The sequence below is a fragment of the Rathayibacter rubneri genome, from assembly GCF_023743255.1.
GTDB classification, from domain to species: Bacteria; Actinomycetota; Actinomycetes; order Actinomycetales; family Microbacteriaceae; genus Rathayibacter; species Rathayibacter rubneri.
The window spans coordinates 112962-170632 of record NZ_JAMRYM010000002.1 but is presented as its reverse complement, the minus strand read 5'-3'; the positions used below and the strand labels follow the sequence as shown (position 1 = coordinate 170632).

Below are 57671 nucleotides of genomic sequence, written 5' to 3'. Positions count from 1 at the left end.
GTCCCGCCACGCCGGCTCGGCCGTGCTGCTCGACACGGACGGCCGGGTCTCCCGCACGCTCGGCAACCCGTCCGCACCGATCCTCCCCCGGTCGTGCCTCAAGCCCTTCCAAGCCCTCGCGGTCATGACGGCGGGTGTCGAGTTGAGCGGCGCGGAGGCGGTCATCGCGACGGCGAGCCACGCGGGGATCCCGCAGCACGTCGCCCTGGTGCAGAACCTGCTCTTCCGTGCCGGGCTCGACCACACGGCACTGCAGTGCCCGGCGGACTGGCCGAGCGACTCCGCGACCCGCGCGCAGCTGCTGCGCGCCGGCGCGACGCAGGACCCGCTCTACATGAACTGCTCCGGCAAGCACGCCGCCATGCTGCTGGCGTGCGTCCAGAACGGCTGGAGCACGGACGACTACCTCGAGCGTTCGCACCCCCTGCAGCAGCACATCGTCGACACGATCGAGCGGCTGACGGGCGAGCGCGTCGCCGGCACCGCGATCGACGGCTGCGGTGCTCCCGTGCACGCCCTGCCGCTGACCGCGCTGGCGAAGGGCATCTCGCGCATCGTCTCGTCGTCGGCGGCGTCGCCCTTCGGCCTCTACCGCCAGGCGGGCGTCCTCACGAACGCGATCCTCGAGAACGCCTGGGCCCTCGACGGCCCCGGTCGCGACAACACGGTCGTCATCGAGAGGCTCGGCCTGGTGGCGAAGCTCGGAGCGGAGGGCGTGCTGGTCATGGCCTCGCCCGACGGCACCACGGTCGCACTGAAGATCCTCGACGGGAGCCTGCGCGCGGCGACGGTCGTCGCGCTCAAGCTGCTCGTCGAGGCCGGTGCGGTGGAGCGGACGGCGGCGAACGAGGTCCTCGTGCGGCTGAACCCGGTCGTCACGGGCGGTGGGCGCCCGGTCGGCGCCATCCGCGCCTCCTACGTCTGATCTCCGCTCCCGCTCACTGCAGTCGCGCGATGCGCTTGGCCCTCGCGGCCGAGGACACCTGCGTGACGACCACGATCACGATCGCCAGGAGGAACACCGCCGAGGCGATCACGTTCGCCTCGGCCGGGATGCCGCGGGCCGCCGCGATGTAGATGTACTTCGGGAACGTGGTGACGGATCCGGAGTTGAAGTTCGTGATGATGAAGTCGTCGAAGCTCAGCGCGAACGAGAGCAGGGCCGCGGCGAGGATGCCCGGCAGCAGGAGCGGGAAGGTGATGCGCCAGAACACCTGGCCGGGCGACGCGTAGAGGTCGCGTCCCGCCTCCTCGAGCTTGGGGTCGAGGCTCGCCACGCGCGCCTTGACCGTCACCACGACGAAGCTGATGCAGAACATCGTGTGCGCGAGAATGATCGTCACCAGCCCCTTCTCGGCTCCGACGGTCAGGAACTGCGCGGCGAGTCCGGCACCGAGCACGACCTCGGGGGTCGCCATGGGCAGGAACAGCAGCAGGCTGATCGCCGAGCGGAAGCGGAAGCGGAAGCGCACGAGGGCCAGGGCGATCATGGTGCCGAGAGCGGTGGCGAGCACCGTCGCGACGGCGCCGACGAGGAGGCTGTTGCCGAAGGCGGTCATGACCTCCTCGCTCGTCCATGCCGAGATCCACTTGTCGAAGGTGAATCCGCGCCACGCGATGTTGCTCTTGCCCGAGTCGTTGAACGAGAAGACGAACGTGTAGGCGATCGGGATGAGCAGGAAGATCAGCGCGAGGGCCGTGTAGACCCCGAGCCCGAGCCCCGTGAAGCGGCGCGGACCGCGGACGGGAGCCGGTGCCGGCGCTCCGAGCGCCTCCTGCGCGCTGGCGACGGGCCGGTCGGCGGTGGCGGTCACAGCAGGTCCTCCGTTCCACTGCGCTTCACGTAGAAGCCCACGATGATCAGGATCACGGCCATCAGCACGATCGAGAGCGCTGCAGCGGCCGGGTAGTTCTCGAGTGTCAGGAAGTTGGCCTCGATCGCGTTGCCGACCATCGAGGTCTGCGAGGAGCCGAGGAAGTCGCGGCTGGCGTTGATGTAGTCGCCCGCCGCGGGGATGAAGGTCAGCAGCGTTCCCGACACGATCCCGGGCATCGACAGCGGCACGGTCACTTTCCAGAAGACGGACGCCGGATGCGCGTAGAGGTCCGAGCCCGCCTCCAGGAACCTGGTGTCGAGCCGCTCGAGCGTCGTGTAGAGCGGCAGTGTCATGAACGGGATGAAGTTGTACGTGATGCCGAAGATCACGGCGATCGGCGTTCCGGTCAGGTGCCCGTCCGTCGGCAGGATCGCGACGGCCTTGAGCCCCTGCACCAGCAGGCTCTCATCGGCGAGGATCTGCTTCCAGGCGAGGGTCCGCAGCAGGAAGCTGATGAAGAACGGCGCGATGACCAGCGTCAGGAGCAGGTTCTGCACCAGCGGCCACGGCCGCGCCTTGACTCCGATGAAGTAGGCGAGCGGATAGCTGATCACGAGCGCGAGGATCGTGGCGATCAGGGCGTAGCCGAACGAGCGGACGGCGTGCGGCCAGTAGTCGGCCATCACGACGAGGTAGTTCTGCCAGGCGAAGCCGGGGGCGTACTCGCCGATGTCGCCGTCCGGGATCTCGGCCTGGAACGAGGTGAGCACGAGCGAGATCAGCGGCGCCAGGAAGAAGAGCAGCATGTACGCGATGCCCGGCAGCAGCAACACCAGCGCGAGCGTCGAGCGCCTGCGGACGGGCGCGTCGAGCGGGTTCGCCGGGCCGGAGGCGAACGCGGCGAAGGCCATGCCTACGCTCCCCCGGCTCGCCCGGCCAGCAGGCCGCGCTTCTGCAGGGCGATCGCCCGGGTCGAGTCGTCGGCGTCGAACCGCGGCACCGACCCCGGCTCGTCGGCGAGGCCGAAGCCGTGCTCGGTGCTCCAGCTGACCCAGACCTGGGCGCCCTCGCCCACGACCGGTCCGAAGACCATGTTCTGGGCGAAGACGACCACGGGCCCGAGTCCCGGCATCTGGAGGGTGTACTGCGTGCTGACCCCGCTGAAGGACACGTCGACGACGATGCCCGGGCCGAGGACGTTGCGGTCGGGCAGATCGCCGGGCGCCTCGGTCAGCAGCAGGAGCTTCTCGGGGCGGATGCCGATGGTCACCTCGCCGCTCGTGCGCGCCGAGCGGGCGGAGGGGACCGTGATCCGGTGCCCGCCGGCCTCGACGGTGAGGGCGCGGTCCGTCGAGCCGACGACCTCGCCGGTGAAGAGGTTCGACTGGCCGAGGAAGTTCGCGACGAAGGCGGTGCGCGGGAGCTCGTACAGCTCCTCCGGAGCGCCCATCTGCTCGATCCGGCCCTTGTTCATCACGGCCACGGTGTCGGCCATGGTCATGGCCTCCTCCTGGTCGTGGGTGACGTGGAGGAAGGTGAGGCCCACCTCCTCCTGGATCGACTTGAGCTCGAGCTGCATCTGCCGGCGCAGCTTGAGGTCGAGCGCTCCCAGCGGCTCGTCGAGCAGCAGGAGCGCCGGGCGGTTCACGATCGCCCGGGCGAGGGCGACGCGCTGCTGCTGCCCGCCCGAGAGGGAGGAGGGGCGTCGCTGCGCGAGGTGGTCGAGCTCCACGAGGCGGAGCGCCTCGTGCGCCTTGCCGACCGGATCGTCGATCCGCCGGCGCTTCAGACCGAAGGCGACGTTCTCGAGGATCGACATGTGCGGGAACAGCGCGTACGACTGGAAGACGGTGTTCACGGGCCGCTGGTAGGTCTTGGTCGCGGTGACGTCCTCGCCGCCGATCAGGATGCGGCCGGCCGAGGGCTCCTCGAGCCCGGCCACCAGGCGCAGAGTCGTCGTCTTGCCGCAGCCCGACGGGCCGAGGAGCGCGAAGAACGACCCGGCCGGGATGGTCAGATCGAGCGAGTCGATGGCCGTGAATCCGGGGTACTGCTTGCTGATCCCGACCAGCTGGAGGTCGGCGCCGCTCTCTGCGAAGGTTCCCGTCGCCATCAGATACCCAGCAGCACTTTCTGGAACTCGGCCTGGTAGTCCTTCTCCTCCGACGCGGTGAGCGTGCGGAACACGTGCGCCTGCGACAGCGTCTGCTCGTCGGGGAAGATCAGCTGGTTCTCGGCCAGCTCCGGGTCGATGCTCTCCATGGCGTCCTTCGCTCCGTCGACGGGGGTGATGTAGTTGACCCAGGCGGCCACCTCGGCGGCGACCTCCGGCTCGTAGTAGTAGTTCATGAGGGCTTCCGCGTTGGCCTTCCGCTTCGAGCCCATCGGCACGACGAACGTGTCGTTCCACAGGGTGCCGCCGGAGTCGGGGAGCGCGAACTCCCACTTGTCGCCCGCCTCCGCGTTGATCAGGGTGATGTCCCCGGACCAGCAGATGGCCGCGAGGGTGTCCTCGTTCTGCAGATCGTTGAGGTAGGCGTTGCCCTTGATGTTGCGGATCTGACCGTCGTCGACCTGCTTGCGGAAGACGTCGATCGCGTTCATGAACTCGTCGTCGCCCCACGATCCGGCGATGTCCGTCCCCTGCGCCTGCATGATCAGGCCGATCGTGTCGCGCATCTCGCTGAGCACGCCGACGCGACCGCGCAGCTCCGGATCCCACAGGTCCTCGACGCTCGCCAGCCCGTTCGGCAGCTTCTCCTTGTTCCAGCAGATGCCGGCGAAGCCCGCTTGCCACGGGAGCGAGAGGTGGCGGCCCGGATCGAAGTCCGGGTTCGCGAGAGACGGGCTGAGGTTGGCGAGGTTGGGGATGTTGGCGTGGTCGAGCTCCTGGACGAAGCCGCGGCGGACGAGCCGCGAGACCATCCACTCGGTCAGGCAGACGGTATCGGCGCCGATGTACTGCCCGAGCGCCAGCTGGTCCTTGACCTTGCCGTAGTAGGAGTTGTTGTCGTCGACCGCGACGTTGTAGGTGACCGAGATGCCGCTCTGCTCCTCGAAGGCGAGGAGGGTCGGGTACGCGCCCTCGTCGTCCTCATCGAGGTAGGCGGGCCAGTTGTCCCAGACGAGCCGCGGGTCGTCGGCGGATCCGTCGGCGGCGGCCGTGGGGGCCGGACGGCTGACCGGCGCGCACGCGGCGAGCGCCAGGGCACCCGCCCCGAGGCCGAGACCACTGAGGACCGCACGGCGCGAGAGCATCGCGCGCCGCTCGCGCTCCCGGGAGCGGGCGACGGCGATCGCCTCGCGGAGAACGGGATCCCTCGGGAGGGGACGGGTCATGGCTGCGGCTCCTGACTTCGTCGGTGCGGCGGGAGGCTCACCGGCGTGAACGTGGGGAAATACTGGCACAGCGCCAGTGGCCTGTCGACGCGCAACAGACGAAACCGGACATTCGGAAACATGATCGTCACGAATTCCGCGCTTCCGAGCCCTCTTCGCCACGGATTCCTCCGGTAGGGCCGGTCCCCGGCGCACCGTCGGGCCACCGCGCTCTGCGGACCTCCCCGTGCTGTTCGACGAGGAGGGACCCCGGGGCGCAGAGCGGAGGATCGGGCAGCGGTCCGAGGAGGATCCGCGCCTCGGCAGGCGGGACGTCGAGCACGACCAGCCCGGTCCGGCGCGCCCGGGCGAGCAGTGCGCGGGCGGGTGCCCAGTCCGCGGCAGTGCCGACGACCATCCCCTCCGGGAGGGCCCCGTCCAGGGCGAGCGCCTCGGGCACGCTGCTGATCGCGCACCACGCCTCCATCCGCTTCCGGACCGCGCCCGAGGCGTTCGTGACCACGACCATCGGCACCGCGTCGAGCCGGACGGCCTCGGGGCGCCGCCGCAGCCGGGCGGCGGGCGGGGTCGACGGAGCGAAGACCTGGATGCGTTCCCCGCGCCACCACCCCCCTCCCGGCGGCAGCTCCGGACGGTACGGCTCCCCGTCGCCGGCGAGCAGCTGGTGCTCCTGTCTGCTCGCGGTGCGCAGCAGGAGGACGTCGTCGACCCCCTCTCTCAACGCCGCGATCCCGTCCGTCGTCCGCCGTGCGGACAGCACGATCCTCCGGCGCCCCGAGCGCACCGCCGTCTGCAGAGCGTCGAGCAGTCGTCGCCGCCCCTCGTCGGCGCAGCGGCGCAGCAGCAGGTCGAGATCGTCGATGACGACCGGTCCCTCGCCTCCGGTGACCGAGTCCCACACCTCCTCGAGGTCGTCGGGCCCGAGGACCGCCCGCCCCGGGATCTGCGCAGCGAGCTGCCGGAGAGCGGTGGACCGCCCGGAGCCCGCCGCCCCGAGGACGAGGAGAGAGGACCGGGTGAGCTCGACGACGTCCTGCCTCTGCTCCCCCGGCCTGTCCACGACTCCGAGGAGCAGCCGCCCGGCCTGGGGCGCGGGCGCCGGCAGACGGGAGGGCAGCGGATCCAGCCACGGACGATGCACCGGCACCTCCCGATCCGCGGGCAGCGCTGCCCGGGCCGCGTCGTCCGTGCGAGGCAGCGCCGCTTGCATCAGCGTGCTCCGTCCACCGTGCGCGACGATGCACCGGCCGGGAGCGCGGTGCGGGATCCGAGCGGCGGCGTCACTGCCCACCAGCGAACGCGAATCGGCGGGGTCGTGCACGCGCAGGGCGATGCGGAGGCCGCAGTTGGCGGCGACCGCATCACGCACGACGCCGACCGGTCTCTGGGTGCACAGGATGAGATGCACTCCGAGCGAGCGGCCCCGGGCGGCGATGTCGGCGAAGGCGCGGTGCAGATCGGGAGAGCGCTCGAGGACGACCGCGCACTCGTCCACCACCACGATCAGCCGGGCGAGAGCTCCCACAGGCAGCCGCGCGATGTCGGGAACCCCTCGCTCCGCCAGCAGCCGCTCACGGCGGCGCAGCTCGGCGGCGACGCTGGCGAAGGCGCGGTCGGCCCCGTGCTGATCGAGATCGGTGATGACCCCGGTCACGTGCGGCAGCGCCGCCAGCGGAGCGAATCCGGCGCCGCCCTTGAAATCGGCCAGCAGGAAGGTCACCCCCGCCGGACCGTGCCGCGCCGCGAGGGCGAGGACCCACGCGACGAGGAGCTCGCTCTTCCCGCTCCCCGTCGTCCCGCCCACGATGGCGTGGGGTCCGTCTGCGACCAGATCGATCTCGACCGGCCCTGCGGGTCCGATCCCGAGGACGACCGGCAGCCCCTTCTCGCCGCCCACCCGCTCGAGCGCACCGAGCTCCGACAGGCTCACGGACTCCGGCATCGCTCGCTCGCCGGCCGATCCTGCGGAGCGGGCGAGGGCCTCCGCGAACCGCAGCGCCTCGCCGGCCGAGACGTAGGCCACCGTCAGCTCCTCCGCGCGACCTGCGCCCTCGCGGCCGACGACGCGGTCCGGACCGCGTCCTCCGAGCTCCACGACGCAGCGGCACGACGGAGGGAGCTCGGACGCCGACCCCGCGAGAACGAGCAGGTCCGTCCCTCCCCCGGGCTTCGCGTCGGCGCCGATCTCGCACACCCGCCACCGGACGCCGGCCGTCTCCCCTCGCACGTGAGGGGCGGACCGGAGGCAGTCCCACTCGCGCCCCGGGGGGAGGACGATACCGAGCTCGTCCGGAGCCACCAGCTCCAGCGCCTGGAGCAGGAGCCCCCGCGCGAACGCCCGCGCGACGACGGGCGGCCCGACGACCCCGATCCCGACCGAGAAGGGGACGCGGAGCGGCGCGTCCGCGATCGACCGGACGTCCCCGCCCGCCGCCACGACGACTGTGCCCCTGCCGAGGACCGGCTCGAACTCTCTCGCCCTCCGCCGCCAGCGGGCGTCGGCCGGAAGCCCGCCGCGCAGGATCGCCCTGGCGTCGGGAGCGGCGGTCCTCATCGCCTCGAGCTCCTCCCGAGCCCGTGCCGTCTGCGCCGCGTCGTAGGCCCGCAGCTCCTGGTCGTACCGCTCCGCCTCCCGCCGCACAGTCCGGCGACGGACCCTCCCCGCGTCCAGGGAGGAGGCGATCACCACTACCGGGCCGAGCGCGGCGAAGGCGAGCATCATCGGCGAGCGGGTGACCGCGTACAGCACGACCGCCGAGAGGACGGGGGCGAGCGCCGCGACCCAGGGGAAGGACGGGCGCGCCGGGGCGGAGGGCCGGGTCGGAGGGCGGGGAGCCGCCGCGCGGATCGGGAGGGTCATCCCCCCATCAGAACGGAGGACACGAGCGCGTGGGAGGTCAGCGGGTGATCGGGGGACGGCTGGTGCCTGTGGAGGAGCCGTCGACCCGCTCGACGGCCATCTCGACCGAGGAGAGCAGCACCCGGCTGCCGATCTTGGCGCGGTAGCGGCGCCCGGCCTCCAGCGGGAGCGGCGCCTGCGTGGGAGCGACCAGCACGGTGCCGTTCGCCGACCATCGGTCCCGCACCCACAGTCCGCCCTCGTCGAAGCCGAACTCGAGGTGCGTCTTCGACAGCGACCGGGTCTCGTCGGGGATCGCGAGGATGTGGCGCACGTTCTCGCCGGGATCGGGCAGCGGCTGCCGCCCGACGAGTCCCGTGCCCGTCACGATCGCGTGATGACCCGTGCCGAAGGACAGGCGGACGAGCCCCTGGACCGGAGGGGCGAGAGGCGCGCCGGGCGCTGGGCGGCGGTGACGCCCCGGAGCCAGTCCGGGCAGCCAGGCGCGGCGCGAGGGGTCGAGCACCGTGGTGTCGCCGGACGACGTCGGGCTCGAGAGCCCGGGGGTCGCGTGCGTCGCCACCGGGCTGCCGCACTCGCCGCAGAGGATCGCGCCCGAGGCGAGGGTGGAGCCACACGTGCTGCAGATCACCGAGAACGCCCTTTCCGTCCTCCATGCTATCCGGCGTCCGCGCCCCACCGCCCGGACGGCGGGGATCAGCCCGGTTCGCCCGTGACGTCGAGCACGTCCACCACGATCACGGTGATGTTGTCGCGCCCGCCGTTCTCGAGCGCGGCGTCCAGAAGGGCGTCGACCGCGTCCTGCGCGCTCGTGGTCGAGGAGAGGAGGTGCTCGAGACCCGCGTCCGTCAGCTCCTTCGTCAGCCCGTCGGAGCAGAGGAGGAGGCGTGAGGGCGCGATGACCGGCACGAGGCGGTAGTCGGGGATGGGGGCCTCGTGGAAGCCGACCGCCCTCGTGATGACATTGCTGTGCGGATGCACGTCGGCCTCGTCGCGCGAGATCAGCCCTGCGTCGACCAGTTCCTGCACGACCGAGTGGTCCACGGTCAGCTGCACCAGCGACCCCTGGACCCACAGATACACCCGGGAGTCGCCGATGTTGAAGACCGACCAGTAGGGCTCACCTCCGACGGCGGTCAGCGCCGCTCCGGTGACCGTCGTCCCGGTGCCGCGGTCGGCCGACTGCGACTGCCGCGCGATGTCGCTCACGGCGTCACGCAGAGCCCGGTCGATCTCCTCGGCGCCGACCGTCGCCCCGGTCGCCGCCGTCGAGAGCCGCGAGACGACGGCGTCGCTCGCCACCTCGCCCGCCGCGTGGCCGCCCATGCCGTCGGCCACCGCGAAGAGCGGGGACTTCGCCAGGTAGCTGTCCTCGTTGCCGCTGCGCACGAGGCCCGTGTGCGTCCTCGCGGCCCAGCCGAGCGTCACCTCCGCCGACGGTGCATCGGAGCTCCAGGCCGAGACGGGGACGGTGACGGAGGCGCGGCCGCGGCCGATCTGCGTCATCGCGTCTCCTCGTCTGCGCTCCACCGCCCGCGCGAGCGGCGGAGGACCCTCCGATGCTACTTGCTGGCGGCGGGGCGGCAGAGCGCTCTCCCGGCCGAGCGCGTCACCGGCGGCGACCGCCCCGGAACGGGCTCGCAGCGCTCCCCCCGACGACGGTGGAATCCGTGCACGGACGGGGGTCGGGCGTGCGGATTCACTTGCCGCGGCATCCCCCGACTGCCAGGATCGTCGCATGAGCCCCAACCGCCCTCCTTCACAGCGCCCCGTCCAGCTCGACGACGTGTCGAAGGCGATCATCGAGCAGCTGCAGGCGGACGGGCGCCGCTCGTACGCCGAGATCGGCAAGGCCGTCGGCCTGAGCGAGGCAGCGGTCCGGCAGCGGGTGCAGAAGCTCACGGAGTCCGGCGTGATGCAGATCGTCGCCGTCACGGATCCGATGCAGCTCGGCTTCTACCGTCAGGCGATGATCGGCGTCCGCGTCACCGGCGACACGCGCGAGGTCGCCGACCGTCTCGCCGCGATCCCGGCCGTCGACTACGTGGTCCTCACCGCCGGCACCTTCGACATCCTCGCCGAGGTCGTCTGCGAGAACGACGACGACCTCATCGCTCTCCTCAATCAGGAGATCCGCTCGCTGCCGGGAGTCCTCTCGACCGAGACCTTCGTCTATCTCAAGCTCCACAAGCAGTTCTACAACTGGGGAACGCGGTAAGCCATGACCGATACAGCCTTTTCCACCGACGCCCTCGAGTCGGGCGACGCCGTCAGCGGCACCGACGCGCCGAGCGGGGTCGACGACGTCGCGCTCCAGAAGAAGGCCAAGGACCACCTCTGGATGCACTTCACCCGGCAGTCCGTGATGGACTCGGGTGCCGGCGTCCCGATCATCACGCGGGGTGAGGGCCACCACATCTGGGACAGCACCGGCCGCAAGTACTTCGACGGCCTCTCCGGCCTGTTCGTCGTCAATGCCGGGCACGGGCGGCGCCGCCTCGCCGAGGCCGCCGCCAAGCAGGCGTCCGAGCTGTCCTTCTTCCCCCTGTGGTCCTACGCGACCCCCTCCGCCATCGAGCTGGCGGACCGCCTGGCCGACCATGCGCCGGGCGACCTCAACCGGGTCTTCTTCTCGACCGGAGGAGGCGAGGCCGTCGAGACGGCCTTCAAGCTCGCGAAGCACTTCTGGAAGCTCCAGGGCAAGCCCGGCAAGCACAAGGTGATCTCGCGCTCCGTCGCGTACCACGGCACTCCGCAGGGAGCTCTCGCCATCACCGGCATCCCCGCGATGAAGTCGATGTTCGAGCCGCTGGTCCCCGGAGGATTCCGCGTGCCCAACACGAACTTCTACCGGGCTCCACAGCACGGGGACGATCTCGAGGCGTTCGGCGTGTGGGCCGCCGACAGGATCGAGGAGATGATCGAGTTCGAGGGTCCGGACACGGTCGCCGCGGTGTTCCTGGAGCCGGTGCAGAACTCCGGCGGCTGCTTCCCGCCCCCTCCCGGCTACTTCCAGCGCGTGCGCGAGATCTGCGACCGCCACGACGTCCTGCTCGTCTCGGACGAGGTGATCTGCGCCTTCGGCCGGATCGGCCACATGTTCGCGTGCGACGAGTACGGCTACGTCCCCGACATGATCACCTGCGCGAAGGGGATGACGAGCGGCTACTCCCCCATCGGAGCCACCATCGTCAGCGACCGCATCTACGAGCCCTTCCGGCACGGCCAGGTGTCGTTCCCGCACGGCTACACCTTCGGCGGGCATCCGGTCTCGGCGGCGGTCGCGCTCGAGAACCTCGACATCTTCGAGGAGGAGAAGCTCAACGAGCGCGTCCGCGAGAACTCGCCCGTGTTCCGCTCGACGCTCGAGAAGCTGCTCGACCTGCCGATCGTCGGCGATGTGCGCGGAGCAGGGTACTTCTTCGGCATCGAGCTCGTGAAGGACAAGGCGACGAAGGAGACCTTCGACGAGGACGAGTCCGAGCGCCTGCTCCGCGGGTTCCTGTCGAAAGCGCTCTTCGACGCCGGCCTGTACTGCCGCGCCGACGACCGCGGCGACCCGGTGGTGCAGCTCGCACCACCGCTCACCGTCGGTCCGAAGGAGTTCGACGAGATCGAGCAGATCCTGCGCGGCGTCCTCACGGAGGCCTGGTCGCGGCTCTGAGCGACGAGCGCGCCGCGGGGTCACGCGGCGCGCTCCTGCCCGACCAGCCACGGTGCGCGCTCCCCGCGTCCGAGTGCTGCGAGCAGTCGCCGTGCGCTCTCCTCGTGCGGATCCGTCCGCCGCGCCTCCCCTGCCACGCGGGCGGCCTCCTCGGCATCGCCGGTGGACCAGTGCAGGACGGCGAGCAGGACGAGCACCGCTGCCCGCTCGGTCCTCGGGGTGAGCTCGGCCACCGCCGAGACGAGGGCGATCGCCGAGAGCAGCGCGGCCCGCGGGGGCACCCCACGCGGCTGGGAGACCAGCGACAGGGCGTGGCCGATCCAGCCGGGCCGCTGCGCACTGACGATCAGCGCGGCCGTCAGAGCAGGTCTCGGGAGGCGAGCGCCGCCCTCCGCGGTCCGCCGCAGCAGTCCGTCGACGCTGCCCCGGAGGCGTGCGGGCAGCTCCGCCCGAGGATGACGGTCGAGCAGTGCGTCGACGTGCTCCGAGACCGATCGCGCCTGCTCCGGCGCCGCGGCGATCGCACCTTCGGAGGACCCGCCGGGCGGATCGTTCTCGGCGTCGAGCACCTGGACGACGTCGACCGACAGCTCCCGGGCACGTCCGCGAAGCGCTGCCGCGACTCCCTCCCCTCTGCGCGCGCTCGAGGTGTAGACGACGGCGACGACCGAGTCCGCCCGACCGAACCGTCCGAGCGCGCCGAGGAACGCCCCGACCGACGGCACAGGGTCTCCGTGCGGCAGGTCGAAGCGGAGGGCTCCGGTCGTCGACCCGTCCCGCACCGGCAGCAGGACGACGCTCTCGCGAGGACGGAAGCCGACGAGTCGCGGCACCTGCGCGAGGGTCCGGCGGTGGAGGAGGGAGGCGGTCGTGTCGTGGAGAGTCATGGCTGCAGAGTGGCGGTCCGGACGCGGCGCCGCTGGAGCGCTCGGCCGCCTCCGAAGACGGCCCGGCCGAAGGCGCTCCTGTGGAGGAGTCCCGGCCGGCCGCCGCGCCCTCGTCTCCGGCGACCGTGCGCGGTGCCACCCCGAACCACCCTGGCTCCTCCCCACCCGCTCTCTGCTCGACCTGTGCACCGATGTCCGATTCCCGCCGGTCGCGACGGGGACCCGTCGGTACTCTCGTGGCATGAGAACGACTCCCCTCCTCGTCCGCCGCACGACGAGCCCGCTCGGCAGGATCGAGGTGGGCGGCGACGGCGAGTCCGTCGTGTCGCTCGCGATCGCGAGATCCGACGAGCTCCCGCACGACCACCTCCGCGAGTCGGACGATCCCGTCCTCGACGCGGCCGTGACCCAGCTCGACGAGTACTTCACCGGAACCCGCAAGACCTTCGATCTGCCTCTGAGCCTGCGCGGCACGGTGTTCCAGCTCGAGATCTGGCGCGCGCTGCAGGGTCTGGGCTGGGGGGAGATCACTTCGTACGGGGCCCTGGGCGCCGCCACCGGGCGCCTTCGAGCGGGCCGCCCGATCGGAGGGGCCGTCGGCCGCAATCCGATCCCGATCATCATCGGCTGCCACCGCGTGCTCGCGGGCGACGGACGCATCACGGGCTACAGCGGCGGCGAAGGCGTCCCGACGAAGGCCTGGCTGCTCGATCACGAGGGGATCCCGCACCGATGACGACGCCCGACGGCGTCCTCCTCGGCGAGGACGGCCTCCTCCGCTGTACCTGGTCGGGCGAGGACCGGGAGTACCGCCGCTACCACGACGAGGAGTGGGGCTTCCCGCTCCACGGCGACCGCCCGCTCTTCGAGAAGATCTGCCTCGAGGGATTCCAGGCCGGTCTGTCCTGGATCACGATCCTCCGCAAGAGGCCGAGGTTCCGACAGGTCTTCCACGACTTCGAGCCGGACGTCGTGGCCCGGATGGACGGCGACGACGTCGAGAGGCTGATGGACGACACCGGCATCATCCGCAACCGCGCCAAGATCATCGCGACGATCGGGAACGCCCAGGCCGTCGTGGCGTTGCGGGAGCGCGACGGCGAGGGCGCACTGGATCGTCTGGTCTGGTCGGTCCGCGACGAGCGCACGGCATCGGCACCGGTCTCCGTCGATCAGATCCCCACGAGGACCGCGTCCTCGCTCGCTCTCTCCCGAGCGCTCCGGAAGGCCGGGTTCCGCTTCGTCGGCCCGACCACCATGTACGCGCTGCAGCAGTCGGCCGGCATCGTCGACGACCACGTCAGGGGCTGCTTCCGCGCGGTCGCCTGAGTCAGGCCTCGGGGACCACCAGATCCAGTTCACCGGTCGACTCGTTCAGGGAGAGCTCGAACCCTCTGCCCGCCGACCACCTCGAGAGCTCCGTGAGCGAGTCGGTCGCGACGGCGTCCTCCGCGAGGGCCCGCACGAAGAGCCCCTTGCTCTGCTTGTTGAAGTGGTTCAGGTTGCGGAGGACCCCGTCCGCGCCGCGCGAGCGCACCCGGACGAAGAACCGGCCCTCGCCGCTCGCCAGCGGGCCGAGGGCCGCGTAGGCCTCGCTCCGGAGATCGAGCACCAGACCCTCGAGCGAGGACAGTGCCGCGCCCGCCGACCCGGCCCACCACCGCCTGAGCGGCTTCCCCGGGATCCGGGAGTCGTGCGACAACCGGTAGGCGGGGATCGGATCCAGCGCGGCGACCGGGCCCCACAGCGCCGACTGGATGAGGACCGTCCGCGCCAGGAACGACCGCTCCGCTGCGTCGAGCGTCGCCGCCCCGAGCGAGTCGTAGAGGACTCCGTCGAAGCGGTCGATCGCCGGCATCGCCGGTGCGAGGGGGAGCTCTGCGTTGCGCTCGATCTCCCCGGTCTGCCGCGGGCTGAGCTTCAGAGCCCGGGCCGACGCCTCGGGATCGGCCGAGAGCTCCACCAGCGCGTCGCGCAGCTCGCGTCGGAGCGACGAGAGCTCCGGGAACGCGAGCGCCTCGAGGGCGAACACGGTGGCGCCCCCGGGGCGCTTGGTCTCGGACGGCGGCAGCAGGACGTGCACGGTTCTCCTTCGGTTGCTCGCACCACGCAGGGCGCACGACGGAGGGGCCGGGCGATCGTGATGATCGCCCGGCCCCTCCGGTGCCGCGGTGAGCGGCGGTGTCTCAGACGAGCGCCGCCTCGCGGGCGACGACGGTGACGACGTCGTTCTCGACGGACAGGAATCCGTCATCGGCCTGCGCGGTGATGCGCGTGCCGTCGACCGCGGTGACGCGGACCTCGCCCGTGGCGAGGATCGCGAGCAGCGGCTCGTGTCCGGCCAGGATTCCGATCTCGCCCTCGACGGTGCGGGCCGTGAGCTGCTTCGCCTCTCCCGACCACACCTCCGCGTTGGCGGAGACGACGCTGACCTTCAGGGTCCCGGCCATGATCAGCCGTTCTCCTTCTGGATCTGGACCCACTTCTCCTCGACGTCCGAGATCGAGCCGACGTTGAAGAACGCCTGCTCGGCCACGTGGTCGAACTCGCCCTTGGTGATCGCGTCGAACGACTCGATCGTGTCCTTCAGCGGCACGGTCGATCCCTCGACACCGGTGAACTTCTTCGCCATGTAGGTGTTCTGCGAGAGGAACTGCTGGATGCGGCGCGCACGCGACACCGTGATCTTGTCCTCTTCGGAGAGCTCGTCGACACCGAGGATCGCGATGATCTCCTGCAGCTCCTTGTTCTTCTGCAGGATCTGCTTCACGTTCGTCGCCACGCGGTAGTGGTCGGCGCCCAGGTAGCGGGGGTCGAGGATCCGCGAGGTCGACGTCAGCGGGTCGACGGCCGGGTACAGGCCCTTCGACGCGATCTCGCGCGAGAGCTCGGTGGTGGCGTCGAGGTGCGCGAACGTGGTCGCCGGCGCCGGGTCGGTGTAGTCGTCCGCGGGCACGTAGATCGCCTGCAGCGAGGTGATCGAGTGTCCACGGGTCGACGTGATGCGCTCCTGGAGCACACCCATCTCGTCGGCGAGGTTCGGCTGGTAGCCCACCGCGGAGGGCATGCGGCCCAGCAGGGTCGACACCTCCGAGCCGGCCTGCGTGAAGCGGAAGATGTTGTCGATGAAGAGCAGCACGTCCTGCTTCTGCACGTCGCGGAAGTACTCCGCCATCGTGAGCGCCGACAGGGCGACGCGGAGGCGGGTGCCCGGCGGCTCGTCCATCTGGCCGAAGACGAGGGCGGTCTTGTCGAAGACGCCCGCCTCCTCCATCTCGGCGATGAGGTCGTTACCCTCGCGGGTGCGCTCGCCGACACCGGCGAACACGGACACTCCACCGTGGTCCTGTGCGACGCGCTGGATCATCTCCTGGATGAGGACGGTCTTGCCGACGCCCGCTCCGCCGAACAGGCCGATCTTGCCGCCCTGCACGTACGGGGTGAGGAGGTCGATGACCTTGATGCCGGTCTCGAACAGCTCGGTCTTCGACTCGAGCTGGTCGAACGCCGGCGGCTTGCGGTGGATGGGCCAGCGCTCGGTGATCTCGAACGACTCGCCGTTGATCTTGCCATCGGCGTCGGCGTTGAGAACCTCTCCGATGACGTTGAAGACCTTGCCCTTGGTCACGTCGCCGACGGGGACCGAGATCGGCAGGCCGGTGTCGTGGACCTCCTGACCGCGGACGAGTCCGTCGGTCGGGTTGAGCGAGATGGCGCGGACGAGGTCGTCGCCCAGGTGCTGCGCGACCTCGAAGGTCAGCTTGCTCGAGACGCCCTCGACCTCGACGTGCGTGTAGAGCGCGTTGTAGACCTCGGGGATCGCGTCGTGGGGGAACTCGATGTCAACGACGGGGCCGGTGACGCGGGCGATGCGGCCGATGGCCCCGCCCGACGTCCCGGTCGCCGCCTCAGGTGCGGTCAGTGTCATTGCTTCTTCCTTCTTGGTCTCACCGCACCCGGGGCGCGGAGTTTCGTGTCTGGGGAGGAGAGCCGTCTACTTGGCGGACGACAGGGCGTCCGCGCCGCCGACGATCTCCGCGATCTGCTGCGTGATCTCGGTCTGGCGGGCGTTGTTGGCGAGACGCGTGTAGGTCTTGATCAGCGTGTCGGCGTTGTCGCTCGCCGACTTCATCGCCTTCTGACGCGCTGCGTGCTCCGACGCCGCCGACTGCAGCATCGCGTTGAAGATGCGGCTCTCGACGTAGACCGGGAGGAGGCGGTCGAGGACCGTCTCGGGGTCCGGCTCGAACTCGTACAGCGGGTAGAGATCGCTGTTCTGGTCCTCCGCGCCCTCGACGACCTCGAGCGGCAGCAGACGGACGACCGTCGGCTGCTGGGTCACCATGCTGACGAAGCGGTTGTACACGAGGTGGATCTCGTCCACGCCGCCCTCTTCGTCATCGAGGTTGTACGACTCGACGACCGCGTCGGCGATCTCCTTGGCCGTCTCGAACACAGGCTGGTCGGTTCCTCCGGTCCAGACGCGCACGCTGGGGCGCTTCCGGAACGAGAAGTACGCGTTCGCCTTGCGGCCGACCAGGTAGAAGACGACCTCCTTGCCCTCGCTGCGCAGCAGCGAGGCCAGCTCCTCCGCCTCCTTGAGCACGCTCGAGGAGAAGGCTCCTGCGAGTCCGCGGTCGGAGGTGAAGATCACGATCGCGGCCGTGTCGAGCTTCTCGCGCTCGGTCGTGAGCGGGTGCTCGACGTTCGAGTAGGTCGCGACGGCCGACACGGCCCGCGTGATGGCGTTCGAGTACGGAGCCGCGGCGGCGACGCGGTTCTGCGCCTTCTGGATGCGCGAGGCCGAGATCAGCTCCATGGCCCGAGTGATCTTCTTGGTCGTCTGGGCCGAACGGATCTTCGACCGGTAGACCCGAAGTTGCGCTCCCATGTGTCTCCTGTAGTCCTTGTGTGACGAATCGCCGGGGTGCCGCTGTTAGCGACGGCCCTTGACGATCTTCTCCTGGCCGACCTCGTCGGCCGAGATCGCCTGGTGCTCCTCGCGCCCGACCGAGGCGAGCGGCTTGCCCTCACCGGTCTGGAACTCGAGCTTGAAACCGTCGACGGCACGGGACAGCTCGGCGACGACGTCGTCCGAGAGCACGTTGGTGTCGCGCAGCGTGGAGAGGACCTGCGTGTTGCGGCCCAGGTAGTCGAGCAGCTCGCGCTCGAAGCGGAGCACGTCGGGGACGGGCACCTCGTCGAGCTTGCCGTTCGTGCCGGCCCAGATCGAGACGACCTGCTCCTCCACGGGGTACGGCGAGTACTGCGGCTGCTTGAGCAGCTCGGTCAGGCGCGCACCACGGGCGAGCTGACGACGAGACGCCGCGTCGAGGTCGGACGCGAACATCGCGAAGGCCTCGAGCGAGCGGTACTGGGCGAGCTCGAGCTTGAGCGTTCCCGAGACCTTCTTGATCGACTTGACCTGGGCGTCGCCGCCGACTCGCGAGACCGAGATGCCCACGTCGACCGCGGGACGCTGGTTCGCGTTGAAGAGGTCGGACTGCAGGAAGATCTGGCCGTCGGTGATCGAGATCACGTTGGTCGGGATGTACGCCGAGACGTCGTTCGCCTTGGTCTCGATGATCGGGAGGCCCGTCATCGATCCGGCGCCGAGCTCGTCGGACAGCTTCGCGCAGCGCTCCAGCAGACGGGAGTGCAGGTAGAAGACGTCACCCGGGTAGGCCTCGCGTCCCGGCGGGCGGCGCAGGAGGAGCGACACGGCGCGGTAAGCCTCGGCCTGCTTCGACAGGTCGTCGAAGATGATCAGGACGTGCTTGCCGCCGTACATCCAGTGCTGGCCGATGGCCGAGCCGGTGTAGGGGGCGAGGTACTTGAAGCCGGCGGGGTCGGAGGCCGGGGACGCGACGATCGTCGTGTACTCCATGGCTCCGGCGTCCTCGAGCGCGCCCTTCACCGAGGCGATGGTCGAGCCCTTCTGGCCGATGGCGACGTAGATGCAGCGCACCTGCTTGTTGGTGTCGCCCGACTCCCAGTTGGCCTTCTGGTTGATGATCGTGTCGATCGCGATGGCCGTCTTGCCGGTCTGGCGGTCGCCGATGATCAGCTGACGCTGGCCGCGGCCGACGGGGATCATCGCGTCGATGGCCTTGATGCCGGTCTGGAGCGGCTCGTGGACCGACTTGCGGGACATGACGCCGGGAGCCTGGAGCTCGAGGGCGCGGCGGCCCTCGGAGGCGATCTCGCCGAGTCCGTCGATCGGGTTGCCGAGCGGGTCGACCACGCGGCCGAGGTAGCCGTCGCCGACGGGGACGGAGAGGACCTCGCCGGTGCGGGTGACCTCCATGCCCTCCTCGATGCCGGAGAACTCGCCGAGGACGACGACGCCGATCTCGTTCTCGTCGAGGTTCTGGGCCAGGCCCAGGACGCCGTTCGAGAAGCGGATGAGTTCGTTGGCCATGACGCCGGGGAGTCCCTCGACGTGGGCGATGCCGTCGGCGGCGTCGATGACGTAGCCGACCTCGGTGGTGGAGGCCTTGCCCGGCTCGTACGACGAGACGAAGTCCTTCAGCGCGTCGCGGATCTCATCCGGGCTGATGGTGATATCTGCCATGGGAATTCCTATTCGTTGGGTCCGTGCGAGCCGAAGAGGTCGTCGGGGCCTGACCTGGATGGTGCGGGGAGCGGGAGTGGCGCGAGCCGCCCCCTGAGGATACGTGCGCCCGTCAGGACGCGAGCTGGAGCTTCAGGTCGGAGAGCCGTGCGGACACGGTCCCGTCGATGACCTCGTCGCCGACCTGCAGCCGCATCCCGCCCAGGAGGGAGGGGTCGACGAGCATGTTGACGGAGACCGGACGGTCGTACTGCCGCGAGAGCGCGGACCGCAGACGGTCGAGCTGGTGCGGAGCGAGCGGCGAGGCGACCGAGACCGTGGCGATGGTGAAGCCGCCCTGGTCGGCGACCACGCCGGCGGCGAAGCGGACGAGCTCGGGCACGCGGCGACCGCGCGGGTGCGCGATCAGCTGCCGGAGGATCGCCAGCGTCTCGGCCGACGCCTTGCCCTCGAGGAGTCGCTGGATGAGCGACACCTTCGAGTCGGCGGCGGCGAGCTTGCTGCCGAGTGCCAGCTCGAGTCCGGCGTCGGACGAGACGACCGCGCCGAACATCTGCAGCTCGCGCTCGATCGAGACGCCCTCGGGTGCGGAGGAGGCGATCGCACGGACCCCCACCTCCTCGATCCCGGCGACGAGGTCGCTCGGGCTCGACCAGCGGTGGCCGGCGATGACGGTGAGCAGGCGCTTGGCAGCGACGTCGAAGGGGGCGAACACGCGGGCCACGAGGGCACGCTTGCTCGCCGCCTCGACGCTCGGGTCCGAGAGGGCCGAGCGAAGCTGCGCCTGCGAGTCGATGACCCGGGCCGCTTCGAAGAGCTGCTGAGCCGCCTCGAGCGACACGTGGCCGTTGAAGGCGGAGAGCTCCGCCTTCGCGGCGGCCAGAGCCTGTCGTGACGCGCTCCCCATCAGCTGTTCGCCTTCTCCGAGGCCTCGAGGTCGGCGAGGAAGCGGTCCACGATGGCGGACGCCTTCGCGTCGTCGTTGAGGCTCTCGCCGATCACGCCGGAGGCGAGATCGATGGCGAGGGTTCCGACTTCGGAGCGCAGAGCGACGACAGCGGACTGGCGGTCCGCCTCGATCTGGGCGTGCGCGTTGTGCAGGATGCGCTCGGCCTCGGCCTGAGCCTGCTCCTTCTTCGCCGCCACGATCGCGTTGCCGTCGGCGTTCGCCTTCTCGCGGATGACTCCGGCCTCGGCACGCGCTTCCGCGAGCTGGGCCGTGTACTTCTCGAGAGCGGCTTCCGCCTGTCGCTGAGCCTCGTCGGCCTTGGCGATGTTCCCCTCGATGGCGGCGGACCGCGCGTCGAGCATCTTCTGGATGCGCGGCAGAACCAGCTTCCAGAAGAAGAACAGGAGGATGAGGAAGATCACCCCCGACCAGAAGAAGTCGTAGAACTCCGGGATCAGAATGACCTCGGGGACGTCACCTTCTTCCGCAGCGATGTTCACAGCGGTGCTGAACACGACTACGCCGCGAAGATGAAGTAGGTGGCGAGGCCGATGAGGGCGAGCACCTCGGTGAACGCGATGCCGAGGAACATCGTGGTCTGGAGGCGGCCGGCCATCTCGGGCTGGCGCGCCATGGCCTCGACGGTCTTGCCCGCGACGATGCCGACACCGATGCCGGGGCCGATCGCTGCGAGGCCGTAACCGACCGTCGCGATGTTGCCGGTGAGTTCGGCGAGAACGGTGACTGAGTCCACGAGTGGGTCCTTTCAGTGGGGTGATCGTGTGAACGGGTGGGAGCCCGTGAGTTGTGGTGTCAGTGCTCCTCGGCGACGGCCAACTGGATGTAGACCGCTGCGAGGAGAGTGAAGATGTACGCCTGGAGGACGGCGACGAGCAGCTCGAAGAGCGTGAAGGCGCCTCCGAAGGCGAAGGTCACGACACCGAAGAGCTTGAAGCCCGGGTCGACCTGCGAGCTGAAGAGGAAGAACTGCGTGGCCGAGAAGCACAGCACCAGCAGGAGGTGGCCGACGATCATGTTCATCACGAGTCGCAGGGCGAGCGAGAGCGGACGGATGATGAACGTCTGCAGGAGCTCGATCGGCGTGAGGATGAAGTAGATCAGGAACGGCGCTCCGGGCGGGAACAGGGCGTTCTTGAAGAAGCCCATCCCGCGGTCCTTGATGCCGGCGTAGATGAACGTGACGTAGGCCACGAGACCGAGGAAGAGCGGCATCCCGACGACCGACGTTCCCGCGATGTTGAGGAACGGCACGATTCCCGTGAGGTTCATCGCGATGATCGCGAAGAAGATCGTGACGAGGATCGGGAGGAAGCGACGGGCGTCCTTCTCGCCGAGGATGTCCTTGGCGATCGTGACGCGCACGAAGTCGAAGGCCATCTCGACGATGCTCTGGAAACGTCCCGGCACGATGCGCATCTTGCGCGTTCCGAGCCAGAAGAACAGCATCAGCGCGATGACCGCGATGAAGCGGACCAGCATGACGCGGTTGATCTCGAAAGGGGTTCCCTCGAAGAGGAAACCGGGCGGGAAGAACTCCGAGATCGACGGGGTGTGGAAGTCACTCTCACCGGTCGAGGCAGAGACCAACAGGGTCACAGCGTTAGCAAACAGCGCTAGCTCCTGGAATTCGGGGCGTGGCACGCGGCAGCCGGATGATCTTCATCATTCGGACACAACGCTCTCGCGACGACGAAAGGTGGGGGTCTTTCCGCTCGGACGGCGTTCGTACTCGACAACCGACATCAACGATGAGACGACCTGAGGACGGGCACACGTTCGCCTGCGGATTCGTCCCTACTGTAGCAACAGAACGGCCTGAGAGCCGAATCGTGTCGCTCTCAGAAAGCACACGGGCGGCGTTCACCTGGCGATGTCGCTCACGTTCGGCATCCGCGAGCGCGACACCACGAGGACGTCGATCGCGAGCGAGCCGAGCACCGCGACGATGATCGTCACGAACATGGCCGTGCTGTTCAGCCACGGCTGGTCGCGGAGGACCAGGGCGGCGATGACGAAGAGCACGAACTTCGCCAGCCACATGCCGAGCACGACGGCGAAGAAGCCGCCGATGTCGAGCCGGTTGGCGACCAGGATGCTCACCGCCGTGAGCGCGACCATCACTCCGCCGATGAGCGCTCCGACGAGCGCGCCGATCGCGCCCTCTCCTCCGGCGACGAGGGCGCCGACGATCGCGCCGACCACGGCGAGGGCGGCGATGAACGCGCCGCCGAGCACGAGCGTGCGGCGCAGGATCGGCACCGAGGCGGGCTGGGGGCGGGTGGTGGCCGGGATGTCTCCGGTCATGATGCTTCCTTCCGCGCCGTCGAGGGCGCTGCGGTGTCCCGGCCGAGCGGCAGGCCGACCGGAGGGTCGACCGGGTCCGCTGCGGACGCGCGGTCGAGGGGATCGAGGACGGGGGACGCCTCCGCCGACTGCGCGGCGGCTTCGAGCCGCTTGCGGCGGCTCAGAGGCGCGAGGGTGACGACCGTGCAGGCGACGAGGCCGACGCCGAGGAACGCCAGCGGGATCCAGATCACGTCGACGACGAAGATCAGGAGGCAGCCGAAGGCGATGACGGCCGTCCAGGAGTAGAAGATGAGGACCGCGTGCAGGTGCGAGTGGCCCATGTCGAGGAGCCGGTGGTGCAGGTGCTTGCGGTCCGCGCTGAAGGGCGACTTGCCGGCGCGGAGCCTGCGGAACACGGCGAGGCCGAAGTCCATCAGCGGCACGATCAGGATCGCGAACGGCAGGATGATGGGGATGAACGCCGGGAGCAGCTCCTTGGCCTTTAGCTGCGCCGGGTCGATCTGACCGGTGACCGCGACGGCGGCGGTGGCCATGAGCATGCCGACGAGCAGCGCTCCCCCGTCGCCCATGAACATGCGCGCGGGGCGCCAGTTGATCGGCAGGAAGCCGGCGCACGCCCCGACCAGCACCACCGCGATGAGCGAGGCGAGGTTGAAGTAGTCCGTCGGCGAGGTGCGCTGGACCAGGAGGTAGCTGTAGAGGAAGAAGACGCCGTTCGCGATCAGGGCGACTCCGGCCACGAGTCCGTCGAGCCCGTCGATGAAGTTGAGGGCGTTGGTGACGAGGACGATGGCCAGCACGGTGATGATCAGCGACATCCAGGGCGAGCCGACCGTGAGGCCGCCGATCGGCAGCGAGACGATCTGCACGCCCTTCCAGGCGATCAGGCCGGCGGCGATGAGCTGACCGGCGAGCTTCGTCGTCCAGTCGAGGTCCCAGATGTCGTCCGCCACGCCGATCAGCACGATCAGGAGGCTGGCGCCGAGGATCGCGAGGATCGGCTCGGGATTCGCGAAGACGAGACGGAAGTACGGCACCTGCGAGGCGATGCCGAACGAGACGACCATCCCGAGGAACATCGCGATCCCGCCCAGGCGCGGCGTGGGCCGCGTGTGGACGTCGCGAACCCTGATCTTCGGGTAGAGCTTGAACCTGAGTGCGAGCTTCCAGATGATGAACGAGAGCGCGAAGGTCACGCCCGCGCACGCGAGCGAGACCAGGACGAAGGCGATCACGGGCTACTCACCCGGGGCGGAGTCGGGGCGCGCGGTGCCGCTCGCCGCCGGCTCGTCCTGCAGGCGCGCACCGGAGGCCCAGTCGGGCCGGGCGGAGGGCGCGGGCTGCTCGGCCTCGGGCTCCATCGGCAGCGAGGCGTCGAACGACTCCCCCGTGCTCTCTGCCTCGGCGACCGCCGGAGCGGAAGTGGCCTCCGCTGACTCGTCGGGCAGCAGGTCCCCGATGACGTCGCGGATGCTCTGCGCCGACACGACGCCCTGGCGCAGGATGCGCAGTGTGCCGCCCTCGAAGCTCAGAGCGGTGGCGTCGACGATCGTGGACGACTCGCTGGCTCCGGCGGGGCGCTCGGTGTAGCCGGTGCCCGCGGCACCCGCGTCGAGGTAGACGTCGACCGCATCGCCCAGCTGCTCGAAGGCCTCCTGAGCGGTGGTGGCGGAGGGACGACCGGTCTTGTTCGCGGAGGAGACGGCGAGCGGGCCGGTCTCGGCGAGGAGCTCGAGCGTGACGGGGTTGTTCGGCATGCGCAGCGCGACGGTGCCCTTGGTCTCCCCCAGGTCCCAGACGAGAGACGGCTGGGCGTGCAGCACGATCGTGAGCCCACCGGGCCAGAACGCCTTCGCGAGCTCGCGCACGGGCTCCGGCACGTTCTCGGCGAGAGCGTCGAGCGCGGCGACATCGCCGATCAGGACGGGAGGAGGCGACTGCCTCGTCCGCCCCTTCGCGTCGAGCAGGCGCTGCACGGCGGCGGCGTCGAAGGCGTTCGCCGCGACTCCGTAGACCGTGTCGGTCGGCAGCACGACGAGCTCACCGCGTCCGATCGCCGTTCGCGCGAGCCGGGTGCCGGTGAGGAGGTCCGTGTCGACGGAGCAGTCGTAGATGCGTGCCATAACGGGTCGATGATACGGGACCATCCGCCGGGCGGCTCCGGCCACGCCAGTCCGGCTCCGACTCGAACCCCGGCCCGCCTTCTGGTGGGGCGAGCCGCCGCGACGCCCTCGACCTGACCGGCGCACGCAACGCGCCCCCGGCATCAGAGCCGAGATGTCCGATTGCGACCACCGCGCTCAGTCTCGCGATAAGAGGGACGCCGCACACTTCCCGGGTTAGTCGTCGAGTCGCGAGATAACCGAGCAACTATTCCAGGCTTTCCGGGAACAAGCATCAATGGCGCGTTCTCAAGCGCGCACGGCGGTGCCGAATGACGAGTATCGCCGACTCGTGCCACGGAATGCGCAAGCTTCGCGACTGAGGAGAGGGCGCTAATAGCGTCCCTCGGGTGAACACGCCCCCTTTGCGCTCCGAGTCGCAGTCGCCCTGCGCGGAGCGGATCGGCGACCGTCAGCGAGGCCGGATCTCGCCGTCCGCGCAGGCCGTCACGCCCGGCACCGGACGCCCGGGGTCGGACGTCTCGGGTCCGGACAGGCCGTTTCCGGCTCCCCTGCATGCGGAGCTCGCCCACTCGCTCGTCGCTGACCTCGCCGAGCGGAACGGGATGAGAGCCCTCTTCATCAAAGGTCCGGTGAGCAATTCGCACGGACTGCGAACGCCTCGCTCCTACGGCGATGTCGACGTCTTCCTCGAGCCGGCGCGCAGTGCCGACTTCATTCGCGTCCTGCAATCGAAAGGATGGGCGAGAAGACCGGCCACACTCGCTCAATCGAATTTCGTCACGCATTCGACCTCGTACATCCATCCGTCCTGGCCGTGCGACATCGATGTGCACACCACTTTCCCCGGTCTCTTCCGCGACCAGTCCACGACCTTCGATCTCCTGTGGAGCAGGCGGACCTCTCTCATCGTCGGCTCTCGCATCCTCCAGTGCGCCGATCGCGAGTCGAGCATCCTGATCAGCGCGTTGCACGCCTTGCGCTCCCCGACGGACGAAGCCCATCGAGCCGAGCTTCTCGAGCTGGTGCGGAGGATGCGCGAGGCTCCCGATAGCGGACCTCTCACCTGCTCTCTCGTCGAGCTCGCCCGGCTCTTCGGGTCCGTCGAGCCGTTGCAGCCCTTCTTCGAGATGCTCGGTCTCGACGTGCCTCGGCCCGCCACTCCGAGCCACGACTATCTCCTCTGGTCGGTGCAGACGGCACAGGCGAGCCGCTCGGCGAGCTGGCTGCTTCTCATCGCCCGGACACGACCCTTGCAGCGCCCCGGTCTGGCCTGGCGAGCGCTCTTCCCGTCGCGGCAGGATCTGCTCCTCGATCACCCCGGCACGCCCGACACGCTCCTCGGGATCACGTGGGCACGAGGGAGCAGGCTCCTCCGAGCCGTCCGTGCGCTTCCGACCGCGCTTCGTGTCTTCCTCGCCGAGCGGCGCACCGTCAACGATCCGACCCCCGGCTCGACGTCGTCGTTCGAGGTGCCCGATGCAGCGCGGGACTCGGATCGCCGGTCGGGACCGTCGCGAGCCCTCGTGGCTCGTCTCCCCTCGGCCTCCGGTGTGCCGACCCGCACGAGCGGGTCGAGCCCTCTCAGCGCACCCCCCGACGTGTTCAGGCGCTCGGAGTCCTCCGCGTGGTCCATCGGCGAGCAGAGCGCCCTCGTCGTCGATCTGGCGTCCTCGCGTGATCCGGTGCCGGTGCTCCTGCGCGACTCCGCCTTCTCACTCTGGCTCCTCCTCGACGAGCCGCGGACTCTTGCGTCGCTCGGTCGAGCGATGTCCGAGATCTTCCGGGTCGAGGAGGACCGTGCGATCCACGACATCGACCGTTTCCTCCGCGACCTGACGGAGAGGGGCCTCGTCCGATGAGCGCCCACCGATCCTCGCTCGATCAAGGACAGCGGCCTGGTGCGATCCGGCCGACGATCACCTGCATCATCCCCACCCATCGTCGGGACGAGTCGCTGCTCCCGGCGATCGTCTCTGTTCTCGAGCAGACCCTGGCACCTCAGAAGGTCGTCGTCGTCGACGACACCGGCTCGCAGACCACGGCCGAGCTGGTGGATTCCCTGCGTCACCGTGGGATCGAGCTCGTCTACTGCGATGCGTCGGAGGAGCCCGTCAAGGGGGCGGCCGCTTCCCGCAATCGCGGAGCGCGAGAGGCCGACACCGACCTGCTCGCATTCCTCGACGACGACGACTACTGGAGGCCGGACTTCCTCCGCGCAGCGACGGCGGAGAGAGTGCGCTCGGGAGCCGAACTCGTCGTGACATGGGGAGCCCTGGAGAGAGCAGGGACGCGCAGGGAGGACAACTGGCGCGCCGAGCCCGGGCGCTCGGCGAACGACGTCCTCGCCGACAATCCCGGTGTCACGGGCAGCAACATGCTGATCGACCGGGACGCCTTCGAAGCCATAGCCGGATTCGACCGGGACATGTGGGTCTACAACGACCTCGACTTCCTCGTCCGCTTCCTCGACGCAGGTCTCCGGTACTCGGTCGTGCGCTCGAGTCTGGTCGTGCAGTCGATCGTCGGCGCCGAGCACCTCTCCTCCCGCGGAGAGCGCCGGGCCCAGGGGATCGAGCACTACATCTCCACGTACTCGGGTCGTCTGACTCCCCGCCAGCGTCGCAAGCTCCGCCGCAACGTGCATCTGGCGCGCATGTTCCCCGGCCAGACGCGGCCGCTCCTCCTCGCGCACTTCCTCGGTGTGGCGATCACCTCGACGGCCGACGACTGGTGGGCGGCGATACGTCGTCGGGCCACGCGAGTCCCGTCGTACAACTGAGAACGGAGTGCTCGTGGTCCTCGCTCGCTCAGAGAGCAGCCTCCCGATGGCGTGGAGGCATCCCGCCCGTGTCGCCGCCGCCATCGCTGACGAATCCGAGAGGTCAGGTCTGGCCGTGACCTGGCTCAATCACTGGTCGGTCCTGCATGCGGATTGGGACGCTCTGAGCCGGGCGTCGATCGTCGCCGTCGATGGGACGCTGCTGCAAGCCCTCCTCCGGGCGCACGGGATCCACGTCGGCCGATCGTCCGCCGACCTCACGATCCCGCGGTACCTCGAGCTGAAGCCGGAGTCGCGCCTCGCACTGATCGGCGGCGTCGCGGGAGTGGCTGAGAGGGCGGCACTGCGTCTGCCCGGGACCGTCTTCACCGCCGACGGCTTCGACCAGTTGCAGGCGCTGAGGAGAGACCCGTCGCGGCTCATCGCCGCCCGCGCCACCGTCGTGGTCCTCGGGTTGGGTGCGGGCCTGCAGGACCGGGTCGCGGTCGAGCTCCGCGAGGCGCTCCCGGACGCCGTCGTCTTCACAGCCGGCGGCTGGCTGGATCAGATGGCGGTCCGCGAGCAGTACTTCCCCGCGGTGATCCACTCACTCCGCCTGGGGTGGCTGTGGAGGGTCGCTCAGGAGCCCCGACGTCTCGGCCGCCGCTACACGGTGGACGCCCTCGCGGCAGCCGCGGGGTTCCGGCGGATCGCATCCCTCCTGCGCGAGCACCTTCGGCCCATCGGGGATGTCGGCTTCGCCGGCCTGGAGTCAGCGGGGGTCCTCGTTCCGACCGATCGAGGGTCGGTCTCGTGGGGGGAGACGCGTCTTCGCCCTCCGGCGCAGATCCGTCGCGAGCGTTCGAGCCCGATCGTTCCGCTCGAGAACAGGAGATCACCATGAAGTCCCCCACATCCCCCACGCGTCCCGCCGTGCTGCAGCTCGTCACCCAGCTCGAGCCGGCAGGCGCTCAGACCATGGCTGGATGGATGAACGGCGTCCTCGCCGAGGAGTTCGACGTCCGCACCGTCTTCTTCTACGACAAGTCCGGGAGCGACCTGTTCCCCGCGCCTGACCTCCTGGCCACGGAACGGCCGCGGACCTTGCAGCAGGCAGTCGCCTTCGTCCGCGCTCTGCGAGGCCTCGGGCGGGCCGAGAGCGCGGTCATCGTGGCGCACACGCACTACGCCATCGCGGGAGCCGTCCTGGTCCGGGGGCTGCGCCGGACCCCGATCATCGCGGTCCATCACTGGCCGGTCGAGCGCTATCCGTTCCCGGCCCGGCTCCTCGTCCTGCTCGCTCGGCGGGGTCGATGGTTCTCCGAGGAGGTCTTCGTCAGCGATTCGATCAAGGACGTCCGACAGGGTCTGGTCATCGAGAATCCGGTCCCGGCACCAGGTCGACGAGAGGGGGCATCGGAGATCCCCGTCGACATCCTCATCGTCGCGAGGCATGCGCACGAGAAGGCGATCGATACGGCGATCCGATCCCTGAGCGTCCTCCCCGGACGCACCCTCACGCTGGTCGGAGGCGGGCCTCTGACCGCCGCACTCCAGGAGCTGGCCGCCGCCGAGGGGGTCGAGGATCGCGTCCGGTTCGTCGGCCGGCTCGCCAATCCCGAGGTCCGGGGTCTCATGCGCGGAGCCTCGGTCCTCCTCCTGCCCTCCCGCTGGGAAGCCATGCCCGTCGCCCTGCTGGAAGCCGTCGCCGAGGATTCCGCGATCGTCGTGAGCGACATCCCCGCCCACAGGTTCCTCACCGCACGTGGTGCCGCTCTGAGCTTCCCCGTCGATGACCGCGCGGCACTCGCCGATCGACTCGTGCAGGTGCTGGAGCCCCGCATCCGCGAGCACCTCCAGCACGGCCGCGATCGCGTTCGCGACGAGCTCGGAGAGAGCCGGATCGCGGCTCACTGGGCGTCCGTCGTCGCCGAGGCAGCGGGTCGGCGTCATCGACCGCGCGTGCTCGTCTGGCGCTCCGAGCTCCTCGCCGGCTCGGAGACCTTCATCCGGAACCAGATCGATGCCTTCTCCCGCTGGGAGCCGCGCGCGCTCGGTCTGCTCCCGACCGATTCCCCTCTCCGACGCGAAGACTCGGACGTCACGATCTTCCCCAGGACGCTCGTCGGGCGACTGCGACGCAAGCTCTTCGAGACGACGCGCCGATCCCGGAGCGTCGACCGCGCCGTGCGGCAGATCGCTCCCGACCTCCTCCACGCCCATTTCCTGTGGGACGCGGCGATCATTGCGCCGACCGCTCGCCGACTGGGCATCCCCCTGGTCATCACCGCTCACGGCTTCGACGTGACCATCGAGCAGTCGCCGGGTCGCGCGGGGCGGCGCCAGAGGGCACGTGAAGCCGACGCTCTGAGGTACGCCTCCCGAGTCGTCGCGGTTTCGCACTTCATCGCGGAGCGTGCCTCAGCGCGCGGTGCGGACGCCGCGTCCGTGCTGGTGCAGCCGATCGGCATCCCCCTGCGGGGCCATCGGATCGACGAGTCGGCTCCTCCGCTCGACGTGAGCACACGGAGGGTCGTCTTCATCGGACGGCTGGTGGAGAAGAAAGGCGCGAGCGACCTGCTGGATGCTCTCGCCCTCCTCCCCGACCGCGTCGGTGCCTTCGACACGGTCGTCATCGGCAGCGGGCCGCTCGAGGACGCCCTTCGCGTGCGCGCCGAGCGACTCCGCGTGTCCGTCCGGTTCACCGGAGCGCTCAGCCCGCAGGAGATCGAGGAGGAACTGCAGCACGCAACCGTCTTCGCCGCGCCGTCTCGGACAGCTGCGAACGGAGACTCCGAAGGATTCGGCATGGTGTTCCTCGAAGCAGCACTCGCCTCAGTCCCGGTCGTGTCCTACCGGCACGGCGGGGTGCCGGAAGCGGTCGTCGACGGAGTGACGGGCCTTCTCGCGGAGGAAGGCGATGTCGAGGGTCTCGCCGCGCACCTCGAGACCCTCCTGATGGACCCCGTTCTCGCCGCGCGACTCGGTGCGGCCGGTCGGCGTCGCACGATCGAGCAGTTCGATGTCCTGGCCCTCACCCGAGGACTCGAGGGCGTTCTCGACGACGTACTGGATGAGCGCCGCTGAGAGAGACCACCGGTGTCCGCGCCGCGAACGCCCCTACTCGTGAGCCGGACTCCCCCGGGTGCATCTCGTCCGCAGCAGATCTGCGAGCGACCTGCGGGAGTCCGGCCGACCCTGGGCCGTCCGCGACTCGGTCCCGCCCCCGGCGAGCGTCGGGCCGGCGCCCGATCGCAGGACCGCGCTGCGGCGGTCCGCGACGAGGAGCTCCGGATCGCAGTCGCAGCACCGGCCTCTGCCGTCGGCCTCGCTCCGCTCCGTCAGGAGAACACTCGACGTGCGGTCGCGGAAGCCGGCCCGCTCACCGGGTCACCACGGCATCCATGACGCCTTCGACGTCACGACCCCGCAGGCGCAGCAGCAGAAGTCTCGAACGGTGGCGCACCGCTCGAGCCTCGGCCGCGTCGAGGACCACCCTCAGGAAGAACGCGCGCTTCACCGTTCGGCGGGCCGTCTCGACGTCGATGTTCGTCTCCGCCAGGAGACGGAGGTACTCGGCTTCACGTCGGTAGGTTCCTCCGTGCCGGAAATCCCCGCAGAAGTGGACGATCGCCGGGCTCACCCACCGGGAGCCCTTCCGGAACTGCGACTGCTTCGATGTGAGGTCCACGAGCATGCGGCCGCGGAGTCCGACCGGCGTGTTCATCATCGTCCCGTCGTCCAATTCGACCACGGCTCCCTCGACAGCCATGGCGATGCTGAAGAGCGGCTCGTCCCCTCGACGCTGCTCCTCGCGGAACGCCCGGAGTCCGAGGTTCTCGTAGTCGTGCCACAGCGACTGCGCGTAGGCGAAGACGGCCCTGCTGGTCTCGTCATCCCGCCAGTAGATGAGACCGGAGTTGAACTGCGGGAGCGGACCGTCGATCGCGAAGTGGTCTCGGAGTTCGGCGATGTCGGCTCCGTACCACTCGCCGTCCTCCTTCTCGATGCCGACCATGGTGAACGAATGCCGTCCGAAGCGCTCCCAGAGGAACTCGGGACTGCGGACGACCAGGCAGTCCGAATCGATGAAGACGGTCTCGTCGTACGGGCTGTACTCGTTGATCCGGAGCTTGGTGAGCAGGCCGAGAGCAGCCGCGTCCTCGACACGGATGACCTGGTCGAACTGGTCGAAGGCCTCCGGAGGACGGTCGGTGACGAGGGCGATGGGAGATGTCGCTCCGCTCAGCTTGAGGCTTCTCGCCAGAGCGACGGCGTTGTCGATGTACTCCTGGGGGCCGAAGGCCACTGTGATGAATCCGCGTGTCATGTGCATCTCTTCTCTGTGATCGGGTGATCGGTCGAGGTGGTTCGTCGGCTCGTTCAGCCGGCCCTCGGGCCGGTCGCCGGAGGACTGCTCATCCCCCGGGGCTCACCGGGCCGGATCGGCCCTCCGGGCCCGCGCCGACCAAGGAGCGGGTCCGTTCGGCGATCGATTCCCAGGCCAACGTCCGGTTCACGTGCTCTCGCGATCGGCGGCAGATGTCGTCGTACTCGGAGCTCCGCAGCAGCGCAGCCACGGAGCGGGCGAACTCCTCGATACCGCGATCTCCCGGGACCAGGACTCCCACGTCGCCCACGACCTCGGGAATGCCGCCCCGCGCGTAGGCGACGACCGGGGTGCCGACCGACATCGCCTCCGCGAGGACCATGCCGAAGGGCTCCTCCCAGGAGCACGGGTAGACGAAGACCGAATGACTCGCGAGAGCCGCGAGCAGGTCGGCATGGTCCTGCCGTCCGTGCAGACGGACCACCTCCTGGCCGGTCCGTCTGTTCAGTTCCGCCGCCCGTCGCAGGACGAGGTCGTAGTAGTCGGTGGACGAGTCGTTCGTGCCGTTCCCCGGCCCTCCGTAGATGTCGAGGGTGACCGCCGACTCTCGTCGGAGATGCTCGACCACCTGGATGGCCTCGAGCACCCCTTTCTCCTCGACGACTCTCCCGGCGAAGACGAGACCCTGCTTCGGGCCGTGCACTGCGGTCGAGGACGTCTCGATGCCGTTGTAGATCGTCTGCGCTTCCGTCAGACCGAATTCGTCGATCGCACGATCGCGGAGATAGTCGCTGCAGAAGAGCCACGCGTCGACGGCCTCGAGCACCTCTGCTCGTCGGCGCGGAGGAAGGTAGTCGTGCAGGTCGTTGTGCATGTGGACGACGATGCGGCCCTCGAATCCACGGCGTCGGAGTGCTGCCGCGTAGAGCGGCCTGTTGTGGATGTGGGCCACAGCCGCTCGATCCACCCACGGTGCAGCGGCTCGCAGATAGATCCCGCCGCCGAGGAGGAGACGATCATGGACGGAGCGCGGGCTCTTCCGTGTGATCGGCTGCACCCACTCGGCCGCGCGCAGGATCATGCGGCGCAGCCTCTCGAAGCTCCGCAGATCGGCGGTCGCCAGTTCCTCCGCGTAAGCGGACCGAGCCGCCGGCGCCACGATGACGTAGTCGTCGAGGTGCGCGTACACTCTCGCCACCCAGGTGGCGACCGCGCCACCCGTGCCGTCCAGCCGTTCGACGACGGGGAGGATCACGACCGTCCCTGATCGCGCTCGAGGGCGACGGTTCGGAAGCTGCTGGAGGACCAGGTTCCGGATCTCGACGATGACCGGAGTTCGTGCCAGGCCGAGAGTCACCAGGAGGACCGCGACCGAGACCGCCCCCTTGATGGCGAGCAGGGCGACGGCCGGCCAGACGTTCGGAAGCAGGGCTTGCAGAACAACGAGAACGACGAGCATCGGCGTCGCGAGAACAGCGGGCAGGACGGTCGACCATGTGTAGCGGACGAACGTCACACCGAGGACGACCCTGACGACGCGGTAGGCGATGAAGTAGCCGATGACCTGCGCAGCGAGCAGCCCGTAGGCCGCCCCCGTGACGCCCATCGTCGCCGCTCCCAGCAGGATGAGTGGAATCGTGACGCTGGTCTTCAGGACGTTGATCCGCAGTCCGAGCCTCAGGTTGTCGGTGGCCATCACGAGGAAGCCGACCGGGTTCCCCACCGAGCGCAGGATCCCCACGAAGCAGAGGATCGACACCACCGGGGGAAGCCAGGACCAGTTGGGCCCGAAGGCCACAGCGACGAACTCGCGTGAGACGACGCTCACCGCGAGCAGCGGAGGGATGCTGAGGAGACCGGTGAGGGTGAGCGTCTTCAGGAACGTGCGCGCCATGCCCTCTGTGTCGTCCTGCATCCGCGAGAAGACCGGGAACATGACCCGCGTGATGATCGGGTTGATCCTGGTCGGAGTCGTGACCACCGAGCTGAAGGCGAGGTTGTAGCCGCCCATCGCCGCCACGCTCACGAAGCGGCCGGCCGCGATGGTGCTCAGGTTGGCGTTGGCGAAGTTGAGCACGGAGTCGAGGCTCTGGAGCAGTCCGAACGACAGGAACCGCCGTGTCTCGGACAGGCGGAAGCGGGCGCGGAAGAACACGGAACGTCGAGCTGCGACCCGGTACCAGACGTTCTTGACGGTCGCCGCGAGAAGAAGGCCGATGACTGCGGAGAGGGCTCCGAGTCCGAGTGATGCCAAGACGGCGACGGCCGTGAAGCCCGCCACCGCCGCGGCGACTTCTGCCGCTGCGATCGCCCGGAACCTCAACCGCTTCTCCAGCATCGCGAGACTCGTCTGGCCGAAGGCGGAGAGGAGGAAGACGACGGAGCCGAGCTGAACGAGCCCGACCGCCTCCGGTTCGCCGTAGAAGGCGGCGAGAGGGTAGGCGGCGACGAAGACGACGGCCGCGACGACCAGGGCCCACGCGAGGTTCAGCCAGAAGACCGAGGACACTTCGAACGAGGTGACGACCCGGCGCTGGATGAGCGCCTGGGTCAGGCCCATGCCGAGGAAGATGTCGGCGAAGCCGACCAGGACGGTCACGATCGCGACCAGGCCGACGTCGTGGGGGCCGAGGAGACGCGCGAGCAGCAGGTACTGCGCGAACTGCAGACCGAAGGTGACTGCGACCGACGCCGTCGTCCATCGGGCGGCTCCGACGACGGTCCCTCTCATCCCCATGGCGATGCCCCTCCCTCGGGAGTCCGCCATCCCCGGGACCGGGCCGCCCGAGGACGTTCGGGCGGCGTCTGCGGAACCGGAGTCGTCCGACGGGCGGGTCGCACGCCCTCTCTTCGCGCCCGCGCGGGTTCGGCGGCGACCTCCGGTGACCGGAGGATGAGCGGAACCAGGACCGCCATCCAGGTGACCCAGGACGGTCCATCGAAGTCGTCCAGACGGAAGGAGACTTCGGCCCAGCCGATCGAGGTGATGGTGATCAGCCCGACCGCGGGGACGATCGACTCCGGAACCAGCGCCATCGCGCGGCTCCACGCCGCGACGAAGAGCACGATGATCGCACCGAGGAGGATCAGTCCTCCCATCGTGATCGCCGAGATGAAGACGTTGTGCCCGTGCCAGGAGGCGTAGCCGAGAAGCCCCGCCAGGACCGACCCCGGCGCGTACGCACCGGTGCCGAAGCCGAAGACGGGGCTCAGCGGCCAGCGCTCGATCGAGCGGATCCAGATGTCTCCCCTGCTGGTGAAGGCTTCGGGATCGGTGGTCAGGAGAGGCAGGAGGACCTGGACTCCGAGGGTCACGGCGAAGAAGCCGACGAGAACGAGTCGGCGCGACGCGACCGTTCGGAACGCCACGGTCGTCAGTGCCGCGGTCACGACGAAGAGGACGGCGATGATCGACGTCCTCGACGCGCTCAGGACCAGCGCCGCGACGGTCGCCGCGACCAGCACGAAGCGGATGCGGCGGCGCTCGATCAAGAACACGAAGGGAAGCCCGGCCGCCATGGACAGGCCGAGGACGTTCATCTGAGCGAACGGCCCCGCGAGGAGCCGGTCTCCGATCAGCGCTTTGCTGGACTGCTCGAGGAAGACGGTCTGCAGCATGAACGCTTTGTCCGAGACGAGTCCGAACCCGAGCGAGAAGAGCGCCACGAAGCCCGTCACCCAACCGAGCACCTGCAGCTCCCGCAAGGCAGGCCCGATGGCGACGAGACTCGCCGCGATGAGCGGCGGAACCCACCACTTGTTCGTCGTCCCCACGCTGCCGGTCGCGAGCCAGGTCGACGCGAGAAGAGCCGCTGTCACCAGGGGAAGCGCGAGGACCGCCCCGATCCTGATCCGACCGCGCTGCGCGTGACGGACGACGATCCACGCGAAGGTCAGAAGAAGCACCGGGATTCTGACGACGTCGAGCAGGAAGGTGCCAAGTCGCGTCTCGACGACCGCCCCGCTCGAGTTCTGGAGGTTCGCGAGGCGACCGCCGAGGAGCAGGTCTGCGAAGACGAAGCCGTCGACGAAGAACAGGAGCGCGAGAACCAGCAGCGTCAGGTCGGTCATCCGCCGGCGAGCGTCCGCCCGTTCGACCGCCGCTTCTTCGGCTACCCGGCGCGGACGGCTGCTCTTCCGACGCGACGGAAGGGTTCGGGGGTGGGACACGTCGTCTCGCTCTCGGAGGGGCGGCCTCCGCGGGGAGGAGGAGTTCGGCAGTGGGCGGACCGCGCCGTGCCTCTGCGTCGGAGAAGAGGACGGAGGGGATCGCGACCGGCCCGCCGCACCGTGCTCCCCTGCAGCAGCGAGCACCGTCCCACTGTGAGCCACCGCCGCGAGCGAGGCTCGTGGTGGCGCGTTCCGTCAGCGCTCGGACACAGTCCGGGTATCGCGGTTCTCCGCTTCGAAGCGTCCACGGGTCGAGCGAACCGACGTCTCTCGTGTCCTGGAGAGTGCTCTCAAGCCGATCGTCGACGAGGTGACCGTTCCTCACCCGACCGGGCCCTCACAGGGGGTCACGCTCCGCCGAAGTGGGGCTCGAAGCACCCTCCTGGGCAACTTTCCGGAAACCTGCCCGGGGTACCTTGGATGGGTGATTCAGCTCCCTCCCCTCGACCCGGCGCGCTCCTCGCTCCGCCGACGCGGCAGTTCGCCTCGCCCGTTCCCGTCGTCGCTCCGCCGCTCGACGGAGGCGGGTCGATGAAGGGGATCGTGCTGGCGGGTGGGTCGGGGTCGCGGTTGTGGCCGATCACGAAGGGCATCTCGAAGCAGTTGATGCCGATCTACGACAAGCCGATGATCTACTACCCGTTGTCGACGTTGATGATGGCGGGGATCGATGAGGTCCTGGTGATCACGACGCCGGAGTACAACGATCAGTTCCGTGCTCTGCTGGGCGACGGGTCATCGTTGGGGATGTCGATCTCGTACGCGGTGCAGGAGTCGCCGGACGGGTTGGCGCAGGCGTTCCTGATCGGTGAGGACTTCATCGGCGGCGATTCGGTCGCTCTGGTTCTGGGGGACAACATCTTCCATGGGACCGCTCTGGGGACGGCGTTGGCGGCGAACACGGACATCGAGGGTGCGGTGATCTTCGCGTATCAGGTCGCGGATCCGCGTGCGTACGGGGTGGTGGAGTTCGATGACGAGTTCCGTGCTCTGTCGATCGAGGAGAAGCCCCAGTCGCCGAAGAGCAACTACGCGGTCCCGGGTCTGTACTTCTACGACAACGACGTGGTCGCGATCGCGAAGACGATCGAGCCGTCGGCGCGGGGTGAGTTGGAGATCTCGACGATCAACGAGCGGTATCTCGAGTCGGGTCGGTTGAACGTGCAGGTCCTGGACCGCGGGACGGCGTGGTTGGACACGGGGACGTTCGACTCGATGATCGAGGCGACGGAGTTCGTGCGGGTGATCGAGCAGCGTCAGGGGTTCAAGATCGGCTGCATCGAGGAGATCGCCTGGCGCAACTCCTGGATCGACGACGAGCAGCTCGCGGACCTCGCCGCACCCCTCGTCAAGAGCGGCTACGGCGCCTACCTCACACGATTGCTTCAACTCGAGTCCGCGTCCCCGGGACAGTGACACCGAGGAGCGGTCCGCACCTGCGCTAGCGTCGATCCCGAGCGAATCCGCCTCCCCCTCCCCCTCCTTTCTTTCTCCACTACGTGCAGGAGTACTCGTGCGAATCCTCGTCACCGGCGGCGCCGGCTTCATCGGCAGCAATTTCGTCCACCTCACCCTGAGTGAGCGTCCGGACGTCCAGATCACGGTGCTCGACAAGCTCACCTACGCCGGCAATCACGACTCCCTCGCTCCGGTCGCCGACCGCATCACCCTCGTCGAGGGCGACATCATCGACGCGGAGCTCGTCGACCGCCTCGTCGCCGACTCGGACCTGGTCGTGCACTTCGCCGCCGAGTCGCACAACGACAACTCGCTCAACGACCCGAGCCCGTTCCTCGAGACGAACATCATCGGCACGTACACGCTGCTGCAGGCCGTACGGAAGCACGACGTCCGCTACCACCACATCTCGACCGACGAGGTCTACGGCGACCTCGAGCTCGACGACCCGGCGAAGTTCACCGAGCAGACGCCCTACAACCCCTCGAGCCCCTACTCCTCGACAAAGGCCGGCAGCGACCTGCTCGTGCGCGCCTGGGTCCGCTCGTTCGGGGTGAAGGCCACGATCTCGAACTGCTCGAACAACTACGGGCCCTACCAGCACGTCGAGAAGTTCATTCCCCGCCAGATCACGAACGTCATCGACGGCATCCGCCCCAAGCTCTACGGCGCCGGCGAGAACGTGCGCGACTGGATCCACGTCGACGACCACAACAGCGGCGTCTGGGCGATCATCGAGCGCGGCGAGATCGGCGAGACCTACCTGATCGGCGCCGACGGCGAGAAGAACAACCTCGAGGTGGTCAAGCTCATCCTCGACGAGTTCGGCCTCGCCGAGAACGCTTTCGACCACGTCACCGACCGCCCCGGCCACGATCTGCGCTACGCGATCGACTCGACGCGCCTGCGCACCGAGCTGGGGTGGGAGCCGCGATACACGGACTTCGAGTCGGGTCTCGCCGCGACCGTGAAGTGGTACCGGGAGAACGAAGCGTGGTGGCGTCCGCAGAAGGCGGCGACCGAGGCGAAGTACGCGGCGCAGACCTCCTGACGGAGCCGTGACGCAGGGAGCCCGTTCGCCGGGTGATCCGCCGTCACCGCTTTCTGAAGCGCCGGATCGTCTGCCAACCCTGTAAGACCTCGCTCCTCGCGAGAATCGCGTAGACCCCGCAGACTGTCACGACGAAGCCGACCGCCGACACCGCGATGCCCGCCGGCGGCTGCAACGCCAGGACCGCGAGCCACCCGAGGACGAGAGCGAGCATCGCGACCAGCCATCCCCTCACGTAGGGGAGCACCCGGAGCTGGATCGCGCGGGCCACGAAGTAGAGCCTTATGGGCCAAAACAGGTACTGCCGGAGCACGACAGCGGGAGCTACACCGAGGACACCCCAGGGGGCGCCGAGGACCACGAACCCCAGGCCCACAGCGGTCTGCGCCAAGCTCAGCAGGAACGCCGTCTTCGACCTGCCGACCGCTATGAGGACCGGCCTGTCGAAGACGAGAAGCGCATTGATGGCCCCCAGGAAGACGAGGATCTGCAACACCGGCACGGCGGCCAGCCACTGCTCCCCGAAGACAAACGGAACGATCTGGTCCGCGAAAGCTCCGAGTACGGCGAAGACCGGAATCGTGGCGAGGCTCGTGATGCCGGTCAGCCGGTTGAGGAGTTCGCGCAGTCGAGGGATATCGTCCTGGAGCTTCGAGAAAGCACTCAGACCGACGTTGGAGAACACGGCCGTGAACAGTTCGACGCACAGAGAGATAATCCTCATGGCGAAGAAGTACTGCCCTAGCGCCTCAACGCCGAGGAACAATCCGACGACGAGTCGGTCACCTTGTGAGTTCGCGTATCCGACCAGCTGGATCCCGAAGACGTCGAAACTGGTGCGGGTCAGGTCACGGAGACTGCGCCGACTGAACCTGAAGGACATGTGGCGCCAGGCTGACACCCAGACGAGCACGCCGCCGATGACGGCGAACCCCAGCGACTGCACGACGAGCGCCCACACACCCCATCCAGCCAGCGCCGCGATCACCGCTGCAAGACCGGAGAGCAGTGTCGCCGTGGTCCGGCGGATAGCCAGCGCTTTGAACTGCATCCGCCTCTCCAAGAGAGCAGCCGGCACGGAGGACAGTCCCTGCACGAACAACGCGAGCGACAGGACCCGGAGGACGTCGCTCACCTGGCCCGCGTCGAAGACAACCGCGACGAGGTCAGCGAACGCGAAGCTGAGGCCCCCGAGCACCAGACCGATTCCCGCGCTCATCGTGAATGCAGTGCCTATGTCGGCGGCCGACAGATCCTTCTTCTGAATCAGTGCGTTGCCGAAGCCCGCGTCCACGAAGATCGTGACCAGGGCGACGTAAGCGGTGGCGAGCGCTACGGCGCCGAAATCGGACGGCGCCAGGACGCGACCGAGGATGACGAAGACAGCGAGGGTGAAAACCCGCGACACCCACTTGTCGACGAACGACCAGAGAAATGATGAGGACAGGCGCTTCGAGAAGTCGCCGTCGTCTGCAGCCGACACTTGTAGCTGCACTATCCCTTGAATGCGGGGTACAGCTGCATCACACGCCGGGTCATCGTCTGAAGATCGCCGAGGAAGTCCTCACTACGCCGCTCCGGCTGAGGAGTCGGCCTCCGTGCGAAGACTTTCTGCGCCTTGCCGACGAACGTGTCGAGAGCGGAGCGCTGATACAGGTGCCGCATAGGACCAGCGAAGTGCCGGATCGAGTCGTTCAGATCCGTGTCGTACGTGTTGTTCCACTCGAGTGGCATGCGAGCGATCGACTGCTGCGTGCGATCGATGTGGATGACGTTTCCGTTCTCGTACTTGAGGCCCTGCCGGTCCTGCTCGTCGACTGGACGAGTAATCGATTCCATCACCTTGTTGAAAAACTGCACCGAGCTCTCGCTGGAACGCGCAAACATCACCCCTGAATTGATTCGCCCTGTCCTGCCCTCTGCCATGTACACGTCGGCATCCGACGCGGGCAGGACCGAACGGAAATCACCGGCCCGTGTCCGAACCACGCAGTCGGCGTCGATATAGCCCACCCACTCGTAACCGTTCTCGAGGCCTGCGAGCATGAGGGGGATCTTCAGCCATGCTGCGAGCGCCGGATCCTTTGCGTACGGTCGGACGACCTTGGCATATCGTGCCCCGATCCTTGCCGCGTAGGCTTCGTGCGACTTGATTGCTGCTCGGTAGGACGTCGCGTAGCCGTTCAGAGCCACCGTGTAGAGCAGTGCGCGCCCGTGGTTCATTTCGTTCTCCAAGTCGTATCAGCGGCAGGTTTGCGAAGACCGCCCGCACGGACAGCTTTATCCGGTCTCAGTGCCGGCGCCCGGAGCGGCCCCTGCTGCGGCGCCGTGTCATGGTTGCCCTTCTCGTCGACGATCATCGCCAGGACGAACCCCAGGATCATGAGAAATCCGGGGTTCGATTCGACGCCGTTGAACGTGCCGATCATGATGCTGAATGCCAGCATGCTCCCGAAACCGGCGATGTCGACTCGACGCAGAGCTCCGAGCAGAGCCGTGAGCAGGACGGCAGCGAAGAGCACCACTCCGATCACGCCTGAACTCACGAAGAGCTGAAGGTAGCCGTTCTCCATCAGCAGGCCCTCAGGATTGAAGGGCGCGATCGCGGTAGCGGAGGTGCCGATTCCGCTTCCGAGATAAGAATGCGCCTCCGCCGCTGACGAGGCGATCACGGGAAGGATGTCGCGCGCTGCACTGGAGGTGAGCGCTTCCTCGGACAGCAGGCGCTCCTGGAGCTGCGGGACCTGGAAGGCGGCGAACGCGCCTGCCACCAGGAGGAGGGAGACTCCGAGCTTCCCGAAGAAGCGCAGCTTCGATCTCGTGAAGGTGGCGAGCACCGTCTGGGACACGAGCGCGATCGCCAAGCTGGCGATTCCGGCGCGCGAGAAGGTAGCCACAGTCGCGGCGGAACAGAGGGCCGCCACCACGAACGGAGCGATGCCGCCACGTCTGATGCCGATTCCGTAGGCGAACGCTGCTGAGACCGCGTAGAACAAGGCCGCGTATAAGGGATGGCCGAATGAGGCATTCACCCGGTACACCGACCAGGACCGCACTAAAGGTTCCGCGAGGACGGCTCGGAGGTAGTCGTAGACCACGTTCGAGGAGAGGATGAACTCGACGAGCCCATACACGGCAACGAGGGCGGCGAGAACCAGCCACCCGCGTCGGAGCGTCACCATCGAAGGCCGATCGACGGCGCCGATGATCAGAGGAACGGTCACCAAGGCGAAAGGCACGAGCCACCCTGCACTCGTTGTAATCGCAGAACTCCAGATGACGGTGAATGCGCCCCAGGCGCAGAACGCGACGATGAGGGCCAAGAGAGCGCGCCGCGTCGCGTTCCGCACTTCCGCTCCCCGTGCGAGCCGGAGCAGCCAGACGATCAGGACCCAGGAGGCCGGCGGGACCGCCTGCAGTGCGGAGCTGTCGGAGAAGACGAATCGCGGCAGCACGATGAACAACGCGAGAGCTACGACTGGACCGTACCGCTTCGGGACTGCCGTCGACAGAAGGACTGCGACCAGTCCTACGACGACAGCCAGATTGCTACCCACGAGGCGTCTCGGCGGAGCGCGAGCCCTGTCTCAGGCATCGGAATGACCTGGCCGTCCCCGTCATCTCACGACGGCCTTCTTCTCGTCGATCAGGTCGAGGAGGAGTTGCTCGTAACGCGAGCAGACCACCTCCCAGGTGTACTCCTTACGAGAACGAGCGAATGCGTCGCTCGCCATCCGGTCCTGCAGGCGCGGATCGGCCATGACAGTTGCCACTCCGTCGACTATGGCATCCGGCGTGGCTTCGACGAAGTAGCCGGCACCTTCGAGGACCTCGCGGTTGTAGACCGTGTCTCGCGCGACGATCGGAACGCGGCAGGCCATCGCCTGGACGAGCGCGGGATTGGTACCGCCCACGCTGTGACCGTGGAAGTACACCCCCGCGTGCTGCCAGAGCGCGAAGAGCAGGCGGTCGTCGCTCACGTGCCCGAGCCACCGAACGTTGGGCGACTGCTTGCTCAATGAGTCCACCGCCTCGTCCAGCGGACCTCCGTAGCCCGAAGACCCGACGATCACGACGGGCCACTTCTCAGCGAGCTCACGTGCAGCCTCGATGAACTCGGGCACCGTGTTCTCCGGCACGAATCGTGCCACCAGCAGGATGTAGCCGCGATGCTCGAGACCCAGCGGAACGGCCATGGGCTCCGGCTCGTCGCCGCCGTAGGGGATGAATATCCCGTCGCGCTTGAACTCGCTGCGCCACCGAGCACCGATCGCGTCGGCGTCGAAGACGAGACGGTCTGCGTACCGTGCTGTACTCTTCGCACCCCTGAAGAACAGGAACCTGGCCAGCCGACCCCACTTGGCCCGGTCCCATTCGATGCCGTCCACGTTCAGGGCGGTGGGGATGCCGCGCAGCTTGAGCATGGGCAGGAAGAAGCCGTTCGCGACATTCATGAGCAGGACGACGTCCGGCTTCTTCGTCGCTGCATGCGCCGTCGAGGTGAGCCCGTAGCTGAGAGTGCTTATCGAACGACTCTCGACACCTGCCGTGACGATCGTCTTCACTCTCGGATCACGAGTGGCGTCGTCGTCACGCGTAGACCCTTTTCGCCCGTAGACCACGACGTCCCATCCGGCTTCCGCCAGATACGGTGCAAGCCTTCGCACAGCAGTCTCGAAACCGCCGTAATACGACGGATAACCTCGAGTTCCGATGATGGCGACGGACTTCTGCATACTACGGTTCACAATCCTCTCGAGCGGCGATACTGCAGGCAACATGGGTCCAGTTGCAGTAGGTTCGATCGCACCGGTCAGATTGCTCCGGCTCCGTGGGGCGAGCATACCAACCCGGGGTGAGCGTCACGTTCCTCGTTGGGAGGAACGAGTCGCGGTCCGCGTGGATGCCACCCGTACGAGTGACAAGGAGAACGATGCGCGTATTGCTGTCCGTTCGCCCGTCGACCGAGACGTCGAATCCGTACGTGGATCTCCTCGAGCGCGCCATCCCGGAAGGCACCGACGTCCTGCGGTTCAGCTACCGCAGGGCGCTGTGGGGGCGCTACGACGTGCTCCATGCTCAGTGGCCCGAGTACATCTTCAGGGGATCCACGTTCCTCAAGGCCCTGATCAAGGCGGGCCTGGGTATCACCCTGCTCGCGCGACTGAAAGTCACCCGCACGCCTGTCGTCCTGACGGTGCACAACATCGCCACTCACGAGCGCGCCGGGCGACTGGAGCGCGTGCAGGTCGCGCTGCTCGAGCGCCTGACCGTGTCCTCGATCTACCTGAACGAAGCGCACGACAACGATGTCAGTAGCGGCGTAGTGATCCTTCATGGGCGATATCCCAATGAGGGCGTCTTCGCGGAGCGCAAGTTCCAGGGCCCGGTCAGCTTCTTCGGTCAGGTGCGCCCCTATAAGGGAATCGAAGCCCTCATCGGTGCTGCGACGACGCTGCCCGAAGAGGCTGTCATGGTCGCCGGCATGCCCGTCGATGACGATTACGCGGCGAAGATCGCGAGACTCGCCGAGGAGGCTCCCAACGTCGACGTGGATCTGCGCCACCTCAGCGAAGACGAATTGGAGCGGCGTCTGCGCGATTCGAAGCTCGTAGTGCTCCCGTACCACTACATGTACAACTCCGGCGCAGCCATCATGGCGCTGGGATTGTCCACACCTGTCCTCATCCCGAGGAGCAGCTCCACCGAGACGCTCGCCGACGAGGTGGGGGGCGAGTGGGTGACGCTCTTCGAGCCGCCGCTCGATCGAGAGGACGTGGTGAAGGCTCTTTCGGTGCTGGACACGGTCGTCATTGGCTCGTCGCCCGATCTCAGCCGCCGCGACTGGCGGGGGATCGGTCAGCTTCACCACCGCTTGTACCAGATTGCGGCTGCGCATCGCACAGGATCGATCGCCAGAAGAAGACGACAGGTGCGGGACGCGATTGAGGCGGATGCCGCCTTTACGGCGCATTCCCCAAGGAACGTCGCGCTCTAACGTCGGAGAGCTCGCTCGAGCACTCGCAGCTCGTGCCCGAGCGCCTCGATAGCGTGTCGATCACCGAATCCGTCGATCACCTTCACCGCTTCGCTCGCCATACGGGATGCTGCCGCAGCGTCGTCCACTGTCTCTGCGATGACCCGGGCGAGATCGTCCGGCTGACCGGATGCGAAGGTTCGGCCGTTGACACCGTCCGTGACGACCTCGACCGGTCCACCTTCGTCGGGCACGACCACCAGGACGCCGTGCGCCATGGCTTGCACCACCACCTGGCCGAACGGCTCAGGGAAGCGGGTGCTGAGCACGAGCACGTCGGCTGTCGCGAGGATCGCGTTCACGTCGCTCTGGTGACCCTTGAAATCGATGGCGACCGGCGAGGCATCCGCCATCTCGTGGATCTTCTCGACGAACACCGGGTCCGAGAAGAACGTACCCCCGTAGATGTCCAACGTGAAGCTCCTGCCCGGGCTCATCTGCGGGAGCAGGCCGACCGCCTCGATGAGGAGATCGGTCCCCTTCCACCAGTCAGGGCGACTGAGCGACACGATCCTGACTTCCCGACTCGCCAGCGCCGGCGCCGTCCGGGGCTCGACACTCTCGACGTCGACTCCGCAGATCGGGTACGCGATTGCGGACGGACGCGAGCGGAGGCTCGGCGGAATGCAACTCTCGGTAAAAGCGCTGTTCGCAAGGAAGGCATCGAACTGCCTGAAGAAGAAGCCTAATGCGAGCACTCGTTTCAGCCCTCGCAACGTCTGCATCGAGACCCGGGAGTAGTACACGCGCGGTATTCGAGTCAATCGCGCGGCGAAGGCCATCGTCACAGTCGCATAGAGGCTGTTGGCCACGATCAGATCGGGCTTGATCCTGCGGATCTCAGCGGCGAGACGACGCGCGAGAAGCGGACCCCGGACGAAGGAGAACGGCTTCTCCCCGAGGATCGCGAAGGACTCGACCGTCGCGGCCATCTCGGAAGCCAGGGGTCCGCCGGAGAGGAGGACGAGTGCGTTGTCCGTCGAGTGCCCTCCGCGCAGGTATCGGAGCAGACCGAGCTGTCCGCCTCCCGGCTCCGCTGAATGATCCACGAACAGGATGCGCGGCCGTCCGGTCGGGTCCGAGCTCATCGCCGTGCCTCCGATTCCGTGATCATGCGTGCGCGCAACGCCTGTACGGTGTCCCGCCAGTTGTACTTCTCGAGCCAGTGGACGCTGTCTCGATGCGGCCTCGCGCGAGCGAGGACCTCGACAACTCCCCTGGCGATGTCTTCGGGGCTCGTCGGGTCGACGAACGTCGCCCACTCGCCGACGGTCTCCCGGAAAACCGGGAGGTCGCTCACCACGAGCGGGCAGCCGAAGTAAGCGGCTTCGACAGGAGGCATGCCGAAACCCTCTCCGAGAGACGCGAAGATGGCTGCTGCGGCGTTTTCGTACAGCCAACGCAGCTCAGCGTCCGTCACGTGCCCGGCGAAGATCAGGGTTCCCTCCTCCACGGCCGCTTTAGCAGCAGCGGAAAGGACCTCCCCCTTTCCATCGCCGGAGCCGACGACGACCAGCGGTCGCTGCTTCGAGATGGTCCCGCTCCCGAGCAGGCCCGCGATCGTCCTGCCCAGATTCTTCCGCACATTCAGACGACCAACCGCCAGCAGGAACGAGTGCTGTGCCAGTGCGAGCCTGCGTCCGACGCCGTCGTCCGGCGCCACCCCGATCAGCTCTTCGCTCAGACCGATGCCTACCGGTGTGATGGCGGGCGCTCTCGTCACCCGCGCGATCCGATCACCCTCAGTCACGCTCGACGTGAAGACGATGTCTGCGCGCTTGATCAATCGCGGCATGAAGGAGAAGTAAACGCGCTCGAAACGCGTGAACCATTCGGGATGGTCGACGAAGAGCACATCGTGCAAGAAGATCGCGCTCACTCCTGCTCGAAAACGCGGCGCGAAATTGTGCGACAGCACACCGGTCGCACCCTCCGCCCTCGCTACCCGTCCAACGGACAGCGTGGCCAGTAATGCATGCGGGTACAGACGGGAGGAGCGGACCCGCACCCCGTCTGGAGCCGACTCGATCGCAGCGCTCGAGGTGCGTCGTCGAACCACCAGGATCAGCTCGTCAGCAGGGAACAGATCGCTCCACGTCGCGACGATCTCACGCAGAACATGGCGCTGCGACGGGGGGCCGTCGACGTACCAGAAAGCGTCGAATACAACTCTCACCGAGCAACTTCCTACTGGGGATGCGCGGTCAGCCGCACAGGGTCAGACGGCTGCGTCGAACGCGAGTCTAGCGCGATCGCTCTTGCGCTCCAGCTGCCCTCGCTCGCGTTCGTGCGAGGGCAGCTGGAGCGCACCGTCGGCGACCGAGGACGGTGCTAGCGTCGACCTCGCTCACCGACCCTCTCATCGAACAATTCGGAGATCCGACGTTGAACGTCTACGGAGTGAACGCCTTCGCCTGGAATCCGCGCCGGAAGCGCTTGCCGTACCTTCGTCCCCGACACAACAACTTCGGTGATCTGCTCGGCCCGCTGGTCGTGCGTCTCATGGTCGAGAAGGCCCTGGGGAGGTCCGATCAACTCCGGGCAACCGCAACGGGCGATCGAACGCTACTGACAGTGGGGTCAGTCATGCACTTCGCGCAGGACGGCGACGTGGTGTGGGGTACGGGCGTTAATGGCAAAGTGCGCCTCGACGAGCACCTCTTCTCCGACCTCTCCGTGCGAGCAGTGCGTGGACCTCGCACCCGTCGGTGGCTCATGGAGCACAAAAGCATCGAGGCTCCCGAGGTCTACGGAGATCCCGCACTGCTTTTGCCCTCGCTGCGGCCGGACCTCGTCGCGGCGGCGCAGCAGAAGTCGCACTCGCTTACGGTCATTCCGAACATGAACGAGATGAGCCGCTACCGGAAGCACCCGGCCTTCTTCAGTCCGCGCCGCGCGGTGGAGCGGGTGCTTCTGCGCATCGCCCGGAGCGAGGCGGTGGTCGGATCCTCTTTGCACGCGGTCATCCTTGCTGAGGCACTCGGAGTCCCCGCCGCGCTCGTGAGGTCCCAGGCTGAGGCGCCCCTCAAGTACGCAGACTACTTCGAGGGAACAGGGCGACCGGACACCGTCGGCTTCGACGACCTGGACAGCGCCATCAACTGGGCGAGCAGTCACGCCTCTCGTCCGACGGATCAGCTGGCGGGCTGGGATTCCACGGCACTTTCCAGCGCCTTTCCCGTCGATCTCTGGACACCCCCCTCCTCGAGGTGAGCGCGTCCAGCGCGGCATAGGGCTCGTTAGGTCGGCAGAATGAGCCCGTCCGTCTCCAGCTCGACGAGGAAGGCATGCACGTCGTCCGCGATGTCGGTCGGTGCGACGCCGAATGCTTCTGATGCGGCGTCGAGCACTTCGCCGAACGACCGCGGCTCCGCGAGAAGATCCCAGAAGAACGCAGAGGTTCCAGCCAGAGCCACGGGGCGCGGTGAGCGAGACGCCAAATCGACCACGACTATCCCGTCCTCCGCCTGGGCCCACGCGACCTGGCTCGATTGAACGAACAACGATCTGTCGCGCAGTCGGGACGCTGTTGCAGTCGAGGCGCCCGACGTGTCTGACTCATCCTGGATCGAGGCGACTCCGACGAAACGCACGACGCCCGGTGTCGCCGATCGCTCGGCGCCCGTGCCTTCCTCGGATGCACCAGCACCGGCACTCGGGGACGCGACGAAGACAGCGCCGTCCGATGCACGCTCGACCGTGGACTCGACGACTCGTCGGAGACGGCGTGCTCGCAGCAGCGCTCTTGCCGCCTGCGGGAACGCCAGGACGCCCTTCACGATCCTTCTCGCACGCAGACCCACCAGAGACCGACCAGCAGCAGACGGATGATCGATGAGCAGATCCGAACGGGACGGGACGAGCGCCTGCCAGAGGATCAGCGGCCGATCCCTGTGCGGCGCGTCGAGGATGTGATTGAGCCACTCGGCTGTCCGGCTGAGAGCAGCTGCGCGCAGGACCCACAGTGGCTCGAGATGAGCCGTCTCCGCCCGCGGAAGCGGCGCGTCGATGTCCCGGAGGAACGGTGCGAGCGACCCTGACGCACCGAGATCACTCGAGCGGTCGGTCACCGCCGAGAGGAACGCGATCCTGTCGCCGCGGCCCCACACGTGGGCCAGGAGCTCCGAGTACTCGGTTTTGCTTCTGGACAGATAGGGCGCCCGAAGCGAATGCAATGCCGAGATGAGGATGCTGTCGATCTCCGACGCGCCCGGGAGGAGACGACCAGCGATCGGCACCCCCACCGAGTGAGAGGAGAGGGCGGCGAAGACGTCCGACTCAGGCCGAACGAAACCCGGGTACTCGACGTGCACATCGATGTCGCACGGCCACTCCGCATGGATCAGCGTCTCCGAGTGCGTCACGAACGTCGCGTGCGCACGTGACTCGGGCCTCCTCCCCCAGCCCAGCCCGACCAGTTCGGCGATGAGCCGGCCGGCGTCCTGCGGATGGACGAGCACGTCGACATCGCTGGGGACGGTCGGGCGACGAAGGCCGTGGTGATTCGCGACCGGCCCCTTGATGAAAACCACGGCGACCGCCGCTCGCTCCGCTGCTGACGCGACGAGGGCATGAGCGAGTTCCACGCCCTGAGCGAATCCCAGCTGCACGGTGCTCATCGAGCGGCGCAGCGGTGGTGCGCGGCCAACCGAGACGAGGGACTGCAATACCCGCCGTGTGAGTTCGAAGCCATCGAGCCGAGTCTAGCGATCGACGCGGGAATGGCGCCGGGGAGGGGGGAAGGATGACGCATGTGGCCGGGAGAGAACTCCCTCATCAGATTCGCGCGGACCGTGAGCGAGCCGTGACGAGGATGAGCGGCACCCGGTTCGGCGCGCCGGCCCCGGCCGTTGGGTCAGGTCTGTGCCCCGTCCACGTGCCAGCTGCAGCGATTCCGTCTCAGTGCGTCATCTCTCGCGCTCCACGTTCCTAGCGTTCTATCACGAAACCTTCCCGAAAAGTCGCTCATCGAGGTTGCAATGACGGTCAAGCTCCCCTTCCGGTTCGCCGCTGTAGTCGCGGCGCTCTCCCTCGTCGTCACTTTCCTCGTGGCGTCGCCCGCTCTCGCCGAAGGTTCGGTCGGAGCCGGAACCTACGAGGAGAACGCGACGGCCATCAGCAGGACCGGCACCTGGTCCAAGCTTGCGAACGCGGCTGATTCCGGTGGTGCGAGTGCATATGCGCAATCGGCGTCTGCGTTCGAGATCAGCTTCACCGGCACGGCGGTCTCTTGGGTGGGCCGCAAATCCGCGAGCTCCGGTATCGCTCGCGTCACGTTGGATGGACAGAACGTCGGCGACGTGGACCGCTACGCCGCCTCGAATCTCTTCCAGGTCAAGCTGTTCGAACGAGCTGATCTCACTCCAGGAGAGCACGTGCTTCGGGTCGAATGGACCGGGCAGAAGAACGCGGCTGCGACAGGAACGAGTATTCATCTCGACTCCGTGATCGTGCAGAGCACGCAGACCGCGCCAGATCCTTCCAGCGCTGTCGCACCCGGGTCCTACGAGGAGACCCACGCAGCGTTCTCTTTCACCGGGAAGTGGGCTCCAACGAGCAGTGGACTCGATTCGGGGGGAGCGAGCACCAGCCTCTCCTCCGTCGGGTCGGCGCAGTTCTCCTTCACGGGGACCTCGCTGCAGGTGTTCGGTCGCAAGTCGCCGTCGGGAGGCATCGCACGAGTCGTCGTCGACGGTGCCGTCGTGGGCCAGTTCGACCGCTACTCGAGGACGAGCGAGTACCAGCAGCTCCTGTTCCAGTCGGGACAGCTGCCGTCCACCGCGCATAGTGTCTCGATCGAGTGGACGGGGCAGAAGAACACGGCATCCGGAGGAACGTCCATCCACCTGGATCGGATCAAGGTGCTGGCAGGGCCTGAGGCTATCGCCGGCCCGGGCGTCCACGAGGAGTTGTCCGCGCTGGTCTCCTTCACCGGACCCTGGACGACGTCCACGTCGACGGCGGACAGTGGCGGTGCAAGCAGCTACTCGAGCTCGACCTCCTCGGTGAGTCTTCGGTTCAACGGCAATGCCGTGAAGTGGATCGGGCGCACCTCGGCGAGCTCCGGGATCGCGAGCGTCAAGCTTGATGATCGTCCCGCCGTGGACATCGACCGCTACAGCGCCACCAGCAATTACCAGCAGACGCTTTTCAGTGCGACCGGCCTCGAGGCCGGGGCCCACACGCTCACGGTGAGCTGGACGGGGCGGAAGAACGCCTCGGCGTCGTCCACTGCCGTCCATTTCGATGCTTTCCAGGTGTCCGAGGAGACGCAGACGCCTGTCGTCAGCGCTGGCGTCTACGGCGAGGACTCCCCTGCCATCATCTACGAGGGAGCCTGGTCCAAGAGCCTCAGCTCGGGAGACCAGGGCGGGAAGAGCGCTTACGCGAGCGGAGCAGCTCGAGCATCCTTGACCTTCGAGGGCACGGGCATCGCCTGGATCGCGCGTCGGACGGCGAACTCGGGAATCGCGAGCGTCACCCTCGACGGCGTGGCGCAGCCGGATGTCGATCGGTACTCCGCCGCCACGACCTACCAGGAGAGTGTCTTCGTCGCCCAGGGGCTGGCTCCGGGCCGCCATACCATCACCATCGCCTACACCGGCCGCAAGAGCGCGCAGGCGACAGGCCTTGCGATCCATCTCGACGCCTTCGTCGTCAGCAATCTGAGCACGACGATCGTGCAGGGGGCACAAGCGACCGCCCCGGACCCGGCGTCGACCGCTGGATCAGGAGTGGAGACGGTCTCCGCCTCGCTTGCCTGGAATGCCGTCTCCGGATTCTCCGGGGAAAGTTTGAAGTACACGGTGCGTCGCACCTCCGATGGTACGTCGACGGATATCGCCACGACGTCGGCGACCACCTTCCAGGATGTCGGGCTGGACGAGTCAACTCGTTACTCGTATTCGGTCGTTGCGAAGAGCGCCTGGGGCTTCACGTCGCAGCCGAGCTCAGAGGTGATTCGAACGACGGGTTCCCTCGACCCTCAGACGGGCGAGGAGCACTGCGCCACGCCGACCGTCGTCGTTGCGAACGGAACGCAGTTGCGCACCGCACTGGCGGCCGCAGGACCGGGAAGCGTCATCAAACTGGCCGACGGTGTCTTCCGCGGTACCGGCCGCTCCGCGACCGAGTTCAACGGCTTCTCCCTCACCGGCATCAAGGGGACGAGTTCGCAGCCCGTCGTCATCTGCGGCAGCGACAACGCGGTGGTCAAGCTGAGCGACAACTCGACGGGGTACAGCGGCGCCGCAACCGCCTTCGCCGTTACGGGATCCTCCTGGGTCCGGTTCGAGAACGTGAGAATCGCGAACGTGTTCTCGGGCTTCGAGATCGCCGGCAGCAGCAACATCGTCATCTCCGGAGCGACGGTCACCAACACCGGGCAGGCGGGCGTGTACCTGCACAAGAACTCCTCGGACAACACCGTCATCGGGACGACGATCAGCGGAACGGGTCGGAAGGACGCACGATTCGGCGAGGGCATCTATGTCGGAAGCTCCCTGGACAACGACACCTGCCAGCCGAACTGCCCGACTGACCGCAGCGACCGCAACGTGCTGGCCTTCAACACCATCACCGGTGCGCCCTCGGAGCCGATCGAGGCGAAGGAGCAGACGACTGGAGGGCTGATCTATCGGAACCAGCTCGGTGCGACAGAAGAAACGAGCAGCATCACCTTGGCGACGTTGCAGATCAAGGGATCGCATTATCTCGTCTACGGCAACGAGGTGAGCACATCCCTCAATCAGGGGATCCGCGTCCTCTCAGCTAGCTACACCGACGGCATGACTTGGGGCACGAAGAACGTTTTCGCGCGCAACACGATCACTTTCACCGGAGCACCCTCGTCCGACGCGGTCGCTATCTACGGATTCAACTCCTCCGAGACAGTAATCAAGTGCAGCAACATCGTCGCTCCCACTTCGGTCAAGCTGGCCCCGGCGCCCTGCACCCGCTGATACGGGGCGACAGTCGCGCCCGCTGTAGCGCGCCGCCCGCACGTCGCCGACCCCGCGTCAGCGCACCGCCACCGTCGACCGGTCCCGCCCCGTCAGGTCCCGCTGCGTCGTAGCACCGCGCCAGCCGTCGGCTGTGAGCAGCTCCCGGATCTCCGCCCCCTGCAGCTCCCCGTGCTCGATCACGAGCACTCCCCCAGCCCGCAGCAGCCGACGCGCAGTGACGGACAGCGAGCGCACCACATCGAGCCCGTCCTCTCCCCCGTACAGCGCCGCCGGCGGATCGTAGAGCCGCACCTCGGGGTCCCGCGGGATCGCCGCGGCCGGGATGTACGGCGGGTTCGAGACGACGACCGACACGGTCCCGTCCAGATCGGGCAGCGCCTCCGCCAGATCCGCGAACACGATCCGCGCGTTCTCGAGACCCAGCCGGTCGCGGTTCCCCCGCGCCCAGATGAAGGCCTCCACCGAGTTCTCGACGCCGATGACGCGGGCGTGAGGGACCTCGTGGGCCAGTGCGAGCGCGAGGGCGCCGCTGCCGGTGCCCAGGTCGACGGCGAGGGGTGACGAGTCGGCGACCGACCGCAGGGCGTCGATCGCGAGCTGTGCGACACCCTCCGTCTCCGGGCGCGGCACGAAGACGCCGGGGCCGACCGCGAGCTCGATGCTGCGGAACGGGGCGACTCCGGTGATGTGCTGGAGCGGCTCGCGGGCGGCGCGGCGCTCGACGAAGCGGTCGAACGCGTCGACCGTCGTCTCGTCGAGGGAGAGGCCGGTGATCAGGCGCGCCTGGAGCTCGCCCCGGCCGAGGCCCAGGAGGTGACCCAGCAGGAGCTCGGCGTCGATGTCGGCGTTCGGGACGTGCGCGCGGGTCAGACGCGAGACCGCGTCGGCGAGCAGGGCGCGGGCGTCCACGGAGGTGGTCACCGCGGTCACGAGTCCTCGGAGCCGATCTCGGCCAGTCGGGCCTCCTCGTCGGCCTGGATGGCGCTCTCGACCACGGGGTCGAGCGCGCCGTTCATGACGCCGTCGAGGTTGTACGCCTTGTAGCCGGTGCGGTGGTCGGCGATGCGGTTCTCGGGGAAGTTGTAGGTGCGGATGCGCTCGGAGCGGTCCATCGTTCGGATCTGCGTCTTGCGGGCGTCGGAGGCGGCCGCGGCGATCTCCTCCTGCTGGCGGGCGAGGATGCGGGCGCGCAGGACGCGCATGCCGGCCTCGCGGTTCTGCAGCTGGCTCTTCTCGTTCTGCATCGAGACGACGATGCCGGTCGGGAGGTGCGTGATGCGCACCGCGGAGTCGGTCGTGTTGACCGACTGGCCGCCGGGGCCTGACGAACGGTAGACATCGATCTTGAGGTCGTTCTGGTTGATCGCGACCTCCTCGGGGGCGTCGACCTCGGGGAACACGAGCACCCCGGTCGTCGACGTGTGGATGCGGCCCTGCGACTCCGTCACGGGGACGCGCTGCACGCGGTGCACGCCGCCCTCGTACTTCAGGTGCGCCCAGACGCCCTGCGAGGGGTCGGTGGCGTTGCTCTTGATCGCGACCTGCACGTTCTTGTAGCCGCCGAGGTCGGACTCGTCGCGGTCGAGGATCTCGGTCTTCCAGCCCTTCGCCTCGGCGTAGTGCAGGTACATGCGGAGGAGATCCGCGGCGAACAGCGCGCTCTCGGCTCCGCCCTCGCCGCCCTTGATCTCCATGATCACGTCGCGGCCGTCGTCGGGATCGCGCGGGATCAGGAGTCGGCGCAGCTTCTCCTGGGCGACGCGGTAGGCCTCCTCGAGCTCGGGGATCTCCTCGGCGAACGCCTCGTCCTCACGGGCGAGCTCGCGGGCGGCCTCGAGGTCCTCCCCCGCCTGGATCCACGCAGCGTGGGCCGCCTTGATCTGGCTGAGTTCGGCGTAGCGGCGGTTGACCTTCTTCGCTCGGGCCGCGTCGGCGTGCAGTGCCGGGTCGGAGAGCTGCGTCTGCAGATCCTCGTGCTCGGCGAGGAGGACGCTGACGGATTCGAACATGAGGGGCCTGGCTTCCGGAGTGTGGTGGAGAAGTGGGGGTCTCGATACGTCCGCTTCGCGGTCTACTCGACCAGCAGGGATGGGGGTGCGGGCGGATGTTGAGGACGGTGGGTCTCGATACGCCGCCTTCGGCGGCTACTCGACCAGCGAGGGAGGTTCCCTGCGGCCGAGGTCGAGAGTCCCCGGGGACGCGAAAACGTCCGCGGCCGCCCCGGGAGGGGGCGACCGCGGACGTCGGGGCGCTAGTGGTGGCCGTTGCCGTGACCGGCGGTGGTCGGGCCGACGGCGGACTTCGAGACCTGCATGAGGAACTCGACGTTCGAGGACGTCTCCTTCAGGCGGGACAGGATGATCTCGAGCGCCTGCTGCTGGTCGAGGCCGGCGAGGGCACGACGCAGCTTCCAGGTGATCTTGACCTCGTCCTGGCTGAGGAGCATCTCCTCGCGGCGGGTGCCCGACGCGTTGACGTCGACCGCCGGGAAGATCCGCTTGTCGGCGAGGTGGCGCGAGAGGCGGAGCTCCATGTTGCCGGTGCCCTTGAACTCCTCGAAGATCACCTCGTCCATCTTCGACCCGGTCTCGATGAGCGCCGTGGCGAGAATGGTGAGCGAGCCGCCGTTCTCGATGTTGCGGGCCGCACCGAAGAACTTCTTGGGCGGGTACAGCGCCGAGGCGTCGACACCACCCGAGAGCACGCGGCCCGAGGGGGGCGCGGTGACGTTGTAGGCGCGACCGAGGCGGGTGATCGAGTCGAGCAGCACGACGACGTCGTGGCCCAGCTCGACGAGGCGCTTCGCACGCTCGATGGCGAGCTCGGCGACGGTCGTGTGGTCCTCGGCCGGTCGGTCGAAGGTGGAGGCGACGACCTCGCCGCGCACGGTGCGCTGCATGTCGGTGACCTCCTCCGGACGCTCGTCCACGAGGACGACCATGAGGTGGACCTCGGGGTTGTTCTGCACGATCGCGTTGGCGATCTGCTGCAGGACGATCGTCTTGCCGGCCTTGGGCGGCGCGACGATCAGGCCTCGCTGGCCCTTGCCGATCGGAGCGACGAGGTCGATGATCCGCTGGGTCAGCTTGCCCGGCTCGGTCTCGAGGCGCAGGCGCTCGGTCGGGTACAGCGGCGTGAGCTTCTGGAACTCGACGCGCGCGGCGGCCTCCTCGACGGTCTGGCCGTTGATCGAGTCGACGCGGACGATCGCGTTGTACTTCTGGCGTCCGCCGCCCTCGCCCTCGCGGGGCTGGCGGATGGCGCCGACGACCGCGTCGCCCTTGCGCAGGTTGTACTTCTTGACCTGGCCGAGCGAGACGTAGACGTCGCTGACACCGGGCAGGTAGCCCGTGGTGCGCACGAAGGCGTAGTTGTCGAGGACGTCGAGGATGCCGGCGACGGGGATGAGGACGTCGTCCTCGCCGATCTCGGGCTCGAAGTCGTCGCCGACGGTGGTGCCGCGGCGCTTGCGGTCGCGGTAGCGGCTGCGGCGGCCGTCCTCGCCCTCGGCCTGCTGGCCGTTCTGCGAGTTCTGGGCCGGGCCGTTCGACTGCGCGGGAGCGGCCTGGTTGCCCTGGCCCGCGTTCTGCGGCTGGTTGCCGTTCTGACCGCCCTGACCGTTCTGGCCCTGCTGGTCGGCGCCCTGGCGGTCGTCGCCGCGGTTGCGGTTGCGGTTGCGGCGGTTGCGGCCGCGGCCGGTGCCCTGCTGCTCGCCGTTCTGCTGGTCGCCCTGGTTCTGGTCGGAGTCGCCCTGCGCGTCGGTCGAGTCGTCGGAGGACGACTCGGCGGCGTCGGACTGCTCCGGCTGCTCGTTCTGCTCGGCGCTGCCGCCGCGGCTGCGGCGACGGCCGCGACGCTCGCGCTGACCGCCCTCGCGGTTCGAGTCGTCGGACTCGGGCCCGTTCGGGAGCTCGATCTCGATGACCGGCTTCGCGGCCTGCTCGGTCGCGGTGGCCGGCTCGATCACGGGGAGATCCAGGATGAGCGACTCGACGCCGGTGCCGCCGGGGATGTTCAGGTGCTCGCCCGCGGCGACCGTGCCGCTGGACGCGCGACGCGAGCTGCGGCGGCGCGGAGTGCGCTCGGCGGGCTCGGCGACCGGCTCGGCGGCGGCGGGCAGCTCGATCTCGACCGGAGCCGACTCGACGACGGGCGCCGGTGCCTCGTCCGCGGTGGGAGCGGCCTGCTCGAGCACGTCGGCCGTGTCGGCCTCCGTGCTCTCGACGGGCGGCTCGAGCTCGGCCGGGGCCTCGACGACCGGAGCGGCCTGCTCGGCCAGGTCGGCGGGCTCGGCCTCGACGCTGGTGGCGTCGACGACGGGCTCATCGGCCGCCGCGGCGGCGCGGAGGTCGGTGATCGCCTGCACGAGCTCGCCCTTGCGGAGCTTGGACGCTCCGCCGAGGCCGAGGCTCGTGGCGAGCGCCTGGAGCTCCGCCACGCGGAGTGCCGACAGGTCGGCGTTGAGTTCCACGGTCGAGCCGTGGGTGTTGACATCTGTCACTGGAGAGGGTTCCTTCCCCCCGGGAACGACTGCTCACCGGGAGAGCTCATCGACCGTGCGGTTCCATCGCGTGTTCTGATCCACGCGATGCTCTCGGTCGAACGCGCAGACCCCACTCGGTAGTCGCAGAGGGGGCACGATCGACCGGACGCTCAACTGCAAGAGAAGCAGGAGGACGCCCTTCACACGATGTGATGGCCGTGATTATCGGGACGATCCCGCGGACAGATTCCGCTCGTTACGCGGTTCCTCGGGATGCAATGCCCACTGTAGCACCCTTGAAGTCGACGGCCAGCATGTGGGCGCGCCACGGCGAGTGCGCCTCCTTCTCGACCAGTTCGGCCGCCTCGAGGCGCTGCGCGGGGTCGCTGCAGAGCACGAGGACGCTGGGCCCGGCTCCCGAGACGACGGCCGCGTAGCCGTGCGAGCGGAGCAGCGCGATGAGCTCGGAGGTCTGCGGCATCGCGGCCGCGCGGTAGTTCTGGTGCAGCTTGTCCTCGGTGGCCGCGAACAGCAGCTCGGGGCTCTGGATCAGGGCGGCGATCAGGAGCGACGAGCGCGACACGTTGAAGACCGCGTCCTCGTGCGGCACGCTCTGCGGCTGCAGGCTGCGGGCGAGCCGGGTCGACATCTGGTGCTCGGGCACGAAGACGACCGGCGAGACTCCGCGGTGCACCATGAGGCGCTTGGAGCGCGGACGCAGCGGCGCGTCGTCGGCGCCGGAGGGCTCCACCCACGCGATGGTCAGACCGCCGAAGAGGGCGGGCGCGACGTTGTCGGGGTGCCCCTCCATCTCGGTGGCGATCCGGAGGAGGTCGTCGGCGTCGAGCTCGACGACGCCGTCGAGCAGGCCCTTCG

48 protein-coding genes (2 of these 48 cut by a window edge) are annotated in these 57671 nt (G+C 68.3%); 14 read left to right on the top strand and 34 right to left on the bottom strand.

Annotation, left to right across the window (positions count from 1 at the left end; all coding sequences use genetic code 11):
* Positions 1-925 carry the 3' portion of an asparaginase gene (locus tag NB037_RS01675; RefSeq protein WP_251943021.1) on the top strand. 71 nt of this gene lie to the left of the window's left edge, so the window shows 925 of its 996 coding nt (coding positions 72-996); its start codon lies beyond the left edge, outside the window; the stop codon is at positions 923-925.
* A gap of 13 nt (positions 926-938) precedes the next feature.
* Here the strand turns inward: NB037_RS01675 and NB037_RS01670 are convergent, their stop codons facing one another.
* The 7 genes from NB037_RS01670 to NB037_RS01640 form a co-directional block, all read right to left on the bottom strand.
* Complete coding sequence (locus tag NB037_RS01670) at positions 939-1688, bottom strand: ABC transporter permease (protein WP_242682855.1); 750 nt, start codon at positions 1686-1688, stop codon at positions 939-941.
* A gap of 122 nt (positions 1689-1810) precedes the next feature.
* Positions 1811-2728 (bottom strand): ABC transporter permease, encoded by a 918-nt coding sequence (locus tag NB037_RS01665; RefSeq protein ID WP_251943019.1) that lies wholly within the window; start codon positions 2726-2728, stop codon positions 1811-1813.
* A 2-nt stretch (positions 2729-2730) separates the two neighbouring features.
* Positions 2731-3930, bottom strand: coding sequence for an ABC transporter ATP-binding protein (locus tag NB037_RS01660; RefSeq protein WP_251943017.1), 1200 nt, complete (start codon positions 3928-3930; stop codon positions 2731-2733).
* Positions 3930-5156: an ABC transporter substrate-binding protein gene (locus NB037_RS01655; RefSeq protein ID WP_251943014.1), complete on the bottom strand. Its 1227-nt coding sequence runs from the start codon at positions 5154-5156 to the stop codon at positions 3930-3932. The genes NB037_RS01660 and NB037_RS01655 overlap by 1 nt, the downstream gene beginning before the upstream one ends.
* Positions 5157-5283: 127 nt before the next feature.
* Complete coding sequence (locus NB037_RS01650; RefSeq protein WP_251943012.1) at positions 5284-8016, bottom strand: FtsK/SpoIIIE domain-containing protein; 2733 nt, start codon at positions 8014-8016, stop codon at positions 5284-5286.
* A gap of 37 nt (positions 8017-8053) precedes the next feature.
* Positions 8054-8647 carry a hypothetical protein gene (locus tag NB037_RS01645; RefSeq protein ID WP_207402948.1) on the bottom strand — a complete coding sequence of 198 codons (594 nt, stop codon included), beginning with the start codon at positions 8645-8647 and terminating at the stop codon, positions 8054-8056.
* A 65-nt stretch (positions 8648-8712) separates the two neighbouring features.
* Positions 8713-9522: a PP2C family protein-serine/threonine phosphatase gene (locus NB037_RS01640; protein ID WP_251943010.1), complete on the bottom strand. Its 810-nt coding sequence runs from the start codon at positions 9520-9522 to the stop codon at positions 8713-8715.
* 232 nt (positions 9523-9754) lie between these two features.
* Here NB037_RS01640 and NB037_RS01635 point away from each other — a divergent pair, with 232 nt between their 5' ends.
* Both NB037_RS01635 and NB037_RS01630 read left to right on the top strand, forming a co-directional pair.
* Positions 9755-10234, top strand: a complete 480-nt coding sequence (locus NB037_RS01635) for an Lrp/AsnC family transcriptional regulator (protein ID WP_077223368.1) — start codon at positions 9755-9757, stop codon at positions 10232-10234.
* Positions 10235-10237: 3 nt separating this feature from the next.
* Positions 10238-11680, top strand: a complete 1443-nt coding sequence (locus NB037_RS01630; protein ID WP_279308467.1) for an aspartate aminotransferase family protein — start codon at positions 10238-10240, stop codon at positions 11678-11680.
* 20 nt (positions 11681-11700) lie between these two features.
* Here NB037_RS01630 and NB037_RS01625 read toward each other — a convergent pair whose 3' ends face one another.
* A complete protein-coding gene (locus NB037_RS01625; RefSeq protein ID WP_251943008.1) occupies positions 11701-12567 on the bottom strand; it encodes a DUF4192 family protein in 867 nt (288 codons plus the stop codon).
* A 241-nt stretch (positions 12568-12808) separates the two neighbouring features.
* Here NB037_RS01625 and NB037_RS01620 point away from each other — a divergent pair, with 241 nt between their 5' ends.
* Positions 12809-13303: a methylated-DNA--[protein]-cysteine S-methyltransferase gene (locus NB037_RS01620; protein WP_251943006.1), complete on the top strand. Its 495-nt coding sequence runs from the start codon at positions 12809-12811 to the stop codon at positions 13301-13303.
* Positions 13300-13896: a DNA-3-methyladenine glycosylase I gene (locus NB037_RS01615; RefSeq protein ID WP_251943004.1), complete on the top strand. Its 597-nt coding sequence runs from the start codon at positions 13300-13302 to the stop codon at positions 13894-13896. Before NB037_RS01620 ends, NB037_RS01615 begins: the two co-directional genes overlap by 4 nt.
* Position 13897: 1 nt before the next feature.
* Here NB037_RS01615 and NB037_RS01610 read toward each other — a convergent pair whose 3' ends face one another.
* From NB037_RS01610 to NB037_RS01555, 12 genes are all read right to left on the bottom strand, one after another.
* Positions 13898-14650, bottom strand: a complete 753-nt coding sequence (locus tag NB037_RS01610) for a YaaA family protein (RefSeq protein ID WP_251943001.1) — start codon at positions 14648-14650, stop codon at positions 13898-13900.
* Positions 14651-14753: 103 nt separating this feature from the next.
* Complete coding sequence (locus NB037_RS01605) at positions 14754-15017, bottom strand: F0F1 ATP synthase subunit epsilon (RefSeq protein ID WP_056866841.1); 264 nt, start codon at positions 15015-15017, stop codon at positions 14754-14756.
* Between the two features lie 2 nt (positions 15018-15019).
* Positions 15020-16495, bottom strand: a complete 1476-nt coding sequence (gene atpD, locus NB037_RS01600) for a F0F1 ATP synthase subunit beta (protein ID WP_055794692.1) — start codon at positions 16493-16495, stop codon at positions 15020-15022.
* 66 nt (positions 16496-16561) lie between these two features.
* Positions 16562-17458 (bottom strand): F0F1 ATP synthase subunit gamma, encoded by an 897-nt coding sequence (locus NB037_RS01595; RefSeq protein ID WP_077223375.1) that lies wholly within the window; start codon positions 17456-17458, stop codon positions 16562-16564.
* Between the two features lie 45 nt (positions 17459-17503).
* On the bottom strand, positions 17504-19141 hold the full coding sequence (gene atpA / locus NB037_RS01590) for a F0F1 ATP synthase subunit alpha (RefSeq protein ID WP_207402957.1): 1638 nt from the start codon (positions 19139-19141) through the stop codon (positions 17504-17506).
* A 112-nt stretch (positions 19142-19253) separates the two neighbouring features.
* Positions 19254-20048: a F0F1 ATP synthase subunit delta gene (locus NB037_RS01585; RefSeq protein ID WP_251942999.1), complete on the bottom strand. Its 795-nt coding sequence runs from the start codon at positions 20046-20048 to the stop codon at positions 19254-19256.
* Positions 20048-20605: a F0F1 ATP synthase subunit B gene (locus NB037_RS01580; RefSeq protein WP_251942998.1), complete on the bottom strand. Its 558-nt coding sequence runs from the start codon at positions 20603-20605 to the stop codon at positions 20048-20050. The genes NB037_RS01585 and NB037_RS01580 overlap by 1 nt, the downstream gene beginning before the upstream one ends.
* 2 nt (positions 20606-20607) lie before the next feature.
* The gene (locus tag NB037_RS01575) at positions 20608-20844 is read right to left on the bottom strand and encodes an ATP synthase F0 subunit C (protein ID WP_055794702.1); all 237 of its coding nucleotides are present in this window, start codon (positions 20842-20844) and stop codon (positions 20608-20610) included.
* A gap of 59 nt (positions 20845-20903) precedes the next feature.
* Positions 20904-21707: a F0F1 ATP synthase subunit A gene (gene atpB / locus NB037_RS01570; RefSeq protein WP_251942995.1), complete on the bottom strand. Its 804-nt coding sequence runs from the start codon at positions 21705-21707 to the stop codon at positions 20904-20906.
* Positions 21708-21971: 264 nt separating this feature from the next.
* Positions 21972-22415 carry a Cg1360 family ATP-synthase-associated protein gene (locus NB037_RS01565; protein WP_251942993.1) on the bottom strand — a complete coding sequence of 148 codons (444 nt, stop codon included), beginning with the start codon at positions 22413-22415 and terminating at the stop codon, positions 21972-21974.
* A complete protein-coding gene (locus NB037_RS01560; protein ID WP_207402961.1) occupies positions 22412-23653 on the bottom strand; it encodes an MraY family glycosyltransferase in 1242 nt (413 codons plus the stop codon). The genes NB037_RS01565 and NB037_RS01560 overlap by 4 nt, the downstream gene beginning before the upstream one ends.
* Before the next feature lie 3 nt (positions 23654-23656).
* The gene (locus NB037_RS01555) at positions 23657-24541 is read right to left on the bottom strand and encodes an L-threonylcarbamoyladenylate synthase (RefSeq protein WP_251942992.1); all 885 of its coding nucleotides are present in this window, start codon (positions 24539-24541) and stop codon (positions 23657-23659) included.
* A 1601-nt stretch (positions 24542-26142) separates the two neighbouring features.
* Between NB037_RS01555 and NB037_RS19765 the strand changes: the two genes are divergently transcribed.
* From NB037_RS19765 to NB037_RS01535, 4 genes are read left to right on the top strand one after another with little or no spacing between them, the layout of a single operon-like run.
* Positions 26143-26403 (top strand): PqqD family protein, encoded by a 261-nt coding sequence (locus tag NB037_RS19765; protein ID WP_251942990.1) that lies wholly within the window; start codon positions 26143-26145, stop codon positions 26401-26403.
* A complete protein-coding gene (locus tag NB037_RS01545; protein ID WP_251942988.1) occupies positions 26400-27323 on the top strand; it encodes a glycosyltransferase family 2 protein in 924 nt (307 codons plus the stop codon). Before NB037_RS19765 ends, NB037_RS01545 begins: the two co-directional genes overlap by 4 nt.
* 46 nt (positions 27324-27369) lie before the next feature.
* Positions 27370-28206 carry a WecB/TagA/CpsF family glycosyltransferase gene (locus tag NB037_RS01540; protein WP_279308466.1) on the top strand — a complete coding sequence of 279 codons (837 nt, stop codon included), beginning with the start codon at positions 27370-27372 and terminating at the stop codon, positions 28204-28206.
* A complete protein-coding gene (locus NB037_RS01535; RefSeq protein ID WP_251942977.1) occupies positions 28203-30389 on the top strand; it encodes a glycosyltransferase family 4 protein in 2187 nt (728 codons plus the stop codon). Before NB037_RS01540 ends, NB037_RS01535 begins: the two co-directional genes overlap by 4 nt.
* Before the next feature lie 295 nt (positions 30390-30684).
* On the opposite strand, the gene NB037_RS01530 is transcribed toward NB037_RS01535, so the two are convergent.
* The 3 genes from NB037_RS01530 to NB037_RS01520 form a co-directional block, all read right to left on the bottom strand.
* Positions 30685-31632, bottom strand: a complete 948-nt coding sequence (locus tag NB037_RS01530) for a glycosyltransferase family protein (RefSeq protein WP_251942975.1) — start codon at positions 31630-31632, stop codon at positions 30685-30687.
* A gap of 88 nt (positions 31633-31720) precedes the next feature.
* A complete protein-coding gene (locus NB037_RS01525) occupies positions 31721-34369 on the bottom strand; it encodes an MOP flippase family protein (RefSeq protein ID WP_251942973.1) in 2649 nt (882 codons plus the stop codon).
* Positions 34360-35703 (bottom strand): O-antigen ligase family protein, encoded by a 1344-nt coding sequence (locus tag NB037_RS01520; RefSeq protein WP_251942971.1) that lies wholly within the window; start codon positions 35701-35703, stop codon positions 34360-34362. Before NB037_RS01520 ends, NB037_RS01525 begins: the two co-directional genes overlap by 10 nt.
* Positions 35704-36333: 630 nt before the next feature.
* Between NB037_RS01520 and rfbA the strand changes: the two genes are divergently transcribed.
* Together rfbA and rfbB are read left to right on the top strand one after the other, a co-directional pair.
* Positions 36334-37218 carry a glucose-1-phosphate thymidylyltransferase RfbA gene (gene rfbA / locus NB037_RS01515; RefSeq protein WP_251943065.1) on the top strand — a complete coding sequence of 295 codons (885 nt, stop codon included), beginning with the start codon at positions 36334-36336 and terminating at the stop codon, positions 37216-37218.
* A gap of 97 nt (positions 37219-37315) precedes the next feature.
* Positions 37316-38311: a dTDP-glucose 4,6-dehydratase gene (gene rfbB, locus NB037_RS01510; protein WP_251942969.1), complete on the top strand. Its 996-nt coding sequence runs from the start codon at positions 37316-37318 to the stop codon at positions 38309-38311.
* Between the two features lie 43 nt (positions 38312-38354).
* Here the strand turns inward: rfbB and NB037_RS01505 are convergent, their stop codons facing one another.
* From NB037_RS01505 to NB037_RS01490, 4 genes are all read right to left on the bottom strand, one after another.
* The gene (locus NB037_RS01505) at positions 38355-39794 is read right to left on the bottom strand and encodes a lipopolysaccharide biosynthesis protein (RefSeq protein ID WP_251942967.1); all 1440 of its coding nucleotides are present in this window, start codon (positions 39792-39794) and stop codon (positions 38355-38357) included.
* Positions 39795-39805: 11 nt separating this feature from the next.
* On the bottom strand, positions 39806-40534 hold the full coding sequence (locus tag NB037_RS01500; protein ID WP_251942965.1) for a putative nucleotide-diphospho-sugar transferase: 729 nt from the start codon (positions 40532-40534) through the stop codon (positions 39806-39808).
* Complete coding sequence (locus tag NB037_RS01495) at positions 40531-41775, bottom strand: O-antigen ligase family protein (RefSeq protein ID WP_251942964.1); 1245 nt, start codon at positions 41773-41775, stop codon at positions 40531-40533. The genes NB037_RS01500 and NB037_RS01495 overlap by 4 nt, the downstream gene beginning before the upstream one ends.
* A gap of 153 nt (positions 41776-41928) precedes the next feature.
* On the bottom strand, positions 41929-43047 hold the full coding sequence (locus NB037_RS01490; RefSeq protein ID WP_251942962.1) for a glycosyltransferase: 1119 nt from the start codon (positions 43045-43047) through the stop codon (positions 41929-41931).
* Positions 43048-43244: 197 nt separating this feature from the next.
* Between NB037_RS01490 and NB037_RS01485 the strand changes: the two genes are divergently transcribed.
* A complete protein-coding gene (locus tag NB037_RS01485; RefSeq protein WP_251942960.1) occupies positions 43245-44309 on the top strand; it encodes a glycosyltransferase family protein in 1065 nt (354 codons plus the stop codon).
* Here NB037_RS01485 and NB037_RS01480 read toward each other — a convergent pair.
* Complete coding sequence (locus NB037_RS01480; protein ID WP_251942958.1) at positions 44306-45436, bottom strand: glycosyltransferase family 4 protein; 1131 nt, start codon at positions 45434-45436, stop codon at positions 44306-44308. The genes NB037_RS01485 and NB037_RS01480 overlap by 4 nt on opposite strands.
* Complete coding sequence (locus NB037_RS01475) at positions 45433-46524, bottom strand: glycosyltransferase family 4 protein (RefSeq protein ID WP_251942956.1); 1092 nt, start codon at positions 46522-46524, stop codon at positions 45433-45435. The genes NB037_RS01480 and NB037_RS01475 overlap by 4 nt, the downstream gene beginning before the upstream one ends.
* 224 nt (positions 46525-46748) lie before the next feature.
* Here NB037_RS01475 and NB037_RS01470 point away from each other — a divergent pair, with 224 nt between their 5' ends.
* The gene (locus NB037_RS01470) at positions 46749-47561 is read left to right on the top strand and encodes a polysaccharide pyruvyl transferase family protein (RefSeq protein WP_251942955.1); all 813 of its coding nucleotides are present in this window, start codon (positions 46749-46751) and stop codon (positions 47559-47561) included.
* A gap of 26 nt (positions 47562-47587) precedes the next feature.
* On the opposite strand, the gene NB037_RS01465 is transcribed toward NB037_RS01470, so the two are convergent.
* On the bottom strand, positions 47588-48967 hold the full coding sequence (locus NB037_RS01465; RefSeq protein WP_251942953.1) for a PqqD family peptide modification chaperone: 1380 nt from the start codon (positions 48965-48967) through the stop codon (positions 47588-47590).
* Positions 48968-49327: 360 nt separating this feature from the next.
* On the opposite strand from NB037_RS01465, the gene NB037_RS01460 reads away from it, so the two are divergent.
* On the top strand, positions 49328-52309 hold the full coding sequence (locus NB037_RS01460) for a right-handed parallel beta-helix repeat-containing protein (protein WP_251942951.1): 2982 nt from the start codon (positions 49328-49330) through the stop codon (positions 52307-52309).
* Positions 52310-52366: 57 nt separating this feature from the next.
* On the opposite strand, the gene prmC is transcribed toward NB037_RS01460, so the two are convergent.
* The 4 genes from prmC to thrB all read right to left on the bottom strand — a co-directional run.
* The gene (gene prmC, locus NB037_RS01455) at positions 52367-53242 is read right to left on the bottom strand and encodes a peptide chain release factor N(5)-glutamine methyltransferase (RefSeq protein ID WP_372490670.1); all 876 of its coding nucleotides are present in this window, start codon (positions 53240-53242) and stop codon (positions 52367-52369) included.
* Positions 53239-54321 (bottom strand): peptide chain release factor 1, encoded by a 1083-nt coding sequence (gene prfA, locus NB037_RS01450; RefSeq protein WP_251942949.1) that lies wholly within the window; start codon positions 54319-54321, stop codon positions 53239-53241. The genes prmC and prfA overlap by 4 nt, the downstream gene beginning before the upstream one ends.
* A 242-nt stretch (positions 54322-54563) precedes the next feature.
* Positions 54564-56813, bottom strand: coding sequence for a transcription termination factor Rho (rho, locus tag NB037_RS01445; RefSeq protein WP_251942947.1), 2250 nt, complete (start codon positions 56811-56813; stop codon positions 54564-54566).
* A 238-nt stretch (positions 56814-57051) separates the two neighbouring features.
* A protein-coding gene (thrB, locus tag NB037_RS01440) for a homoserine kinase (protein ID WP_207402991.1) crosses the window boundary here: on the bottom strand, positions 57052-57671 show its 3' portion. The gene runs 343 nt beyond the window's last position; the window shows 620 of its 963 coding nt (coding positions 344-963); the start codon falls outside the window, past its right edge; its stop codon occupies positions 57052-57054.

Bases quoted from the DNA above. Each gene is read 5' to 3' on its own strand.
- NB037_RS01620 (WP_251943006.1), top strand. From the start codon at position 12,809: ATGAGAACGACTCCCCTCCTCGTCCGCCGCACGACGAGCCCGCTCGGC.
- NB037_RS01485 (WP_251942960.1), top strand. From the start codon at position 43,245: ATGCGCGTATTGCTGTCCGTTCGCCCGTCGACCGAGACGTCGAATCCG.
- atpA (WP_207402957.1), bottom strand. From the start codon at position 19,141: ATGGCAGATATCACCATCAGCCCGGATGAGATCCGCGACGCGCTGAAG.
- NB037_RS01615 (WP_251943004.1), top strand. From the start codon at position 13,300: ATGACGACGCCCGACGGCGTCCTCCTCGGCGAGGACGGCCTCCTCCGC.
- NB037_RS01540 (WP_279308466.1), top strand. From the start codon at position 27,370: ATGGCGTGGAGGCATCCCGCCCGTGTCGCCGCCGCCATCGCTGACGAA.
- NB037_RS01535 (WP_251942977.1), top strand. From the start codon at position 28,203: ATGAAGTCCCCCACATCCCCCACGCGTCCCGCCGTGCTGCAGCTCGTC.
- NB037_RS01630 (WP_279308467.1), top strand. From the start codon at position 10,238: ATGACCGATACAGCCTTTTCCACCGACGCCCTCGAGTCGGGCGACGCC.
- NB037_RS01530 (WP_251942975.1), bottom strand. From the start codon at position 31,632: ATGACACGCGGATTCATCACAGTGGCCTTCGGCCCCCAGGAGTACATC.
- atpD (WP_055794692.1), bottom strand. From the start codon at position 16,495: ATGACACTGACCGCACCTGAGGCGGCGACCGGGACGTCGGGCGGGGCC.
- NB037_RS01585 (WP_251942999.1), bottom strand. From the start codon at position 20,048: ATGGGGAGCGCGTCACGACAGGCTCTGGCCGCCGCGAAGGCGGAGCTC.
- NB037_RS01655 (WP_251943014.1), bottom strand. From the start codon at position 5,156: ATGACCCGTCCCCTCCCGAGGGATCCCGTTCTCCGCGAGGCGATCGCC.
- NB037_RS01665 (WP_251943019.1), bottom strand. From the start codon at position 2,728: ATGGCCTTCGCCGCGTTCGCCTCCGGCCCGGCGAACCCGCTCGACGCG.
- NB037_RS01625 (WP_251943008.1), bottom strand. From the start codon at position 12,567: ATGACTCTCCACGACACGACCGCCTCCCTCCTCCACCGCCGGACCCTC.
- NB037_RS01460 (WP_251942951.1), top strand. From the start codon at position 49,328: ATGACGGTCAAGCTCCCCTTCCGGTTCGCCGCTGTAGTCGCGGCGCTC.
- NB037_RS01565 (WP_251942993.1), bottom strand. From the start codon at position 22,415: ATGACCGGAGACATCCCGGCCACCACCCGCCCCCAGCCCGCCTCGGTG.
- NB037_RS01520 (WP_251942971.1), bottom strand. From the start codon at position 35,703: ATGACCGACCTGACGCTGCTGGTTCTCGCGCTCCTGTTCTTCGTCGAC.
- NB037_RS01545 (WP_251942988.1), top strand. From the start codon at position 26,400: ATGAGCGCCCACCGATCCTCGCTCGATCAAGGACAGCGGCCTGGTGCG.
- NB037_RS01555 (WP_251942992.1), bottom strand. From the start codon at position 24,541: ATGGCACGCATCTACGACTGCTCCGTCGACACGGACCTCCTCACCGGC.
- NB037_RS01465 (WP_251942953.1), bottom strand. From the start codon at position 48,967: ATGAGCACCGTGCAGCTGGGATTCGCTCAGGGCGTGGAACTCGCTCAT.
- NB037_RS01500 (WP_251942965.1), bottom strand. From the start codon at position 40,534: ATGAACCACGGGCGCGCACTGCTCTACACGGTGGCTCTGAACGGCTAC.
- NB037_RS01490 (WP_251942962.1), bottom strand. From the start codon at position 43,047: ATGCAGAAGTCCGTCGCCATCATCGGAACTCGAGGTTATCCGTCGTAT.
- NB037_RS01605 (WP_056866841.1), bottom strand. From the start codon at position 15,017: ATGGCCGGGACCCTGAAGGTCAGCGTCGTCTCCGCCAACGCGGAGGTG.
- NB037_RS01650 (WP_251943012.1), bottom strand. From the start codon at position 8,016: ATGACCCTCCCGATCCGCGCGGCGGCTCCCCGCCCTCCGACCCGGCCC.
- NB037_RS01660 (WP_251943017.1), bottom strand. From the start codon at position 3,930: ATGGCGACGGGAACCTTCGCAGAGAGCGGCGCCGACCTCCAGCTGGTC.
- rfbA (WP_251943065.1), top strand. From the start codon at position 36,334: ATGAAGGGGATCGTGCTGGCGGGTGGGTCGGGGTCGCGGTTGTGGCCG.
- prfA (WP_251942949.1), bottom strand. From the start codon at position 54,321: ATGTTCGAATCCGTCAGCGTCCTCCTCGCCGAGCACGAGGATCTGCAG.
- NB037_RS01635 (WP_077223368.1), top strand. From the start codon at position 9,755: ATGAGCCCCAACCGCCCTCCTTCACAGCGCCCCGTCCAGCTCGACGAC.
- NB037_RS01480 (WP_251942958.1), bottom strand. From the start codon at position 45,436: ATGAGCTCGGACCCGACCGGACGGCCGCGCATCCTGTTCGTGGATCAT.
- NB037_RS01525 (WP_251942973.1), bottom strand. From the start codon at position 34,369: ATGGGGATGAGAGGGACCGTCGTCGGAGCCGCCCGATGGACGACGGCG.
- NB037_RS01640 (WP_251943010.1), bottom strand. From the start codon at position 9,522: ATGACGCAGATCGGCCGCGGCCGCGCCTCCGTCACCGTCCCCGTCTCG.
- NB037_RS01595 (WP_077223375.1), bottom strand. From the start codon at position 17,458: ATGGGAGCGCAACTTCGGGTCTACCGGTCGAAGATCCGTTCGGCCCAG.